Genomic DNA, 57,671 nt, shown 5'->3' on the forward strand with positions numbered 1-57,671 from the left:
AGAAAATCAACAAAAAATGTTTAAGCCTCTTAGCGAAGTAAGGGTTTTTCATGATGTGATGGTTATGAATGTGAAACTTGTAAGAATATACACAAAAAATTCTACAAAAGTCTAGTTTTCAGTTGTTTTTAACCTTTATTTAATAAGATGGGCTCCTCTTCAAAAATAAACGATCCATCATTTGCCATACCCTCAATAAATAATGTAATTGGTACTTCTGGTTGCGCAATTTTCATGGTTATATTTCCATTACTATCTACTTTTAGATTAGGTTTCCAATCTATAGTACCATAGTGTTTATAGAAATCGTCATTATAGTATTTATACTTGGGTGCATAGAATTGCTTTTGTTTGCTAAACGTTAAAGGGAATCCGTAAGCTTTGGCATTTTTGTTTAGATTAAGTGGGCCGGTTGGATTTTTGGTGTATATCTTAATAAACCCAGCAGGGCTTCGCATACCGTCCCCAACGCCAAATCTGTTGATTTCTACATAGTCCACATTTGTTAAGAAAAGTTCTTCAATACGTGTATAATCAACTAATAATGCATCGTTTAAAAAAATATTTACACCAAAATTTACGAGTTGGCTTAAAAAAGGATTAGTTATTGCAGTTGAGTTTGGTGTAGTTGCTAATCTCGATGTAGTTATATTAGGACCACTTGTTTTTGTAGCGAGATTCCATGCTTTATATTCCAAATAGTCTAATAACCTGATGTATGTGTTTTGATCATCTTCATTAATAACACTCACTCTGCCATATTTTCCAGTTTTTAGTTCGTTTTCCCTCTCTCTTCTTAATAAATCAGGATTAGCCGTTACAATGACTTCGTTTAGTTTTTGTATGTTTTTCAATGTCTCAAAAGATAGCGTATTGTCGTTGCTTTCTTCTTTTGTATCTTGCTTATAGTTGGGTTTTAAATTGGAAGCGATTGAACGACTATTTCGCAATTTTGGAATTTCTCTAGGGAAAAATTGTAGATATACATTAGCGGGTTTTAATTCTTTTTTGCTCGTAATTTCAGATAGTTTAATAGTGTTACCTTCCTCTGGGAATAAACGCTTTATCACGTAACTCTGTTGATCTAAATTGGCTTCCGATATTAAAAAACCCTCATTGTTAAAATGATACGCTAGGCTATTGGGCGTGCCGCTTTCGTCTAGATTTTTTGATGCATAGTTAGCTTTTATGATGATGCCCTGTTCAAAATCATTAGACAAATCAGGACTGCCTTTAAATATGGTATTCCAGTCGTAGCTACTCCAACCTTGGGTAATGAGTAGATTGTCAAGCTCAAATTTTTTTCTTTCGTCAATATTTGTGAAATAATATTTTGCGTTTTGGATGTGGCCTTTAACATAAGGACGTAAATAGTTGTAGCTTATTATGCTGTGATCGCTTTTATACGATTTAGTGCCTTGTGGTAATATAGAAGCACTTATATTGTGCTCTGCACTAGGATCGATAGTTTTAAAGTTAAGGCTAATAGTAACAGAATCCTTTAGTTGAGTAATAGAGGGTTCAGTTTGGGATTTTATTATAGGTATGTCTTTGTAATTAAATATAAGGCGTTCTGCAATGGGTTGATCATTTTCATTAAAAAGTGTAAGTATCTTAAGACCAGGTTTACTGTCAAGTTCAATAACTTTTGTAACTACGGTATGGTCAGTAAAATAGATATCTATAAGATTAGCATCATCTCCATTATGGAGAACCAATGAATAACGCTTGTTCTTAATTGAATTTAGAGTATTAGCGTTGGTAATTGCCGACACAAAAAACTTATCCTTTAACCTTTTAACTGATAATATAACGCCATTTCTATGGCTTTTCATCATCTCATTAAGATTCAAAATAATATCTTGGTTATCTAGTTTTACGGTGTAATTTTGACTAATATCCGCGACTATTGCAAATCGACAAATACCTAATTGATTGGTTTTAAATGACGTGATTGTATTGCCATCTCCATCCATCACTTCCCCACTAACGGATGGAATTCCATAACCATTTTTATCTTTTATGACGACACCAATTGTATTTTCTACACCGTGCAATAAATGGCCACTTTCTGGTAAGAATTGCGCATCTATAGTATTTGTTGTTTCATTTTCGGTGATATCTCTAACCTTTTGGTCTTTAATTTTTATGGTCTCGATAAAATGATTTTGCTCGTTAAAGTTGTTCATCCAATTAGTATATGCTTTAATTCGATAGTTACCATGAGCAAACAAAGAATCTACTTCAATGGTGTTAGAGGCTACACCATTTTGTACTTCAATGAGTTTTTGCTTTACAATATTTTTGGCATCATCTTCTATGCTAACATATAGATTTGTAGTAAGCGCAGAAGGTCTTTTGTCCTTTTTGTCTAGGACATATGCAGTAAACCCAATAATCTCACCAATGACATAAGTAGACTTATTTAAGTGCAGGTACACAACTTCACGAGGTGCTTCTGTATATTCTTCATAAGCTTCTAAGATATCTAGTTCTTCTTGAGAATAGACAGAAAGACTGATAAGTAGTAGAAAAAGACTAAAAACAATTTTGGAAAAAGAGCGCGTAAAATTCGTTTTCATAGCAATCGATTTTCTTATAAAAATATCGAAAACTATAGTAATAAAGAAGAACTTTAATATGAGTTTAATAAAATTTGAGAGGGAACTAGTTTAATGACTAATAATTAAATCAACTATTCTTCAACCCATTGAGTTAAAACCTAAAAATAAAAAGCAAGTTTTTTTAACTTGCTTTTTTTAAATTATTGAGTTGAAGCCTAATTCCCAGCTTCTTCCCTTGCTTCATTAATCATAGTTTCATCAGGTAAAATAGCAATATTTACGCGTCTGTTTTTAGAACGACCATCGGCAGTAGCATTGTCGTATTTGGGTTGGGTTTCGCCATACCAATTGGTGGTAAAACGTCCTTGACTTATACCTTTTTCTACTAAATAATTAGTTACAGAATAGGCGCGCTTTTTGGAAAGTTCCATATTGTATTCATCGCTACCCGTGTTATCAGTATGACCAACAACTAAAATTTTGGTATCCGTATACTCGTTAAAGATTCCTGCTAGTTTATCTAAAGTAACTTTTGAGGCCTCGTTGACATAAGATTTGTTAGTATCAAAGTATACACCACTTTTTTCATCAAAAGTGAGTACAATGCCATTATCTACCCTTTCTACCTCTGCACCTGGGATTTCTTCTTCAATTTTTTGAGCTTGCTTATCCATTTTCTGACCAATCAGTATACCTGCACCACCACCGATAACACCACCAATTACCGCACCGAGCTCACCATTACCACCTTTTCCTACGTTATTACCAATAATAGCACCTAAAATAGCACCACCAGCAGCACCGATAACAGCACCTTTTTGTTTGTTATTAGCATTATCTACAGCTTTACAGTTGGTAAATGCTACAAGTGTTACTACTGCAAGAGCTACAATTCCGATTTTGTTTATGTATAGTTTCATCTGGTTAAAATTTTAATATTAATTATACCCATCATGGGTGTTGTGATTTATTGCTTGTAAAAGTTCATTTTTAGCGTTACAGGTTTGCCTTCTAGACTTACGGTTTGTTCCCATTGCATACTGGTGTCGGTTAAGGACGTGAGACTAAGCCTAAAACCTCTATTGGTTTCTGATTTGCCGCGTTGGTCTGTTGGTTTTAATAGGAAATCATAAAGACCCGTGACTTCGTCAATTTCATCAATAGTAAATACAAAGTAACGTTGTACGCCGTCACAGTCAGCGCCACTTAAGGTATAGTTGCCTGTATTATTGTTAGGAATAAATTGCCATGAACTCCCTTCAAAACAGGCTTTGCTGGCATCGTTTAATAAGGTTATTTTTAGTTCGCCAATGACTGAAGATGTCACTTTATCTAAGGTCCAATTGCCTTTTATGATTTTACGGGAATCGCGTACTGTTTTTGATGCACCACATGATAAGAGACAGATGGTCAAAAATCCTAAAAGTAGTCGTTTCATGATACTATTGTTATAATTAATAATGATATTTTGTAAAAATACAAAGTGTTTTGGTTTTATTCATTCTTGGTTTTAGATAGATGGATTAAGTAAAGGTTAAGTTTTGAGAACTTTAAGAATTCAATGCAATGTTTTCATTATCAATTATATTGCTAATCCACTTAAACGATTTATTGTACTGTTACTGCAAAGTTCTAACTAACTAATCTTAAGCCCGTTGTCTACAGCTTTGTTAGCATCAGGATTCACAAAGACTAAACTTCCATTTTCGTCCTCGGTCATTAAAATCATACCTTGACTATCGACACCCCTCAGTTTTCGTGGTGCTAAATTTACTAGAACGGTCACACGTTTACCGATGACTTCCTCTGGTTTAAAGCTTTCGGCTATCCCCGAAACTATAGTACGTACATCTATACCTGTATCTACCTTCAAAACCAATAACTTTTTGGTTTTTGGCATTTTTTCTGCCTCTAAAATAGTACCTACCCTGATGTCTAATTTTGTAAAGTCATCAAAGGTAATTTCTTCTTTTTGCGGATCTATACTTTTTTTAGCTGCTTCGTTAGCTTTTTTGTTAGCGGCTAGTCTATCTAGCTGCTTTTGAATTTCTGAATCTTCAATTTTTGAAAATAGCAATTCTGGTTTTCCTGTTTGTATGGAATGTCCGGATGGTAATAGAATTTCATTATTTGAGATGCTATCCCATGTATTATCTTCAGAATTTAAAATACCTTTTAATTTGTTTGAGGTAAATGGCAAAAAGGGCTCGGATAAAACTGCTAAAGCCGATGCAATTTGAAGGGCGATAAACATCACGGTCTTTGTGCGCTCTTCATCAGTCTTTATGGTTTTCCAGGGCTCTTCATCAGCTAAATACTTATTGCCAAGACGAGCTAGATTCATCAGTTCTTGGCTTCCTTCTCTAAAACGGTAACGCTCAATAGAACTAGAGATTACACTGGGGTATGCTTTTAGTGTGGCTAAGGTCTTTTCATCAACATCGTTATAATCTGATGGTTGTGGTACAACACCGTTATAGTATTTATTGGTCAGTACAACAACACGATTAACGAAGTTCCCAAAAATAGCAACAAGTTCATTATTATTTCTGGCTTGAAAATCTTTCCAAGTAAAATCGTTATCCTTTGTTTCTGGTGCATTAGCCGTCAGGGCATAGCGCAGTACATCTTGTTGGTTAGGGAAATCTATAAGATATTCTGGTAACCATACAGCCCAATTCTTGGACGTCGATAATTTTTGGCCTTCTAAATTTAAAAACTCATTAGCTGGCACATTTTCTGGCAATATATAAGAACCTTCGGCTTTAAGCATAGAAGGAAAAATAATACAATGAAAGACTATGTTATCCTTACCTATAAAATGTACAAGTGTAGTCTCCTCGTTTTTCCAATAGTCTTCCCAATTTTTGCCTTCACGTTCTGCCCATTCCTTTGTAGAAGATATATAACCTATAGGTGCATCAAACCATACATAAAGCACTTTACCTTCTCCACCTTTTACAGGAACCGGAATTCCCCAATCTAAGTCTCTGGTTACTGCTCTAGGACGCAAGCCATCATCTATCCATGATTTTACCTGGCCATACACATTAGGCTTCCAGTCTTTTTTATGGCCTTTAAGTATCCATTCTTTTAAAAATTCTTCGTGCTTGTTTAATGGTAGAAACCAATGTTTGGTTTCTTTTAAAGTTGGGGTATTTCCTGTAATTGCAGATTTTGGATTTATCAAATCCGTTGCATTATGACTCGTGCCGCAGTTTTCACATTGGTCACCATAGCTTTCTTCATAACCACAATTAGGGCATGTTCCGATTACGAAACGGTCTGCCAAAAACTGATTGACTTCGGCATCATATAATTGCTCAGTAACTTCTTCAACAAATTCGTTTTTATCATATAAGATCTTAAAAAACTCCGAAGCAGTATCGTGGTGAATTTTAGCTGAGGTGCGCGAGTAATTGTCAAACGAAATGCCAAAGTCTTCAAATGACTTTTTAATTATAGCATGATACTTATCAACGATGGCCTGAGGCGATACACCTTCTTTTTTTGCTTTAATAGTTATAGGAACACCATGTTCATCACTTCCACAAACAAAGGCCACGTCATTTCCTCTTAGTCTTAAATATCTCGAATAAATATCAGCCGGGACATAAACACCAGCTAAATGACCAATATGGATTGGGCCATTAGTATAAGGTAAAGCTGCTGTTATGGTATATCGTTTTGACATAATTTCAATATTTTCAAAGCTACAAAAGTACGCAATATAAAAACAGTTCTAAAAAAAAATGTACATTTACAAAAAGCTGTTTTTATGATTTTGAGAAGTCTAGTTTTACCTATAATCCTTACAATTAATTTTGGCTTATTTAATCGGCTTTATACTCAAAATGAAATTGATAACTATTCTGAAATGACAACGGATTTAATTCAACCACCTTATTTAAAAGAAGGTGATACTGTTGCTATTGTCGCTCCCTCTGGGATTTTGAAAAATCGAGAGCGCGAAGTACAACAGGCCATAGATTTACTAAAAAGTTGGGGTTTGCATGCTGTTGTTGGCCAACACGTGTTCAGTAAAGCCAATCATTTTGCAGGTACGGACGATGAACGCTGTGAGGATTTACAACGCGCTATGGACGATCCTAAAATCAGTGCTATTTGGTGTGCTAGAGGGGGTTATGGTACAGTAAGAATTTTAGATAAATTAGACTATACTAAATTTAAGGATAAGCCAAAATGGGTTATAGGTTACAGTGATATTACCGCATTGCATAATCAGTTGCATAATAAAGGTTTTGAATCGCTTCATGCTTTAATGTGCGTGAGCTTAACTAAGGATTTAAGTGAAGTTCAAACATCAATCGATACATTTAAATCTGCTTTGTTCGGAAACCCTGCAAATTATACTTTAAAAGGCTCTAACTATAATAGAACAGGAGAGGCATCTGGTATACTTGTTGGTGGAAATCTAACAATGCTTCACACAATGTTGGGTTCTGAAGAGAGTATAGACACCTCTGGAAAAATTTTGTTTATTGAAGAAATAGGTGAATATAAGTACCATATCGATAGAATGCTGCAGAGCATGAAGCGTGCCGGCTATTTTAATAATCTTAAAGGTTTGATAGTTGGCGATATGACTAAACTTAGAAAAAACACCACGCTTTGGGGAACCTCTGTAGAACAGCTTGTTCTTGATGCCTTGTCTCAATACGATTTTCCAATTGCCTTTAATATGCCAGCAGGGCATGAAAATGATAATAGAGCACTGATTTTTGGTAGGACTATTCAATTAGAGGTTAATAAGACCGAATCTTTAGTGGTGTTTAATTAGATTATTCTACTTTTTCAAAGACGAAAAGATTTCTCTTTCATAATGTTTTAAGAGTAGTTTTGATATAGTGGTTAATAAGTTATAGTTTTTTTAGAGTTAGTATTTTCCCAATACTTTCTGCATAGACTAAACCTGTAACCACCTTGTTTTGATATTTGAAGGATAGTTTGTAAAAGTCTTGTGCACCCTTAAAGGTAAAGTGATTTTCTTGTATTTTATATAATTGTACTCGTTCTTTTGAGTTTTCTGGTTGTACAAATAATTTTCCTTTTCTCAATTTGATGAACAAACGAGTGCCTTGATTTTCGTAAGTACCTTCTAGAAGCTCTATTTCTTGCTCTGAAATTTCTATGGTATTATAGGATTTCATAACGGGCCAGTTGTAAACTGTTGATATACTAGACATTAACTCTTGTAAAAACTGTTCTCCACCATCAGAGTTAACTAAAACTACTGCACCATCACCACCTTCTATTGAGCCATAGACTAAGGCTGTATACCCTAAATTTTGTCCTGCATGCCAAAACATATATGCCTTATCTATACCTTTAAGATTTACACCTAAGCCTTTGTTATTAATCTGTGGCGTCATCATTTCTTGAGTCAGTTGACTATTTAATATTCGATTAGTTTGAATTCCAATAACCAATTTTGCTAAATCTTCGGCAGTTGTCCATGGTCCAGCGGCACCCTTTTCGGGATATATATGGTATTTTTTCTTCTTTAGTGACTTCCCGTTATAAAGATGCCCATCAGCAATAGGTTTGCCTAAATTTATATCGGGGCTATAATTATAAGTTGAATTTGTCATTTGTAAAGGCTCAAAAATGTGTTGTTCTACATATTCTTCAAAAGGTATTCCGCTGACATCCTCCACTAACAATTGAATGATTAAATAACCCCCGCCAGAATAACGTTCTTTAGTTCCGGGTTTGGTTTTAATGGAGAGCGATTTCCTTGTCTTGGCAGGGGATTCATTGTTTAATATTTGAAGTAGTGAAGGAATATCATCTGTAGGTTTATACCCTAAAAAACCATAATCATCCGTCAATCCTGCAGAATGTGTTAATAAATGTCTTAGGGTTACTGGTTGATCTTTAGTAAAACTATTCTCCTCTAGTTTCCATCGCTTCAAATAAAGGTTTACATTTTTATCTAAATCTATTTGACCCTGTTCAACTAATTTCAGTGAGACTAGTGAGGAAATAATTTTACCTATTGAAGCTGACTGAAATAGCGTTTGAGTGCTTATAGTCTTGGTTTTGTCTTGATTGCAATAACCATATCCTTTAGACCAATCTATTTTGCCCTTATTTATAACTGCAATACTTGCTCCATGGATTTTATGTTTTTTTAATTGGTCATAAATTGTATTAGTAGTTAAAGGAGAAGTATCTGTAATTAATGTAGGAAAAATAAGATTATTTTCAACTTGCTGGATTCGTTTTTCTAAATCCTGAGAATGTAAAGGGATTGATAGTATTAGACCTATCAATAATATTGTCGTTTTCATTTATGTAAAGTATTATGCTTATTGAGTGCAAAATAAGTCTATGAGAACATTGTAAATCTATTCAAATCTAGATTTGAGAGTTATTTAAGGTGTATTTTTTGATATTCTTTAGGCGAGAGATTGGTCAGTAATTTGAACGTTCTTTGAAATGTGGCTTGTGAATTAAAACCACATTCAAAGGCAATTCCGGTAATGGTTAAGTCTTTCGAATCTTCATTAAGTAATCTTAGTTTAAATTCTTCAACACGATAGGTGTTTACAAACTCGTTAAATGATTTTCCAATATGCTGATTCAAAACAGAAGAGATAACTTTTTGGGGGATGTTAAGATGATTGACCATATCGTCTAATTTTAATGTTGGATTTAAGAATAAGCGGTCTACTATCATTGCTTTTTCTAGTGCTGTAGAAGTGTCTTCTACAAGCTTAACTGGCAATTGCAATTCCTTACGACTTTTTCTACGATGCTTAAAACTAATGATATAGCCATTAATACCGAGCCAATAGATTAGAACCATTAAAGGCATATAAACAGGATACCAACCAACATAGCTTAAGAGGTCATCTGATAAATTAGGGATAATGTAAGGTATTAAATGTAATAACCATATTAACGCAAATACGGTAAAGCCTATCGTAAACCGATTTGCCCAAATAAAGAAGTCCTTGTCTTTTCCTTTATAATTAATTAAGAGTTTCCTAGAAATCATTAGGTAGATTCCCAAAGAAATCCAACGTGGAATATCTGCAAACTTGTTGTAGTTGTCTACGAAGTTGACCAGATGTTTACTTTTATCAGTATTGCTTAATCCAAAAAGACTTCCAAGGATAAAAATGAGATAGATTAGATAAGGAAGTAGGTCAATGATGACTGTATAGAAATGAGCCTTATTTTTTTTACTTAATTGAAATTCGGGATATAAAATCGATTTAACATAGAAGTACACTAATGGTCCAATGGGCATTATGATTACCAAAGGCAAGATGGAGCCCAAAACAATCCATATGGTTGAGGTGAATTCTACCGCTTCTAAAAAATAAATATTTAAACACGCGAGTGAAATAAATAAAATAAGCCAAGAAAGTAGCTTATTAGCGAGTACGTTTGATCGTATTTGCCGTAATAAAAAACAAGTAATAAGTCCTTGTATAGCGCCAACTAAAATGAGAATATTAAGAATACTTTGCATAACATTCAAAAAATATCAATAACAACGAGCTTTTTCATTACAACTAAATGGAAAGGTGAAAATTGAATTGATGAATCTAAGTATTTTGATTATGACTTAAATGTAATACTATTTTTCTATTTTAGAGATATGGCACAACACAATGAACTTGGCAAAAAAGGCGAACAATTAGCAATCGAGTATCTTATTGAAAAAAACTACGCTATTATTGAGCGTAATTATCGATTTGAAAAAGCTGAAGTAGATATCATTGCCCAAAAAGAAGATATTTTGGCTATAGTTGAGGTGAAAACACGTTCTACGGCAGATTTTGGGAATCCACAAGATTTTGTAAAGCCTAAACAGATTAAAAATTTAGTCAAGGCGGTTAATGAATATGTAGTTGAAAACGATCTGGATGTTGAAGTTCGGTTTGATATAGTTGCTATTGTAAAAGAAAAAGAAGATTTTAAAATAGAGCATCTAGAGAATGCTTTCTATCATTTTTAGAGATAAATATTGGTGATAACAACTAAAAGGCTATAAAAAAGTACATTTACTATTTTATCTTTAGTGTCTAGGGATAAAAACCTTTTCATTTCTTTTTTAAGCACATTGAAAGTTAAAACGATACTTACAAACACCACACTCAGTCCTGTAAACCAATAGAGAGATTCAGGATAAGGTAATGTTACATTTGTTACTAATAAAAGGATAAGAAGAACACCAGCAATCAGAACTCGTTTTTCTGAGCTAGCACTCAAATTATTTCTCAATAAAATAGTATTGATTTTTGATACAATTAGGGCAATAACAGCTGCTAATAAAACTATAGTAAATATCATCTCTTTTTCAATCTTTGTTTTAGTTAAAATTAGTTATTCTTTTGAAAAGAAAAGAAACTGTTTTTGTTAAATTTTAAAATGCCTATAAAAGTTCATTTCATCTATATAATCCCACACATTATCGGATAACATAGGGCGAATACTTCTACCAGCTTTAATTTCTTTTCTTATAAACGTAGAAGACAGCTCTATTATTGGAGCAGAAATGTTAAAAATTTTTGGATGGTTATTAAAACGGGTTTCGACCTTTCCTTCAGACAATCTAGGATAAACATAAATATTATGATTTTCTAAAATGAATTCGTAGTTTTTCCACTTATGAAAGCTCTTTAAGTTATCTTCTCCCATAATCAAGGCAAAATCATACCGAGGGAATTTTTCATATAAATAAGCGAGCGTGTCAATTGTATAATTGGGCTGTTTTAAGCCAAATTCAATATCGCTTGGGCATAACTTGGTATAATCTTTTGTCGCACGATAAACCATCTCTAGTCTTTGATGGTTATCTAGTAGGCTACTTTTTTTCTTAAAGGGACTTTGAGGGGTTACAACAAACCAAACTTGGTCTAAATTACTATGTTCGGCCAAATGGTTAGCTATGATTAAGTGTCCTACATGTATGGGGTTAAATGTGCCAAAAAAGAGTCCAACCTTCATAATTATTCATTTACAAAATCAGAAACCAATTGATATGCATGCTCTAACGCATGGTCTAAATTAGAGTTAACAACAATAACATCAAATAGGGGGGCTGTAGCCAACTCTGCAGGAGCTTTGGCTACGCGCATACTTATCTTGTCTTCACTTTCCTCACCACGTTCCTTTAAGCGTCTAACCAATTCATTTAAATCAGGTGGCTTTACAAATACAGCTAGAGTTTCCTCAGGAAATTTGCGTTTTATTCTTAAACCACCAGAAACATCAATATCAAAAATGACATGTTTCCCTTTTGCCCATATACGTTCTACTTCAGACTTTAATGTACCATAAAAATTATCCCTGTAAACCTCTTCCCATTCTAAAAACTCATCAGCCTTTATCTTGTTCTTAAACTCTTTAAGAGATAAATAGTAATAATCCTTTCCATGTTGCTCATTTCCACGTTTTTTCCTAGAAGTCGCAGAAATAGAAAACTCTAAATTAAGTTCTTCTTGTTTTAACAAATGGCGTACAATTGTCGTTTTTCCAGAACCCGAAGGGGCTGAAAAGACAATGAGTTTACCTTGTTTATTTGTTTTTTTTGACACTAAGTTTTTGTTTTGGTTAGAGTACGTTCAACAATTGTTCCTTAATTTTTTCGAGTTCATCCTTCATTTGTACCACTAGTTTTTGCATAGGAGCGTAGTTGGATTTTGAACCTATTGTATTTATTTCCCTCCCTATTTCCTGAGAGATAAAACCAAGCTTTTTTCCGTTAGAATCGCTAGATTTCAAAGCTTTGGTAAAATAATCCAAATGATTATCAAGTCTCACTTTCTCTTCGGTAATGTCAAACTTTTCTATGTAGTAAACCAGTTCTTGTTCAAAACGATTTTCATCTACTTTTTCCTTTATTTCTGCAATGCCTTTTTCTAATCGAGCTCTAACGCCTTCGATACGCTCAGGATCCATGTCAATAACGTTTTCTAGTAATTGTTTTAAAGTAGCAATCCTTTCTAAAAAATCTTGTTTTAATATTTTACCTTCATCTTCTCTATACGCTACAATTTTAGAAATGGCATCTTTAATACCATTGGCAATGACGTTCCATTCTTCTTCATCAATATCATCGCGTTCTGTAGTTACGGCATCTGGTAAACGGATGGCCATTTTTAGTAATTCAGTCGTATCTCCATCAACAACATCCTTGAGTTGTTTTATATACTCTTTAACAACTGTTTTGTTGATTTTTGAACTTGTATCCTCTCCGGTAATTTCTACATATAGTGAAAAATCGATCTTTCCTCTAATAAGATGTTTAGCAATGTCTTTTCTGATGTCAAGCTCTTTGGCACGGTACATCGATGGCATCCTAGCATTGACATCTAAATTCTTACTGTTCAGGGATTTTAACTCGATAGATATTTTTTTGGTAGGGAGCTGTAAAACAGACTTCCCGTAACCCGTCATGGACTGTATCATTAATATGATGCGATTAAAGTTGCGCAAAGGTACAAAATAGATTTGGCATCAAATGATTGTTAAATCATTGTAAAGTATTATGCGTGCATAATATTTTTTCTAACTTTGCCACATAGTTATAAGATAAAAAAATGTACAAAAAACAATTTGAAATACGGTGGAGCGATGTTGATGCTAATGGTCATTTGGCCAATTCTGCTTATACTAATTTTATGAGTCATGCAAGGATGTCCTTTTTTGGCGAACATGGTTTCTCGATGCCAGAAATTAGAAAATATAATGTTGGTCCTGTAGTCTTCTACGAACATATGTACTATTTTAAAGAATCCTTTATTGGTGCGCCAATAACTGTCACTATTGAGGTTTCTGGTTTAAGCGAAGACGGTATGCTGTTTATGTTTAAACATGATTTTTATAACGAAAATGGAGATAATCTTGCTTATTGTGAAATGCAAGGTGCTTGGATAGATTTAAAGGCTCGAAAACTTACAGCCTTACCAAAACCATTACTTAGTTTAGCAGAAAAATTCCCAAAATCTGAAGATTTTAAAATTCTTACTAAAGCCGATACTAGGAAACATGGCGTACAACCAAAACCTTTAAGTGTGCAAACTATTTAAATGGCTGATGCTGTTTAAAAGATTTTATTTGCACATTTTTTATAAAAGGCTTTAAAACCTGATTTGGCAAATAGTGTTTGTGTTTACAGTAACAAGTTAATGTCTTAGGTTGTGCCCCTAATGTACTCTTAATCTCAGAAGCCGTTCTACCTAGATTAATTTGAGTGGATTTTGTTTCGATACCTATCCTTACATAGTCATTTAAGATTCTCGGATAGATCGCATAGGTTTTGTTGTTAGAGTAGTCAATACCTATAAAATGTGCATCGAGATGATCACCATTTTGCATAGCGGATAAAAATCCAACCAATTGATTATTTAAGAAATAGCCTTTTACAATGAACTTATCTTTATAGGTGCTTTTAAGATGTATATAAGTGTCTAGGTTTAAGATTTGAGCATTAAAGTCCGCATTGTCAATAGTATTTTGGTACAGTGCCTGAAGCTCATCTTTATGCTTTTTTATATCATCTTCGCTAAAAAGTTTAGCCTCTAGCGCTTCACTTTTAGCATCAGCTCTATTGGCCTTAACTCTATACTTGGATTTTAATGCATTGGTATAGTCATTGAAGGATTGCCATTCTGGTCTTAAATAGATTATCATGTTTGACTCTACGTGCATAGAAGCATAATCGAATGATTTTAAATGGTCAGTAATATAGAGCGACTCGTCTTCAAAATCCTTTATGAAAATGGCATGAAGCCGTTTGCATCTATACAACCTCTTTACAGTCTTCGCAATAGCAATAAATGTTTCTACTTTTGGTTCTCCATCTTTTAAAAATGTACCATACTCACCGCTCAAAAAGACATTGCCGCAAAACAGAACCTTTATGCTGTTTTTGCAAAACATGTTATTGACTATTCGCCTTAACTTAGGCCACATCTTAATATTCTTGGTAATGGTTTCGATACCTATGGTCACCAATTGTGTATTGGCAAATGCTACGGCTTCATTGTCTTTTAGTATAAGGATGTAGTTAAATGCTATATCCGTATTGGCAAGTTCAAATGCTTTTAAAAACTCAGGCGAATAGTAAATATTTGTGGTGCAATTAAGACTATCCCAATAGTGTTTTGGGATATCGTCTACGGCCCGAAATATTTTGGAAGTTAAGGTCAAACTTAAACTTTTTTAGGTTTAATAGATACAATATACACACCAGAAAAGATTAAGGCCATAGCAATAACTTTAATAACATCGATAGCATCTACACCCATAATAATGGCAAAAAGCCCAGCAATTACAGGTTGCAAATAGATAAAAACACCGACTGTAGATGCTTTTAGTTTACTCAAGGCAAAAGGATTTAAAATGTAGGTTGCAAAAGTCGCACCTACAATTACAAAACCTACTGAGAACGACACATAGGGCGTAAAGGTCTCCCATTGAATATCCGATAATTCATTATATCCAAAAGGGACGACCATAAAAAAGCCAAAAAGGAACAACCATTTTATGAATGTAAACGGATGATACTTTTTGGTCAACTGTTTTATTAAGATTATATAGATACTGTATGAAATGGCATTAATAAAAATAAAAGTATTACCTAAAATCACATTATCGCCACTTCGAGTCGATTTACCATAAACTGTAAGCACTAATGCGCCACATAGTGCCAAGAATATACCGATGACCTTTAACGCAGTTACTTTTTCATTTAGGATGACCGCTGAAAGGATTAAGATAATAACAGGAGTAATCGTTACGATGGCAGAAGCATGTATAGGTGTAGTAAGCTCCAAACCTTTTAAGAACAATAGCATGTTAATGACCACCCCAAAAACTGCAGCAACGAAAAATCGAAAATAGTCTTTACGTTCAATTTTTTCTCTAGGTAATAGAAAGCTAAAAAGCCAAAACAGAATAGCAGCTCCTCCTACTCTTAATACAACGAAAGCAAAAGGTTTAATGTAATTTTCATTCATAACGACCTTCGCAAAGGTGTAGTTGAGCCCATATAATACTTGTACCATAAACAGCGCAAATATGGCAAATGCTCTACTGTTCATGCATAGCTTGTTTTGCAGCTTCTACTGTTTTTTTGGAATTACCAATAAAAATCTGATCTTGAAAAATGATTACAGGACGCTTTAAAAATGTATAATGCTTCAAGATATAGTTTTTATAGTCTTCTTCTGAAAGGGATTTGTTCTTTAAATCGAGTTCTTTGTAAAGCCTTGCACGTTTGCTAAATAAACTTTCATAGCTATCCGTTAAAGATCTCATTTCTTCAATTTGGTCTATAGTAATAGCTTCATTTTTTATATCCTGAAGCTGAAAATCATCTTGAAGTTCTAGTTCATTTATAATTCTAGTGCAAGTGTTGCATGTGCTTAGATAATACATTTTTGCCATATGAAATCTAATTAAATTTAAGACTGCAAAGTAACCTTATTTCATGTGAAAAATAGTTACATTTAAGAAAAATATAATTCTATGGAATATTATTCTATCGCTACGATTCTAATTGTTCTGTCTGCTATTTTTGGGTACATCAATGTACGCTTTTTAAAGCTTCCTATTACTATAGGTCTTATGCTGATTACTATTGTTTTTACAATGGTTTTAGTTGGGATAGCACAATTTGATAATACACTTTTGCTACGGGAAAAGGCGTTTATCAATAGCATAGATTTTGAGACGGTTTTATTGGATATTATGTTAAGCTTCCTACTATTTGCAGGTGCTTTGCATACCAATTTTGATCAACTTAAAGTACAAAGAGGCCCTATATTAGCTTTTGCAACCCTTGGTGTTCTTGTGTCCACTTTTTTAGTCGGGATCATTATGTTCTATGTGTTGGGTTGGATCGGATTAGAGGTGACTTTCATAAATTGTTTGTTGTTCGGCGCCTTAATATCTCCTACAGACCCTATAGCTGTTTTAGGTATTCTAAAAAAAGCAGGTGCACCCAAAAAATTAGAGACCAAGATTGTCGGCGAATCATTGTTTAATGATGGTGTTGGAGTAGTTGTATTTTTAACCATATTTGCCATTGCTGCAAAACCAAATGCCCCCGTAGAATTTTCTGATATTGCTACACTTTTTGGTCAGGAAGTCATAGGAGGTTTAGCGTTGGGGTTGTTTTTAGGATGGATAACCTACCGTTTAATGAGATCCATAGATAATTATGAAATTGAGGTTATCCTTACGATTTCTGCGGTAATGGGTGGTACCATGCTAGCACATAAATTTCATTTATCTGCACCATTAGCCATGGTAACAGCCGGATTAATTGTAGGTAATGATACAGTACGCCATACAGCAATGTCCGAAACTACCGAAGCCTATGTTGACAAATTCTGGGAGTTGATAGATGTACTTTTAAACACCATACTGTTCATTATGATCGGTATGGAGATGTTGGTGCTAACCCTTGAAGGGAAATATATATATGCTGGTTTGTTGGCCATTCCGATTATTTTAATGTGCCGCTACATGTCACTATGGCTACCTATAAAATTCTTTGCAAAACGATTAGACTTTGTGCCCAAAACTAATTTAATCATGACCTGGGGAGGTTTACGAGGAGGTATATCAATTGCCTTGGCATTAAGTTTAACCCAAGAAATGCATAGAGAACTGTTTTTGGTCATTACGTATATTGTGGTAATTGTTTCCATTTTAGGGCAAGGTTTAACGGTAGAGCCTATAATTAAACAAATAACAAAAAAGCAGACTAGTTGAGTTTTAAGTAAGGCTCCACCTCTTCAAACGGAATCACAAATTCTGTATAACCCTGATCGTAAGAGGCAATTTCATAAACATTGTATAGTAAAACCAATCCGTCATCACTGTAGCCTATATTTTCAGGTAGTTGAAATGGTTTCCCAAAGAAAAAGTCTTCCATTCTTGCTGACTCCTCTCTATTTTTCAGTGACTTTTCAAAATGGATTTTAGCTAAGGTTTTAAAGTCTTCTAGATTATTAATCATTTGATCTCGACTAAGTATGTCTCCAGTTTCAGCATTGAGATTTAAGAATGAAATTCTATCGTTCCCATGAGCGCCTCCTTGAAACTCATAAGTGCTAATTGCGATACTAATAATGGTTTCAGTTTGATAGGTTTTTTCTGTCTCAATATGAAGCTCCCAAATAGCTTCTGAAGCTTCTGGAAAGTCGTTTTTAAAGTCTAAATACTCCTGGTTGAAATCCTTTAAGATAGTTTCAAGATTCGACTTATTTATGGTATCACTTAGTGAAGCGACTATCGTTTCATCAATATGTGTGTTTATTTTTTTACTCAATTCATCGTTACCGGTTGCCCTATCAAGATTTGCAGATATCTGTGCTTCATAAGTGTTTTCAATAGCAACTGTAGCAAATGCTATGGCTTCATATTCAGATTTACAAGAATTCAAAAAACAAAAAAGTACCAAAATGAATGTAATGCGTTTCACAAGTAATAGATTTTAAGAAGGTTACTATAAAGGTATTACACAGATTTGAATACAACGAATTATGAGTTAAATTTGTTGCTTTAAAAAACACCTTTTTGTAAAGTTTGTTTCTATACAACGTCTAAGGCATTTTAATTTAATCAAATTATGAAATTCAATACAAAAACCATACATGGAGGCCAAGAACACGACCCGGCTTATGGATCGGTAATGCCTCCAATTTATCAAACGTCGACTTATGCCCAATCTACGCCTGGAGGCCATAAGGGTTATGAGTATTCCCGTACCCATAATCCTACGCGCAATGCACTGGAGAAGGCTTTTGCAAGTATAGAAAATGGAAATTATGGACTTGCATTCGGTTCTGGTTTGGCTGCTATTGATGCTGTTTTAAAGTTACTTCAGCCAGGAGACGAAGTGGTTTCTACTAATGATTTATATGGAGGGACTTATAGGCTTTTTACAAAAATATATGAGGAGTTTGGAATAAAGTTCCACTTCATCGGAATGGAAAATGCAAGCAAAATAGAACAATACATTACTCCAGATACTAAGTTGATTTGGGTGGAGACACCAACAAATCCGATGATGAATGTAATAGATATTGTAGCTGTTTCTGAGATTGCTAAAAAGCACAATATTTTATTAGCTGTAGACAACACCTTTGCTACACCTTACTTACAGCAACCATTAGATCTAGGTGCTGATATTGTTATGCATTCTGCAACAAAATATTTAGGTGGGCATAGTGATGTTGTTATGGGAGCATTAGTTGTAAAAGATAAGGACTTGGCCGATAGACTTTATTTTATTCAGAATGCAAGCGGTGCAGTATGTGGACCACAAGATTCTTTCCTGGTTTTAAGAGGGATAAAAACCTTACATATTCGTATGCAAAGGCACAGTGAGAATGGAAAAGCTGTCGCAGAATATTTAGCGAGTCATCCAAAGATCGAAAACGTATATTGGCCTGGTTTTGAAATTCACCCCAACCACGATGTTGCAAAATCACAAATGAAAGATTTTGGCGGTATGGTATCTTTCACTACTAAAGGGAATGACTACGAAGAAGCCATTAGAATTGTAGAAAATCTTAAAATTTTCACGCTGGCAGAATCTCTCGGGGGCGTTGAATCTTTGGCTGGGCATCCTGCAAGTATGACACATGCAAGTATTCCAAAGGAGGAAAGAGAAAAAACAGGAGTTGTAGATTCTTTAATAAGATTGAGCGTTGGGATAGAAGATGAAGAAGATTTAATAGCAGATCTAAAACAAGCGATTGGATAAATATTTTTAAAAAGATAGAATTTCTCTATTCAATCTTTTTTTAGATAGGTCTTAATCTAGATAATAGATATAGCCAAAATTTAACCATAAATTCCAGTCATTTGCTTTATTGGATGATAATTTATGATCCAAGCCATCAACGAAATCGTCAAAATAGTATTGCCACCTAAGCTCAACAAATAAATCTGAGAGTATAGTTAGCTTATAACGTGTCCCGAGACTAGCAACGACAGACCATGTAGAACCTGATTCTGCACTAATAAAAGGATCTCCACCAGAAGCATCATCCCAAAAGCTGTAAAAATTGTTATTATTAGAAATATTGCCGTCACCATAGGTAGTTTCAACAGATGGATTAAATGATACATAATGGGCTCCAAGAGCCGCAAAAGGCGCAAAAGAATATGCACCTGCTGAAAACGCTCTAATACTTCTCGGAAAATATTCTAGTTGCATACCAATATCCCAGTTTTGGGCTTCACCAGAGTGAGCCCTTAATCGATCCGCATTATCACTAGTTCTAGCATCGTCTACCCATTTTCCAAAATGATTAAGCGTTGTCTTATTCCAAGAAATCTCACTTCGTAATTTAAAGTGGTCATTAAAATAGGTGTCTGTAGAATAGCAATTACAATCAGCACGATAAGCGAAATTTATGTAGTGTACAATTCCTAGGGCAATACCTGTATTGCCAGAGTTTGTTTCAAAATCGCTTCTAACGCCAAAATCAGATTGGAATGCAACAGCACCAACAAAAGCACCTATTTCGTGAGAGAAGCCCAATTGGGCAGATGTTGTTTGTATTGTAACTAATAGCACAAACAATGACAGTAGTTTTCTAACGTGTATCGCCATATGACAAATAGGATTAAGCTGTTGCCGAACAAATATATAAAAAGTCGACGAACTACAAAATAAAACGGACAAAATGCATTTTTCTTGTTAGGGATAAGAATTTTACTGCAATTCTCAAATATTGAAAAATTTTTGAGAATATGAAAAAAATCAGGTATTATTTTTGTAGATAATGTATCTTTGCACCCTATAAATCACAATTTCTTAACAATTTTTTATATGAAAGATAAAATTGATGCTTTTTTAGACCTTGTAAAAAAGCGAAATGGACACGAGCCTGAATTTTTACAGGCTGTCCAGGAGGTGGCAGAAACCGTAATACCTTATATCGTTAAGCACGATATTTATCACGGAAAAAACATTCTTTTAAGGATGGTAGAGCCCGAACGTTTGATATCGTTCAGAGTTAGTTGGGTAGATGACTCTGGCGAAATACAAGTCAATAGAGGTTATAGGGTGCAAATGAATTCGGCCATTGGCCCTTACAAAGGAGGATTGCGTTTTCATCCTACGGTAAATGCGAGTATTTTGAAGTTTTTGGCCTTTGAACAGGTCTTTAAAAACAGCTTAACTACATTGCCTATGGGAGGTGGAAAAGGAGGTTCTGATTTTGATCCTAAAGGAAAATCTGATAATGAGGTCATGCGCTTTTGTCATGCATTTATGACTGAGTTGTATAGACATATCGGACATAACACAGATGTGCCTGCGGGTGATATAGGTGTAGGAGCTAGAGAGATTGGGTATATGTTTGGAATGTATAAGAAATTGAACAACACCTTCACAGGTGTTTTAACAGGAAAAGGTCAATCTTGGGGAGGTTCTTTAATTAGACCTGAAGCAACAGGATATGGCACTGTGTATTTTGCTGAAAATATGCTAAAAATTAAAAACGACTCTTTTGATGGTAAGAAAGTTGTGATTTCCGGTTCTGGAAATGTTGCCCAATATGCTGCCGAGAAAGCCATCGAATTAGGAGCTACAGTACTAACGCTATCTGACTCAGGAGGATATATCGTTGATGAAGAAGGTATTGACAATGAAAAATTACATTTTGTCATGGAATTGAAGAATGTAAGAAGAGGGCGTATTAAAGAATATGTTGAAAAGTATCCTAACGCCACATATGTAGCCGGAGAAAGACCATGGTCAGTTGAATGCGATATCGCTTTGCCTTGTGCTACTCAAAATGAACTTAATGGCGAAGAAGCTAGACAATTAGTGGATAACGGTTGTATATGTGTTTCGGAAGGAGCAAATATGCCATCTACTCCAGATGCTATTCATGAATTTCAAAAGGCTAAAATATTATTTGCACCTGGAAAAGCATCTAATGCTGGTGGGGTAGCTACATCAGGTTTAGAGATGAGTCAGAATTCATTACGCTTAAGTTGGACAAGAGAAGAAGTTGATGCAAGATTGAAAGACATCATGGCAGATATACACGATTCTTGTGTTAAGTATGGTAAAAATGATGACGGTTCTATAGATTATATCAGAGGAGCTAATATAGCAGGTTTTGTAAAAGTAGCAGATGCAATGCTGGCGCAAGGCGTTGTATAAATAGTTTCTTATTAAGAAAAAGCAAGCCCTTAATATTGTTTATTGAGGGCTTTTTTTTATTGAGTTAGCATATTATTAAAGGCATATTATCGTTACTATTAATATATTTGACAAAACAAATTCTTAATGGTTAAAACGGATTTTAAGGTTTTACTCTTTTTTTTGATTTCCATCTTTTTTTTGAAAGGTTATTCTCAAGATTTCTCTTCATTATGGCAAGCCCATTATTCTTATAATGATATTGTAGATGTAGTAAATGGGAACAATAAGATTTATGCAGCGGCACAGAATGCAGTTTTTGAATACGATTTGCAAACACAAGAACTAAATACCATTACTACCGTTGAAGGATTATCTGGTGAACAAATTACAACTATAGCTTACAGTGAGTTTTTTCAATATTTAATCATTGGCTACGAAACAGGATTAATAGAAGTTTATTTTGAAACGGATGGAACTGTATTATCAGTCGTTGATATTTTGGAAAAGGATAATATTACACCAGTAAATAAGCGCATTAATCATTTCTATGAACATCAGGGACTCGTTTATATTTCAACAGATTTTGGTGTGTCAGTATATGATCTAGACCGATTAGAGTTTGGAGATACTTATTTTTTGGGTAATGGAGGTGCCCAAATCAACGTCAATCAGGTTACTGTTCTTGATAATGAAATCTTTGCGGCTTGTGGAGACAGCAACGGATTAAAAAGAGCGGATTTAAATAACCCCAATCTTATCGATTTTCAACAGTGGCAAACGTTTTTGGCCGGTAATTTCAGGACTGTAAATACACTTTCGGGAAAGATATACAGTATTGCATTTAATAGGAATTTGCTAGAGATAGATGGGGCGAATGTAACGGTTATATTCAATTTTCCTTTGGAACCAGAAGATACAGAGATTTCTGGGGCTAATTATATCGTTACAACCGCAAATACTGTTTATGTCTATGATGAAAATATAATGTTGGCTAATAGTTATCAGCCTACAGAAGAATTCGATACTAGTTTTACCGCTGCGACATTTATAGAAAATAATACTTTTATAGGATCTACTGAATTTGGAGTATTAAGAAGTTCAACCTCTGACAATACATTCTTTACAGAGATAAAACCTAATGGGCCTTTATTTAATGAAGTTTTTCGTTTAGATGCAGAGACAGGCACCGTATGGGCAAGTTTTGGGGATTATACTGAATCCATAAATCCTTCACCATTTAGATCAAGAGGATTAAGTTATTATAGAGATGACGTATGGGAAAGCATACCCTTTGATAGTGTTTTGGGAGCAAGAAACCTGTCTGAGATATCCGTTAATCCATTTAATCCAAATCAAGTCTTTATCAGTTCTTGTCAAGATGGAATATTAGAAGTGAATAATTTTGAGCCTACGATTTTATATAATCAGGATAATAGCGGATTAGAATCTTTAATACTTCCTGGATCACCAGATTTTATTAGCCTCAGGGTTACTGCATCTATTTTTGATCGCAATGGGGTTTTATGGTCACTTACAGCTCGAGCTCCAAATCCTTTAAAGTCTTACGATCCAAACTCTGGTAATTGGCAGGGCTACGATTTTTCTGCCATAATTGAAGACGCGCTTACGGATGAGTTTGGTTTTTTTGACATTGACATAGATAATAATGGAACTAAATGGATAGGTGGCTACTCTAATGGCCTTTATGCTTTTAATGAAAACATAGGAGACAATCCTCTGAGAAATATTGCTTCAGAAGAACAAAACCTTCCGTTCCCTAGGGTAACTTCGTTAGCCGTGGATAATAGAAATCAACTCTGGATAGGTACATTTTCTGGGTTAAGGGTGTTATTTAATACAACAGGTTTTTTTGATGATCCCAATCCTACATTAAACTCAATCATTGTCTTGGAAGATGGTATCCCACAAGAGTTACTAGAAGGACAAACCATTACTGATATTGAAGTAGATGGCTCTAATAATAAGTGGATAGGAACTGTAGATTCAGGAGTTTTTTATTTTTCGGCAGATGGGCAAAATACTATTTTTCACTTTACAACAGACAGCTCACCGTTACCTTCTAACAGAATCAATGATATATCTATAGATCCAGACAATGGTATTGTTTACATCGCTACAACTAGGGGCATGCTGGCTTTTAGTGCAGGAGGATCGAGACCGCAGGAGACCCTTGAGAACGCTTTTGTATATCCCAACCCTGTACGGCCAGAATATAATATATTAGGGTTTAATGACCTAAATGATATTAATAAAGGAGTTAAGATAAGCGGCCTTACAGAAAGGGTTAATATTAAAATTACCGATATTGAAGGCAACTTAGTAGCAGAAGCACAGTCTAATGTTAACTTAAGGTCCTCTAGTGCCAATTATAATTTTGCCATTGATGGAGGTACGGCTATTTGGAATGGCAAAAACTTAGCTAATTCAATAGTAAGAACAGGGGTATATTTAGTAATGATTTCTGATTTAGACTCATTTGAGACTAAAGTTCTTAAGGTTCTTATCGTTCGTTAGGTATGCTTGCAAAAAACAATAGTATTGTTCTATCTAAACTAAAATATAAGGATAACGATCTTATTGTTAAGTGCTATACACAGCAAAGAGGTGTGGTAAGTTATATTTTGCGAGGCGTCTTAAAATCTAAAAAAAGCCAAACAAAGATAATTTATTTTCAACCTCTATCACAACTCCAAATAGAAGAAAATTTTAAACCTAATAGGCAACTTCAAAACATTAAGGAGGTAAGACTAAATTATATTTACAAGAGTCTTCATAGCAATATTTACAAAAGTGCAATGGTTATGTTCTTATCTGAAATTCTCTCAACTGTGCTTCGTGAAGAGGAAAAAAATGAGGCGCTTTATAACTACATAGAAACTGCATTACAATACTTAGATAGTGAAGAACAGTATTCAAATTTCCATTTGCTTTTTTTGTTGAGGCTAACACGCTACTTAGGGTTTCAACCAGAACATTTAAATATAAATTATCCCTATTTTAATCTAGAAACTGGGGTTTTTGAAGCTTCAGACTCTGGAATTCATTCAATAGCTGGAGAAAATTTAACACTACTGAAACAACTTTTGGGCATAAATTTTGATGCGTTAAGTACTATAAAAATCAATGCAAAACGAAGACAAGAGTTTTTAAATATGTTATTGTATTATTTTGAGTTACATTTGGACGGTTTTAAAAAACCTAGATCATTGCAAGTGCTTAATGATGTATTTCATTAGGTAATTTTTTACGAAGATATTTTGATGAAGATGCGCATAAAAGTGAAGTGCAATATCATTTTTAGTGTTGTTTTGTTTCTTTTTTTAAGGGTGTCGTTTTCCCAGACAATTACTGTTTTAGAAAAAGGTAGCAACATACCTATTCCTGAGGTAGCCCTATATAATCTAAAGAAAACCAAATATGTGGTTACTGATATTGATGGCAAAGCCAGTTTAGATAAATTTAACGATAGGGAAATTATTTACTTTCAGAATCTATTGTATGAAAAACTAGAACTGAGAAAGTTTGAAATTGCAGAAAATGATTACACTATTTATTTAACGCCCAAAGTTGAGGGGCTAGATCAAATTGTAATTTCTATCTCTAAGTTTGAGCAAAGTAAACGCGATATACCTCAATCTATAGTGAATATTAGTGCCAAAGATATCACATTGGCAAATCCACAAACAAGTGCTGATTTATTAGATAATTCAGGAAACATTTTTATTCAAAAGAGTCAAATGGGTGGTGGAAGCCCTATGATTCGTGGTTTTTCTACAAAGCGATTACTAATTACAGTCGACGGTGTTAGAATGAATAATGCCATATTCCGTGGTGGTAATCTTCAAAATGTAATTTCAATAGACCCATTATCAGTGCAAAGTACCGAAGTCACTCTAGGTGCAGGTTCCGTGGTTTATGGTAGTGATGCTATCGGTGGTGTGATGAGTTTTTATACTAAGAAACCACAGTTGTCTTATAAGGACGAATTGTTATTAAACGTTAACACCTTACTAAGATATAGCACAGCAAATAATGAAAGAACCGGACATTTTGATTTAAACCTTGGATATAGGAAATGGGCTTTTTTGACTAATGTGAGTTATATGGATTTTGATGATTTAAGGATGGGAAGTCATGGTCCAGATGATTATTTAAGGCCAGAATATGTTATTAGACAAAATGGTGAAGATATCATTGTTCCCAATAGCGACCCTCAAATTCAAAAGCCTACGGCTTACAGTCAAATTAATTTGATGCAGAAAGTGCATTATGAGCATTCAGACCGTCTGTATTTTGATTTTGGCCTATACTTTACTACGACCTCAGATTATCCAAGATACGATCGATTATTAAGACCAAGAGGAGAAACACTTCGTTCGGCTGAATGGGACTATGGTCCGCAACAATGGTTTATGGGAAATGCTCAAGTCACAAAGACGAGTAGTAGTTCTAATTTGTACAATAAGATTCAGGCTACTATAGCCTATCAAAACTTCAAGGAGAGCCGAAGAGATAGAGATTTTCAATCACCTCTAAGAGAAGTGAGAGAAGAAAATGTAGATGCGATTTCATTTAACCTCGATTTAGAAAAGAGACTAAGTTCAAAAACCAGTGTTTTTTATGGCTTAGAATACCTTTATAATACAGTTGGTTCTGAAGGTCAGGAAGAAAACATTGAGACAAATACAGCAGTGCCAAATGTCACTCGCTATCCAAACGGTTCTACCTGGCAGTCTTTTGCAGCATATACAAGTATTAAATATAAACCAAATCCTAAGTTTGTATTTCAATCGGGATTGAGATATAACCATGTCATAGCTAATGCTGATTTTACTGAGAATAATGTCTTTTTAAACCTTCCGTTCAATGATACAAGAGTTAATACGGGTGCACTTACTGGAACGGCTGGTATTACTTGGTCGCCCAGTAATATGATTCAGTGGAAACTGAACGCTTCAACAGCATTTAGAGCTCCTAATATTGATGATATAGGTAAAGTATTTGATTCTGAACCCGGCTCGGTAGTGGTACCAAATAATAACTTAAAGGCCGAATATGCCTATGGAGGTGAACTTGGACTAAAATTGAATTTTGATAACAAATTCATCCTTGATATGGCAACGTATTATACGTTTTTAGATAACGCCTTAATACAAAGAGATTTTGAGCTAAATGGGGAAACGGAAATTATCTATGATGGCGAAATGAGTACAGTTCAAGCTATTCAAAATGCATCTAGAGCATGGATATATGGTTTTGAAGTGGGAGCGGAGGTCAATTTCTCCGAGTATTTGAAATTACGATCACAATACAATATCATTGGTGGAACTGAGGATAACAATGGCATAGAGGTTCCTGTAAGACATGTAGCTCCTAATTTTGGCAGAACACACTTAGTATGGGAAAAGGATAAATTGCTCTTAGATGCCTTTTTGGTTTATAATGACGAGTTGTCGTTTAATCAATTAGCCCCTTCAGAACCATCTAAAGATTATCTCTATGCTAGGGATTCAAATGGAAATCCCTATGCACCATCTTGGCATACCTTAAATCTTAGAGCGCAATACTATTGGAACAAAAAGTTTACGCTTACCGCTAGTTTAGAGAACATTACTGATCAGCGTTATAGACCTTACTCTTCTGGTATATCTGCGGCAGGAAGGAACTTGATTTTAGCCCTTAAATATTCACTTTAAAGGGACACTTACTTAGCTCCCTTTAAAGTGAATATGGTATTACATAACGCTTACTACTATTGTTTAATAGCTTTTTTGCTAATTACCTGTCCATTGGATAATGTTACTCTGGCAATATAAGCGGTATTACTTAGTTTAGATAAATTGTATATTTCAGCGGAACTTGTCCCTTGAAGATTATAAATCTGTCTTCCCAAAATATCCAATATTTCAACAGTTTTTATAGTTAGGTTCTCACTAACCTCAATTTGTACATTACCGTTTGAAAGCTCATTAATAGTCAATTCATTAGGAGATATAGTACTATCCTCAAGAGAAAGTGTTTCTTGTGTGAATACAATCTCAAAACGATCATTAAATTCCCCAGTTTCAGAGGTGAATGAATAAGGTGCATTACTTAGGTCGTGTACTAAGTTTAATAGATTATCTTTCAAATAAATATTCTGATCGTTTTCGAAAAAACCATCTACCGTATGTATCGCTATAGTTAAATTCCCGGATTCAATACATTTATACCCTAATGGAATAACATCGGTATCTACAAATGGTATAGCTCTACCTTGTATCACAAAAGGTTCGTTATTAATTATAGAGTAAAAGGTCTGTTCATTATCCTGAAATGTAGTCAAGGCATCAAACAACCTATCTTCTTCATTTGTAGCACCATTTAAGTAACCTAATAAAACCCTATTAACACCATTATTATCGGAAGCTAAATCTAGCCAAATGCGATGTTTTTCATTAGAGTCAAAAGGTCTAAAGAAATTAGAATTGTCGTAATCTCTTTGTCTCATGTCATTGGTGAAAGAAACAGCAATCGTACTAGAAGCAGCACCGTTTATGGTGTTTACCATAAAGCCTTGGCCAGAAGCTATGTATCCATTGAATGTACCTGGACCAGTAGTAGGACCAGTACTATTATATGTAATGTAATCGTTAGGATCGTAATTAAAACCACCATTATTTTCATAAAAAGGATCGGCAATAGCACTACTAGGAATTGCACCATGTGTCCAAAGATTGATAAAACCCTCTAGATTGGTGTTGTCCGTAAGAAACGTCAATGCAGAAATAGATGATGGATAAGGATTACCCAACAGATTCCAATCATCATCATCACTGGCAACATCGGTACCACGTGATAAGTTTAAATTGACATCACCATTATGTGGGACACCATTTTGAAAAACCATAGTACTTGGAACAGAACCAGGTGATCTTGCTATATAACCAACGCCTTCTACCATGGTCTGTGCAACTGCTGATTCCCAGTTTCCTTGCCCATTACCAGTATTTGGAGCTGTAGGATTCCAAGTGTATACATGACTATTATTTACAGGGAGATCGTTAGTACTAAAACCATCAACAGGAGAGGACCAATAGATGTAATCGAGACTACTGTCTACATCGTAATTACGTCGCATAGTGAGATTACCGGTGTTATTCACGTCATTAACCTGAATTAGATTCGCACTGTCTTCAAGGACAATAGCACCTTGGGTATTAAGTATATTGCCTACATGTACATAAGAACCAGATTGCACAGTTAGTGTGCTACCAGGGTTAATGGTTAAATTACCATGAGCATAAAGTGTGCGATCACTTGAACCACTGATGTCAATATTAAAATCGTTATCCAAAGTAATATTATAAAATTCTTCGGTTACAAAAGGACCAGGTGGCGGTAACGGTGGTCCACCTATGCTAATGGCTTGTGGAGTTGTCGAAGCAAACACAACGGTACTATTGCCCTCACTAAAAGCAGATTCGTCAATACCGTTAATCCAGTTTCCTAACAAGTTGATTACGCCATCATCAGTACCATTATTACCGTCATCCATATCCAATAAACCAGTACCATTTATGGTAAGGTCACCATTAACAGTTAAAATATTAAGGTTACTTTCAGAAATATCAAGAAAACTATCAGTAATGGTTAAATTATTGCATTCAGCCAAACCACCAAATTTTGCTGCATTAGCAGTAGTATGATCTATTTTGCTATTAGTAATGGCAGTTACATCAATGGTAACGTCTACTGTGGCATTTGGCACAGCAAAATTTTCCCAGTTTGTACAGTCGAACCAATCATTACTTGTAGAGCCAACCCACAACCCAGCATTTGTTCCGCCGCCTGTAATAGTATAGCTACTTCCGCATAAAAAGTCTATATTATCAGAATCTTGTACACCACCAGTTCCACTTTGAAGCACCCAATTAGATTGATCTGTGATATCAGCTAACAATTGATATTGTGTACCACTTGTAATTCCATTATGATATCCAAAAAAGCGTGTAGAGGAGGTAGTGCCAGTTTGGAGAAAGACACATTCAGTATCAGGGTGAATTCTTGAAACCCTTCGCTCACTATTAGTTCCTGTCCAGTTTCCACCTGTTTCTGTTAACAATCTAAAATCTCCTTTGGTCTGCAGAGCGCCGAGAACAGTTCCTGTAAATGTACGGTATCTATCATCAGCTGCATTGTTGTCATTACCATCGCCAATGTCGCTAAAAACATTAGAGAATGTTCCTTGCATTAGCCACATAGCATCGGCATTAGTCGTACTAATATTACCAACGGTGTCATTAACAGCATCTACCACGAAGTCTTCTGTTCCAGTTGCACCTACTGTAACACTAATGCCATTTACGGTCATATACAATATATTACCACTGCCATTAGTCGCTATACATATAATAGACCCTTTAGGAATATCTGAACAACCATTATAGGTTATTGCTGCATAAGGAGGGTCAGAGTCAAAATCAGTATCACAATCGTACCAGCGGTTAGTGCTTACATTTGCTGCGGCATTCCATTCGTATAATAAATTAGCCATTATAAATTCAGTACCAACACCAATATCTACGAGATTTAATAATGAATATCGATCTGTTGAACCGCCTATGTAACTATCGTACCCAACAAACACAATATCACCAGGGCTAAATGTTGTAGGCCCTGAAGTTGCTGTTGAACTTGCAGTTGCTGAGGTCGTTGCTCCTGAACTCCAGTTATTACCGACTCTAGTAAAAATCTCAAAATGGTAGGTAATGCCGTCTGTTAATCCTGTTATAGTTACGTTATCCGAAACATCTTTGTAAACCGCATATTCACCAGCTGATAAGGCTGTTCCATTTCCAAATTGAGCATCTGCGGTGTAAGCAGAACCATCGCCTGTTGGTGTTGCAGTAACCGTGTTAGAGGCTCTGGCAACAACTAAAATTTCATCAAAACAGGTAGGATTGGTCCATTGTAAACCAATATCGCCACAATCGTTAAAGGATGTGAAAGAGGTTGGATTCTCTATTGTTCCTGTATAGGTTACATTTGCTGTAGCACCTGAAGACCAAGTAGAACCCACTCTAGAGAATATAGTGAAATGATAGGTGCTACCACCTGTTAATCCTGTAATAGATGCTGAAGTTCCAGTACTTTTGTACACTGCAAACTGGCCGGCTAATAATGCAGTACCATTTCCAAACTGTGTATCGGCAGTATAAGCAGATCCGTCTCCTGTTGGTATTGCAGTAACGGCGCTTGTTTCTCTGGCAATAATTAAAACTTCATCAGCACAAGTAGGTGCATCCCATGTTAAATCTACAGCACCACAAACTTCGGCTGCCATAAAATTTGTAGCGTCAGCTGGTGTTCCTGAACAAGAGAAGCAGGTCCAAGATAAATCATCAATCGCAACTCTATCGGCACCACCACCACTTGAACCGCCAATATCATTAGCAATAGTTACAACTACATTGCCTGAAATATTAATACCTGTAATTGTGGTAGTCGTTACAGTATCATCATAAGGGACAGTACCTACATTTGTACCATTAACCAATACATTTAAGTTACCAGATCCACCACCAAATTTACGCTGAGTACTGATTGTTAAATCACCAATACCTCCGGGAACTGAACTAGATTCAACATATGTATTTGCAGTGTCATCGTTCATTGTTATGGCACTGCCATTAATGGTCAGGTCCGTTCTTGAATTTGTGGCGTTCCATGTAAATCCATCATCACCTGTCCATGTGCGAGCGAGATATTGACCAGAAGAAGTAGTTGGGATATTAGCAAAAGACTCATCAGCACAATCAGTGCCACCACTACTTGAACACGAAGCCACACCAGAACCAACAACAGTTTCCGTGTAGTTACAAGTTGCATCTGCGCTAAATGTAGCTATGATTTCAACATCACTTCCATTGGCAGCTAATTGAACACCCATTATGGTTTGAGGTGATGTACCCACTGCGGCAGAAGTTGTTCCACCAACAACGCCAGTACCTGTAAGATCAATAGTGCCAGATGCAGGAGCATTACTATACGTTATGGTTATATCAGCGGTGTAGTAGTCATCAGAGGCATCAGATGCCGTTCCGTTATCGTTGCAAGCGCCTGTATTGCTTAAGGCAATGTCTGAAATGTTGCATCCTCCTCCAACTAATGTTCCATCCACAATAATATTATCTAATCTATGATATTCAGCACCTGCATTATTGTTCATTGTTACTCTTATCTCAAGAGTGTTTCCTAACAAACCAGTTTGTGATACGGTTGCACTAGTAAAATCATCATTAAGATTTCCATTAGTTGTAGCAGCAGTCCAGATACCACCATCAATTCTATATTCAGTATTAAAAATATCAGCTGCCTCCATAGTACCTTGTTCAGAAGCACCAAGGCTGAAAGATACATTTGTGTAAGATGAAATATTAATAGATGGCGATAACCAAATTGCATTACCATCTATATCCCTAGCTTCAAAAACCTCATTTACAACTTGAAACCAATCTGTAGTTGCTGTTAAAGCAGCACTACTAACATCGATTGACCATGTTACACCAGAAACATCAATAGTTGGTGTAGGACCTACGGCACCTTTTCCATTTTGGCCAGTAAAGTTTTCAGTATAAATTTGCCCATAACCAAATGTTAAGACAAGGAGAAGACTTATGAGGGATAAGTAGTTCTTTTTCATAGGGATTAAATTAACTAATGTCAATCGCAAATATAGATTAAAAATACCTAACTCACAGTGAGTTAGGCAATGTAAGATATTAACAAAATGTTATATTTGACGCTATGAATCTACAAAGAACCTATACTGTCGATGAAGCGCAAAAAACGCTAGAAAATTATTGTGCCTACCAAGAACGTTGCCATAAAGATGTTAAGACTAAACTTAGAAAGATGAATATGATTCCAGAAGCTATTGACAAGATTATGGTGCACTTAATACAGAATGATTATTTAAATGAAGAGCGATTTGCTAAGGCATTCGTAAGCGGAAAATTTAGAATAAAAAAGTGGGGAAAGAATCGATTGGTTAGGGAGTTAAAGTTTAGAGAAATCTCAAAGTATACAATTGACATTGCCTTAAAGGAAATTGATGAAGCGGAATATCACTTTACTTTAGAAGAGTTAATTAAGAAGCGAATTAAAGACGTTAAGGAAAGCAATATGCTTAGGAAGAAGAAGAAAGTGGCAGATTATATGCTTTACAGAGGATGGGAGTCGTATCTCATCTATGAAAAGCTAAATGAACACTTGTAGCCTCTTAGTTTTTTTAATTATAACTTGAAATTATCGCGAAAAATCAAACAGAGCGATTGGTGTTTGATAACGCTTTTTCGTTTTTCCAGTCAATCCATTTTTGCCCTCTAAAACGACGCATCAAATTATCGTAATTACGCATCAAAAAGACATTGTATAAAGCTTTGCCAAAGTTTTTTGGATTTCTAGCAATGGCTCTTAAGCTCATAGAAAAACCAGGTGTAAGATAACGCATATAATGCCAGTAACCTTCTGGCATGTAAAGTACTTCACCATGATTTAGATTACAAACCCAACCTTTGGCATGTTTTAATGCTGGCCATTTTTCAAAATCGGGATTATAGAAGTCTATATCTTCTCTGGTAATTAAGGAGTGTGGTATTTTATATAAGTATTTATTCTGTTTTTGATCAAATAAAATACATTGCTTTTTACCTTCAAAATGGAAATGAAAAATATTTGCTAAATCGATGTCATAGTGCATAAAGGTATAAGAGTCTTTACCTCCAAAGAAAAGCATGGGTAGGGTCTTCATTAATCGCAATCCAAAATCGGGATAACTAAAATCCTTTTGCAGTTGAGGAACTTCCTTTAAGATGTTCCATAAAAAGATTCTAAATTTGGTAGGCTCGCGCTTTAGCATATCGATATAATCACTCATTTTCATGGTGGCGTGAGCTTCGTTAAAACCTTCTTTGTAATCCACAGGTCTGTCATCGTAAAGCGGAACCATTTTATCACCTGCGACTTCTTTCATGTAGTCCAAGTTCCATTTAGAATAGGCCGGCCAATCTTCTATAAAGCGTTCTATAACCACAGGTTTTTGTGGCTTAAAGTAGTCCTTTATAAAATCGTCCTTCGTGATGGTTTTAACACGAGGTATGTCTTTAAGGTTCAATTGCAACGGTTAAGACTTTAGTGCGCCAAAGTTAATAAAACGTTACCAAAGTTTAATTATTGTTAAGTGAATTACTTTATTGCTTTTGCTTTTAGTTTGGCCTGTTCATTACGTTCAATTTTGTGATCTGGCCTAGACCATTTGGGCTTTTCGCCTAGTGCTTGGTATTTAGAATCCTCAGCTTCAATAGTTTGAGGTTGCATTTTTTTGATAAATGGTTTTTGAGGATTCAATCCCAGAAGCTCAAACATTTCCATATCCTCATTGACATCCGGATTAGGTGTGGTTAACAATTTATCGCCTGCAAATATAGAATTAGCTCCTGCAAAGAAACACATAGCTTGCCCTTCTCTTGTCATTTGTGTTCTTCCTGCACTTAATCGGACTTGAGTTTCAGGAATAACAATACGTGTTGTAGCCACCATACGTACCATATCCCAAATTGAAACGGGTTCTTGATCTTCAAGAGGTGTGCCTTCCACAGCTACTAAGGCATTGATGGGTACAGATTCTGGTTGTGGGCTTAAGGTGGATAATGCCACCAACATCCCCGCTCTATCCTCAACTTTTTCGCCCATACCAATAATACCGCCAGAACATACAGTAACATTCGTTTTACGAACATTGTCTATGGTTTCCAATCGATCTTCAAATCCACGTGTAGAAATAACTTCTTTATAATATTCTTCCGAAGAATCTAAGTTATGATTATAGGCATACAATCCAGCTTCGGCCAATCGTTTGGCCTGATTTTCGGTAACCATGCCAAGGGTACAGCAGACTTCCATCTCTAGTTTGTTTATGGTGCGAACCATTTCTAGCACTTGGTCAAACTCTGGGCCATCCTTTACATTTCTCCATGCTGCTCCCATACAAACTCTTGAGCTTCCAGAAGCTTTAGCTCTAAGAGCTTGTGCCTTTACTTGCTGAACACTCATTAGGTCGTTACCTTCAATATCGGTGTGATAACGTGCCGCTTGTGGACAATAACCGCAATCCTCTGGGCAACCACCTGTTTTTATTGAAAGTAATGTGCTTACTTGAACCGTATTTGGGTCGTGATGCTTTCTGTGTATAGTTGCTGCTTCATAAAGCAGTTCCATTAAGGGTTTATTGTATATCTCTAGAATTTCTTCTTTAGTCCAATTGTGTCTTACTTCGCTCATAGAAAATGATTATGTGGTAAAAATAGAAAAATCCACTTTTAAAAGTGGATTTTTCAATCTATTTATTTATCATCTTACTTTTCAATTTCAGCATCATCAGCTTCAATCTCTTTTTTATCCTTACCTTTTAGATATTCAGGTAAATCCATTCCGGCCATGTTAAACATTTCCTGTAAAGGAGGCACAGCTTTATACATACCAGATATAAAGTTAGAGGTTGAAGACTTACCGTCTTTACTATTGCCGTTTTCCCAAACAGTAACTTTGTCAATCTTGATATTTTTAATGGCTTCGGCTTGGGTTTTAACCAATTCGGGTAATTTATCAGCTATTAAAAGTAATACGGCATCCTTAGAATTATTACCGGCAGCTTTTACAATTTCATCTAAACCTGCCGCTTGTTTGGTTAAAACTTCATACAAACCTTTTGCTTCAGCTTGTGCTTTAAATAGAATTGCATCAGCTTCACCTTTGGCGCGTCTTCTAATGCGCTCTGCTTCAGCCTCGGCATCGATTTCAGCTTTCTTTTTGGCGATCTCTGTCGGAACAATAACATCAGCCATTTGAGATGATCTTTCGCGTTCAGCTCTAGCTGCTTCCGCCTGCTGTTCTGCGGCATAAGATTCTTCCAAAGCTTTTGCAGCTTGTACTTTTTCTGATGCTATTGCAACACGCTCCGCTTCCGCTTCGCGCTGACGACGAAGGGAATCTGAGTTGGCAACTGATATTTTAGCTGTATTTTCACCCTCAACAGCTTTAGCGTTTGCCGCAGCGACTTGTGTTTTTTCATCTTGTACGGCATTGGCTTCACCAATAGCACCATCTCTATTTTTCTCTGCTACCGATTTACGAGCCGCATTAATAGCATGTGCTGCTGCTTCTTTACCTAATGCTTCTATATAACCAGACTCATCAACAATGTCAGTGATGTTTACGTTGATAAGCTTCAAACCAACTTTCTTTAATTCTGATTCTACAGATTGTGAGATATTGGTTAAGAACTTATCGCGATCAGAGTTGATTTCCTCAATATCCATTGAAGCTACAACTAAACGCAATTGACCAAAAATGATTTCCTTAGCGAGCTCTTGAATATCCTGCAATCCCAGACCTAACAAACGCTCTGCGGCATTTTGCATAACGCCTGGCTCTGTAGATACACCAATGGTAAAACGTGATGGCACATTAACACGAATATTTTGTTTAGATAAAGCATTTACTAGGTTAACTTCTATAGAAATTGGTGTTAAATCCAAATATTCATAATCTTGAATGACTGGCATAATAAAGGCTGCGCCACCATGAATACACTTTGCAGATTTTCCGCCACCAACTTTACCATAGACTACGAGGATGCGGTCTGAAGGACAGCGTTTATAGCGTCTTATGAGTACGATTAGAATGAGTACAATAATTAGCGCTGTAAAGATAAGGGCCATTGGGCCTCCAATACCCTCCATTATGTTTTCTTGAATAAGTAATGTCATGGAATTAAGATTTTAATGGTTAATATTTTTTGATTTAAGTATTTTAACTATTTAATAAATGGTTTTCTCCACTATCTAGTTCTTGAATTTTTGTTTCTGTAGGCTCAATAGGCTTACGTGTATGATCTACTATTAGGATGCCATTAGAAGTAACATCGACAACTTTTATGATGGTTCCGGATTTTAAATCAGTTAATGAATCCGTGAGCGCATCTAGTTCGCGCATAGTACCTTGTACATTAACACTTACCTTGCCCATACGACTCCGGTCGGCTCCTATAGTTAAATACACTTCGCCTACAGCATCAATGGCATTATCATAGTTGAGTGTACCACTATCGGTAAGCTTGTTCATAAAATAAAATAAAGAAGCTACGATTATCATCATTAATAATCCACAAACTGTAGAAACAACTAAGGTCAATGGAGTTGAAAACCCAGCATCGAGACATGCTATGCCACTCCAGCCAAAAATGGTAAAAAAACTGACCACATTTTTGAACGTCAGAAATTGAAAACCAATGCCTGAATCACCATCGATATCCGAATCCACATCACCTAAATCATCAGCATCACCACCGACAAAAGCCAGTATCATTACGATGATAAAAACCAAAGACGCTACTATGGCTATTGACCAATAGATCTTAGGCAGTAATTCTAAATTTGAAAACCAGTCTAACATAATTAAGTGAATTAGCGATTAAACAATAATTAAAAATTCATAAATGCATCATTTTGAAAGTACTACAGACACGGCATTACCACCAAATCCGACGGCATTAATCATAATTTTTGAAATCTTTTTTGGAGTCGGTTGATCCAAATAAGGAATGTCAATAAATTCTTGATGGTTAAGCATAAGTATGGCCATTTCTATACTGAGCATTCCAGAAGCTCCAAGACTATGACCCACTTGTATTTTGTTAGTAGTTAAAGCAGGAACTTTGTTACAAAAAATCTGTTTTATAGCATTATATTCTGCTATATCTCCCTTTATGGTGCCCGGTGTATGTGTGATTATAATATCGATCTCATTGGGATTGGTATCCCCTAATGCCATAGACATGGATCGCTGAAAACATTCCGCATTGGTTGACAATGAGGCATTATGTTCTAATAATTCTGTTCCATAACCAAAACCTATAACAATTGCCAAAGCATTATCTTTTGTTCCCTTTTCTAAACAGGCTATAGCAGCAGCTTCACTAAGAATCATTGTGTTTTCTGATTTATTAAAGTCCAAAGCCTTACAGGGAAATTCATGATGCTTTCTTGCATAAATTTTTAGGGCTTGCATTTGAGCAATAGTGAACGGTGTCAATGGCGACTCGCTACCACCTACAAGAAACTTATCGCACATGCCAGAGTTAAGCCATGCCATGCCATTTAAAAGCGCATGTAAGGCTGTAGAGCAGGTGATGGAGTGTGAAATTTCAGGGCCTTTGGTTTGCAAGTCGTGGGCAACCCAAGAGGATATATTGCCAAGTGTTGTGGTCGGTGAGCTTAAAGTCTCAGCTTTATTCTTATCCAAAAAACTTTCGTAATAGTTTTCGAATAAGCCTGTGGCTCCGCGTGAAGAGCCTATATTGATTCCAAAATTAGATTCAGGAGACCATCCAGCTTCTTTTACGGCCTTTCTTGCAGCATATATGCCGAATAAAACAGAATCATCTAGCTGCTTGTATTTAGAGTTAGAATGTCTAAGTTTTTCGATCTCTTGTTTGGATTCAATAGCTAATTCTGCTACTAGGTTTCCATCTTTAGTTGTAAAAAAGTGGGTATCCGAAGTATAGTTTTTCCAAATGGTATCCTTATTAAAACCCAAAGGTGAAATGGAAGCTATTGCGGTTATAGAAATGGGTGTATTCAATGGATATTGTCTTTGAGGCAAAAGTAATGTATATACCCTATTTTAAAAACCGACTTTAGCGATTTATGATTAAATTGTAACATAATCTCATTTTAGATTACTCATCTTTTAAAACAGATTGATACTATGGAAGACTATAAACAGAAAAGTTGGTTTGCCAGAAATTGGGGCTGGGTTCTAGGCGGTGGCTGCTTAGTCGTTATTTTACTATTTGTCTTTGGTGTTGGAGCTGCAATTTTTGGAGGTATGAAAATGCTTAAAAGCTCTGAGCCCTATGAGTATGCCGTTGAACAAGCATCAACTAATGAGAGGCTTATTTCCATTATCGGTGAGCCTGTAGAAACAGATGGTATAATGCAAGGATCTTTGAACTATAAGAATGGAAAGCGTTCTGCCGATTTTAGAATTCCATTAAAAGGCCCAAATGGTAAGGCATTTGTATATGTTAAAGGCGAAAAATTAGACGATACCTGGGATTATGAGAAACTATATGTTACGATAAAAGATTCTGAAGAACGCATTAATTTATTGGATAAAGCATTAGAAGGCAATTAGGGCATCTTCGATGACCCGATAAACGTTCTGCAATTCCTTATCCGTAATCACATAAGGAGGTTGGATATAAATGGTGTTGCCCAGAGGTCTTAAAAACACACCATTTGTCATAAAGAATGATAACAGTTTATCGCGGAGATCACCATAGCGATTGGCATTAGTGTTGAGGTCGATGGCCAAGATGATGCCAATGCTTCGTGTTGATTTTACTTTTGGAAGTTGTTGGATTTTTTTTTCAAAAGTCTTGTGCGATTCTGAAATGCGTTTGATGTTATTTTGAATTCCTTCCGTCTGCAATAATTCGGTACTTGCTAAAGCAGCAGCACATGCAATAGGATTGGCAGAATAGGTATGGCAGTGCATAAAGCCTTTGGCAATAGTGTTACCTAAAAATGCCTGATAAATAGTTTCGGTACAAGACGTAATGGCCATTGGAACCAGTCCGGCTGTTAACGCTTTGCTTAAACAAATAATATCGGGTTTAGTTTCCACATAATCTGAAGCAAAGTGCTTTCCTGTTTTACCAAAACCTGTCATTACTTCATCGGCAATGGTTAAAACATCGTGCTTTTTGAAGAACTTTAGGATCTCGTTAAGACCATCTGCATCATGGATTTTCATTCCTGCTGCGCCTTGCACTAAAGGCTCATACACAAATCCAGCAACAGATTCAGAAGAAATTATAGTCTCTAATCGAGATAAAATGTCACTGATATTTTCGCCATTAGGAACAGAGATACGATGAATTTGCATTAAGAAATTTTCAAAAGGGCCGTTATAAACCGAAAGTCCTGAAACCGACATGGCACCAAAAGTGTCACCATGAAAACCGTTTTCAAAAGCAATAAATGTAGAACGCTTTTCGCCTTTGTTGAAGTAATATTGCAATGCCATTTTTATGGCGGCCTCTACAGCGGTTGAACCATTATCATTAAAGAAAACTCGGTTTTGCCCTTCTGGTAAAATCGTAATCAATGCTTCAGACAGTTTTATGGCAGGTTCGTGAGTAAAGTCACTAAACATAATCTGGTCTAGCTGCTGCATTTGATTGCTGACTTTTTCGATAATGTAGGGATGACAATGCCCAAACATACTAGTGTACCATGAGGAGATGGCGTCTATATAGTCGTTACCATCTTCGTCGGTAAGCATGCAGCCTTTTGCTTTTACAATGGCTAAACTTTCAGGATGGGTTTGGTGCTGCTTTAATGGATGCCAAAGGTGTTTTTTATCGCGTTGTTTTAATTTCATTTTTTCTTTTGTCATACTGAACTTGTTTCAGTATCTCATGGATGTATTCGATTATTTTCATTTAAGTTCATTTTGTCTTGACCTTGCTCTGCCGAAGCTACGCGAAGGCGCAGTACAAAACGAACCAAAAAATCATATTGAAATGAGGAATTTTTCATTCTTCTAACAGAATGAAAACCAAAAATCAAATCTAAATTTCTTCCAAGGCTTCAAAAATTTTTAACGATTTGATTTTTATATTCTGCATTTCAATTTTCAATTCTCCGAATTGATTAGGTACTTGTTCATTTGCTATATCAAGTTTTTCCTGAATACCTCGGCATATTCCTTAATGACATTTTGGTCAAAATAGGGCTCATCATTGATTCTACCAATAACAGGTACACTAGTCATTTTTTCAATAATAGATTCAGTTGATGGATGTTCGTCACCACTATAGATAATTGAGACATCAAATCCTTTTTCTTTTAGTGCATTGATCGTTAATAGACTATGATTGATGCTGCCCAAGTAATGCCGAGATACAACAATAACCTTATCACTGGGTTGAATGAGATCTAAAATGGTTTCGGAATCATTCAAAGGCACTAATAATCCACCAGCACCTTCTACAACGAGATGATTTTTTGTATCTGGGCGTTTTATTTGTTTTGTATCTATTTCCAATCCATCTATTTCGGCTGCACCATGTGGACTCATAGGTGTTTTAAGTGCATAGCTGTTGGGATGAAAAAAGGACTTGGGGTTAGAAACTAAACGTTTTACTTTGTGCGTGTCGCTATTATCCAAATCGCCAGCTTGTACAGGTTTAAAATAATCGGCTTCAAGCGCTTCGACTAAAATAGCGGAAGCAATGGTTTTACCTACATCAGTGGATATTCCAGTTACAAAAAAGGTTTTCATTTTATAGGGAATTCGGTTTTACAATTTTCGCAGACGTATTTATAACGTGTATGAAAAGGGAGTGTAAGTGTTAATACACCTATTAGAAATGATAAAAAAGCTTTTAAACTATCGATTGATGAGTACATTTCTACTTCATGTCTTTTGCAGTTAGGACAGGTAATTGGGTTGCCGTTGTCATCAACTGCATAGGCTTTAATGGATTTTAGAATCTTTTTTGCTTCTTTTTCATCTTCAGCACGCACTTTCAATTTTATACCACCAATAGCGTTACTCACTAACGGATCGGTATCGATGGTAATATTATCCCTTAAAAATACTTCAATACCATCAGACTCGAGCCGTCCTTTTATAATTTGGGCTTCGGATGAATATTGAAATCTAGCTATGGTTACAAAAGTCTCGTTCATAAATGATCGTCATGGGATACTGAAACAAGTTCAGCATGACTGTGTTACAAAGGTAGCTAACAGGCTTAAGACTTCCGAAATTTCTGCTTTAGAATTATAGCTATGTAAGCAAAATCTTAAGCGCTCTTTTCCTTTTGGAATGGTAGGTGATAAAATGGGTTTTACATTAAATCCTTTATTTTGAAGCTGTTGGGAAATGTGTTTTACATTATCATTTCCCGAAATAATACAAGAGTGAATTGCAGATGTACTTTTAATAAATAGCTCCTGAAGGTTTAATCTACTGATTTCAGCATTAAAAAAAGCAATATTGCTCTTTAAGGCTTTAATTTCATTAGTGGTATTTAGCGCTTTATAAGCAAATTTTATGGTCGCTAAGGTATGTGGAGATAATGCAGTAGTGTAAATAAAAGGACGAGAAAAATTGATGAGATAGTCCTTTAAATCTTGTGAACCTAAAATTGCAGCGCCATGACTTCCTAAGGCCTTTCCAAAAGTGATGATTCTGGCAAAGACAGATTCATCTACTAAACCTTGATCAAAAACACCTATGGCATGTGCTTCGTCAATAATTAGATGGGCATTATAGGCCTTGCAAAGTTGGTTAAGAGCCTTAATGTTTGGAGAATCGCCGTCCATTGAAAACACGGATTCTGTCACAATATAGAGTTCAGAATCTTTTAGGCTTCGACCACGCTCAGTCTGACATTTTTCTTCCAAAGTGTTCAAATCATTGTGTTTAAACTTATATGCTTTGGCATGACTCATAGTAATACCATCTCTGATGGAGGCATGAACTAGTTCATCATACAATACAATATCTCCTCGTTGAGGTACAGACGATAGTAAGCCTATATTAGCATCATAACCAGAGTTGTAGATTAAAGCCGTTTCGCAGTTATGGATTTTAGAAAGTTCAGCTTCAAATTGGCTATAGAGCTTGTGGTTTCCAGAGAGTAGGCGAGAGCCTGTCGCGCCATTCTGTTTGATGCCTTTTTCTGTTAAATATTGATAGGTAGTATCGAAAATGACTTCAGATTTAGAAAACCCTAAATAGTCATTAGACGAAAAATCCACAAGAGTATTAGACGTGCCTAGTTGTCTAAATGCATTATTGGCCTTACGGTCTTCGAGTTTTTTATAGAGTTTTTTTGGAAGCGACATTAGTGACAAATGTATATAAAATCTCTATCTTTATAATCTATGTATGCTTTAGTAGATTGTAATAATTTTTACACCTCTTGCGAACGTGTTTTCAACCCTAATTTGGAGGGAAATCCTGTTGCCATTCTGAGCAATAATGATGGCTGTGTTATTTCTATGAGTGATGAGGCTAAAGCTTTAGAGTTGCCTTTTGGAGCACCAATTTTTAAGTGGGAAGGGTTTTGTAAAGCTAATGGTATCAGTGTATTATCATCTAACTATCCATTGTATGGCGATATGAGCAGTCGAGTTATGAGTATTCTTGAACAATTCACGCCAGATGTTGAAGTGTATAGCATAGACGAAGCTTTTCTTCAGTTTAAGGGTTTTGGCGATTATGATTTTAGAGATTACGGTAATCAAATACGCCAACGTATCTTAAGATGGACAGGAATTCCGACTTGTGTGGGTATTGCACCTACCAAAGCATTAAGCAAAGTGGCCAATAAAATTGCACGTAAGTTTCCTGATAAAACAAAAAGTGTTTATGTGATAGATTCAGACGAATCTAGAATAAAAGCTTTGAAATGGATAGGGTTAGAAAGTGTATGGGGCATAGGACATGGTTTACAAAAGCGTCTAAAAGCCAAAGGTTGTAAAACAGCCTATGATTTCACACAGCTTGATGATGAATGGGTGAGAAAAACATTTTCCGTTACAGAATGGAAATTAAAAAAAGACCTGGAGGGTATTTCTAAAATAAAGTTGGAAGAACCAACACGTAAACGTGCTATTGCAACAACTCGAAGCTTCGATTATACGTATGACGACATCGACTATATAAAAGAGCGCATTTCTACTTTTGCAACGAGTTGCGCGGAGAAATTGCGTAAGCAAGGGTCTAGTTGCCATATGATTATAGTAACATTAAGCAGTAACAGACATAAAAAGGATCTTGAACAACACCGTGCCAGTACCATGGTGAGCTTTGCTTACCCTACAGATTCTTCGTTACTAATTAGTAAAGCGTCCGTAAGAGCAATGCAGACTATTTTTAAAAAGGGGATTAGATATAAAAGAGCAGGAGTTATTGTTACTGGTTTAGTGCCAACGGATAACTATCAATTAGACATGTTTAGCAAAGAAGATCCCAAGCATAAACCTTTGATGTCTGCTATAGATAGCATAAATAAAAAGTATAAAGGTGATAAAATCAAGATAGGAAATCAAGATTTGGAACGCACATGGAAAATGCGTCAAGAAAGACTCTCTCCAAGATATACGACAAATATTAATGATATTATTATTGTAAAATGATAACGCACAAACCTAACCATTTAACATTCTTTATTCCAGAATCTAACAAAGACTCAGGTGTTAACTTTTTCGACACAGGGATTTCAGCGGGGTTTCCTTCACCTGCAGATGATTTTAAGGAACAACGGTTGTCATTAGATGAAGAATTGGTAAAAAATAAGGAGGCAACATTCTATGCTCGTGTTAGTGGACAATCTATGATTGGTGCTGGCTTAGATGATAATGATTTATTGGTTATTGACCGTAGCTTAGAACCAGAAAACAATAAGATAGCCGTATGCTTTCTCGATGGGGAGTTTACGGTTAAGCGATTAAGAGTATCTGATGGAGAAGTATGGCTTCAACCCGAAAATCCAGATTATCCAATTATTAAAATTTCAGAAGAGAATAACTTTATAATTTGGGGTATTGTAACTAATGTGATTAAAAAGCTATATTAGGATAAACTCTGTTTAAATTCTATATCTTATAGCTTTTGAAGAACTAATGCGCTCTAAAAAATATTTCATATTACTATTTATAGTCTGTTTTAATTGTAAAGACACACCTGCTCCGTATCAAGACGATTTGCATACCTTATTTACAACTATTCCAGAACGTCATTCTAATATAGATTTTGAAAATAAAATTGAGGAGACGGTAGATTTTAATTTTTTAAAGTACAGTTATATATATAATGGTGGTGGCGTTGCTGTAGGCGATATAAATAATGACGGATTAGAGGATATTTATTTTACCTCGAATCAAGATTCGAACAAATTATATTTAAACAAAGGCAATTTTGTATTTGAAGATATTACCCATAAATCGGGTGTTAAAGATGATAAAGGTTGGTCTACCGGTGTGTCAATGATAGATATTAACAACGATGGTTGGTTGGATATCTATGTCTGTAAATCGGCATCTTTAAATGAAAGAAGCTTAAGACAAAACAAGCTTTTCATAAATCAGAAAAACAATACATTTAAAGAAGAAGCTTTAAAATATGGGCTAAAAGAATATAGCTTCTCTACTCAAGCATATTTTTTTGATTATGACAAGGATGGTGATTTAGATATGTATTTGGCAAACCACAGTACGGATTCTAATAGTAAGAGCCTAATTCTTAGCCCTGAGCAACAGGCAAGCTTAAAAATAGATAGTAGGGATATTCTATTTAATAATGATAATGGTATATTCAAAAACGTTTCCAAAGAATCAGGAATTTCTAACATAAGAGCCTGGGGATTAAGTGCTTCTATTGGCGATTTTAATAATGATTCGTGGCCAGATATTTATGTGGCAAACGATTTTTTAGAACCTGATTTCCTATACATAAATAATAAAGATGGAACATTTACCAATTCTGTTTTAGAGACATTTAAGCATATTCCGAACAACAGTATGGGATCCGATTTTGCTGATATCAATAATGATTTATTACCAGACCTTATTGTTTTGGATATGTTGGCTGCCGATAGAAAACGTGGCAAGGAAAATATGGCATCGATGGATATAGATAAGTTTAATCGTATGGTGGCAAAGGGTTATCACCATCAATATATGTCTAATATGTTACAATTAAACAATGGTGATGATACATTTAGCGATATTGGTCAATTTTCTGGAATTGCTAAAACAGATTGGAGCTGGGCGCCCTTAATTGCAGATTTTAACAACGATGGCTTTAATGATGTATTTGTAACTAACGGTATTGAGAAAGACTTGGCTAATCAGGATTTTAGAAAGACAATGCTTAGCAAAAATGCTGACTATAGCAAAGAACAAACCTTTAAAGAAGCTATAAGTATTATACCTTCTGTTAAGCTTTCGAATTATATGTTTGTAAATAATGCCGATTACACATTTAGAGACCGTTCGATTGATTTTGGGTTCACCGCAAAAGTAAATTCCAATGGAGCTGCCTATGCCGACTTAGATAATGATGGAGATTTAGATTTGGTGTTGAATAACCAGTCTGATAAAGCATCGGTTTATAGAAATAATTCAGAGGCTAACTATTTGAGCATTGATTTAAAAGGCCCAAAGAAAAATATAAATGGAATTGGAGTTAGAGTTGAAGCTTATACAAAGCATAACAAGCAGTTAAAGGAACTTTATGTTAGCAGAGGCTATCAGTCTTCTGTAGGGTATACTGTCAATTTCGGATTGGGAGAATCTGAGCATATAGATAGTTTAAGAGTCATTTGGCTCGATAACAAAACAGAAGTCCTAACCAATATTGAAGCCAATCAAAAATTGAGGCTAGATTACGAAAATGCCTATGTTAAGAGTATTGTTGCAGAGAAGGATGATTTGCTATTTGATACTGTTTTACCTTCTGAATTGGGTATAGGATACATGCACAAGTCTGTCAGTTTTAATGACTATGATTTGCAGCTATTGTTACCCCAAAAACAATCTACCATAGATAACACATTACAAGTAGCTGATGTCAATAATGATGGTTTAGATGATTTTTTTGCCGGTAATACAATGGGCTACCCTTCTGAGTTATATATTCAGAATAAAGCAGGAACTTTTGAAAAAACGAATCAAAACTTATTTGAAACAGATAAGGCTTATAATGATAACAATGCTCTATTTTTTGATGCCGATAACGATAATGATCTAGATTTATATGTAACATCGGGTAATTATAGCCAAGAGAAAAATAGTAGTTTGCTTCAAGATAGGTTGTATATCAATGATGGGGAAGGAAATTTTTCTAAGAGAACTCTTCCAAACATATTAACCGTAACAAAAGCCATAACAGCCGGAGATTTCGATAATGATGGTGATTTAGACCTATTTGTCGGAGGCCGTGTGATCCCTGGAGAGTATCCGAAAGCCCCAGATTCTTATTTATTAGAAAATAGAAAAGGAAAGTTTATCAATGTCACCTCAGAAAAAGCTAAGGGTTTAAAAGTACTTGGTTTAGTAAATGATGCTGTGTTTTCAGATTATGATAATGATGGGGATGTTGATTTAATTGTTGTTGGGGAATGGATGCCAGTTACTTTTTTCAGTAATGATGAAGGAATTTTTACTAAAGACCAACGTCTTAATGATGAAAAGTCCGGTTGGTTTCAAACCATAAAAGCTATCGATTATGATGGTGATGGCGATGATGATTACTTTGTTGGAAATTATGGACTAAATAATAAGTTTCACCCTTCAGAAGACAAACCACTTCATATTTATGCCAATCATTTTGATGATAACGACAGTTATGATATGGCTCTAAGTAAGGAATCGGATGGGAATTTATTCCCGATTCGCGGAAAAGAATGCTCTTCGCAGCAAACGCCATTCTTGAATGAAAAGATAGGAACCTATAGTGAGTTTGCCAATTCAAACATCATTGATGTGTATGGTAAGGAAAAAATACATAATGCGTTACATTTACAGGCTTCAACTTTCGCCTCCTATTATATTGAAAACATGGGAAAAATGAACTTTGAATTTAATCCACTTCCTAATGAAGCACAGTTTGGGCCTACTTTAGACTTTGAGTTTTTTGATTTTAATCGAGATGGAACGCTCGAAATAATAGGTTTAGGCGGAGTTTATGATGCTGAAGTAGAAACCATACGCTATGATGCTTCTAAAGGCTATATTCTTACAGAAAACAGAGGTAAACGATCTACTTATAAAAACTTAGTTAATATCTCTGACAAAGAAGCTAAGACCATTAAACATATTACTATTAAAGGGAAACCATACTTTTTAATATTAAATGCAAACGACAGGCTAAGTCTATTAAGAGTCAAATAAAAAACCACAAAACTTTAGGTCTTGTGGTTTTTTCTATATGCGTTGTAGATAATTCCTAGTCTGCTAAGATAATTAGCTTATTATCCTTCATTTCTATAGTACCAGAATTTATTTTTATAGTTAACACTTTCTTGTCATCACTGTGTGGAATGACATCGGCGTGTAACTCATCAAAAACTAAATGGCTTTGTGTATGTGTCTTTACCCTAATTGTACCTTCCTTTAAAATCGAAACAATTGGAGCGTGATCTTTTAACATCTCAAACTCTCCATTTACACCTGGTACAACAACAGAGTCTACTTCTGAACTAAATAAAGTGGCTTCTGGTGATACAATCTCTAAATACATTCTTTTTAAGTTATGAGTGATGAGTTATGGGTTATGAGTACTCTGGACTCTAAACTTATAACTCTGAACTTATTTTTATGCTTCGGCAAGCATTTTCTCGCCTGCTTCAATAGCTTCTTCAATAGATCCTTTAAGGTTAAATGCTGCTTCTGGTAGGTGATCTAATTCACCATCCATAATCATGTTAAACCCTTTTATGGTTTCTTTAATATCTACCAATACCCCAGGTATACCAGTAAACTGCTCTGCTACGTGGAATGGCTGTGATAAGAAACGTTGTACACGTCTTGCTCTAGATACAGCTAATTTATCCTCTTCAGATAATTCTTCCATACCAAGAATAGCAATAATATCTTGTAATTCCTTGTAGCGTTGTAGAAGCTCTTTTACACGTTGTGCACAATTGTAATGTTCATCACCTAAAATTTCAGGTGTCAAGATACGTGATGTAGAGTCTAACGGATCTACAGCAGGATAAATACCAAGCTCAGCAATTTTACGAGACAATACTGTTGTAGCATCTAAGTGAGCAAATGTTGTCGCAGGTGCAGGATCCGTTAAGTCATCCGCAGGTACGTAAACGGCTTGTACAGATGTAATAGATCCTTTTTTAGTTGAGGTAATACGCTCTTGCATTGCACCCATCTCTGTTGCCAATGTAGGCTGATAACCTACAGCAGAAGGCATACGACCAAGAAGTGCTGACACCTCAGAACCAGCTTGGGTAAAACGGAAGATGTTATCTACGAAGAATAATACATCTTTTCCTTGTCCGTCACCGGCACCATCACGGAAATATTCAGCAATGGTTAAACCAGATAAGGCTACACGAGCACGTGCTCCTGGAGGCTCATTCATCTGACCGAAAACGAAAGTTGCTTTAGACTCTTTCATAGCAGCTTTGTCTACCTTTTTAAGATCCCATCCACCTTCTTCCATAGAGTGCATAAAGTCATCGCCATATTTAATGATACCAGACTCTAACATCTCACGAAGTAAATCGTTTCCTTCACGAGTTCTTTCACCAACACCAGCAAATACAGAAAGACCACCATGTCCTTTAGCAATATTGTTAATCAACTCCTGAATCAATACGGTTTTACCAACACCAGCACCACCAAATAAACCAATCTTACCTCCTTTAGCATAAGGCTCAATCAAATCGATGACTTTAATACCAGTAAATAAAACCTCAGTTGAGGTTGATAATTCTTCGAATTTAGGGGCTTGTCTATGAATAGGTAAACCAGCTTCACCGGCTTTAGGTAAATCACCCAAACCATCAATTGCATCGCCAATGACATTAAAAAGACGTCCATAAACGTCCTCGCCAATTGGCATTTGGATTGGTGCGCCAGTTGCAAGAACTTCGGTTCCTCTACTTAAACCATCTGATGAGTCCATTGCGATTGTACGTACAGTATCCTCACCGATATGAGATTGTACTTCTAATACTAATGTTGAACCATCTTGGTTTTTAATTTCTAACGAATCATAAATCTTTGGAAGTTCTGTTCCAGCACTGAATTCTACATCAATTACTGGACCTACAATTTGTGCAACTTTACCTGTAACTTTCGACATTACTTATATGTTTTTGTTTTGCAATAATTAAAATATGAAAAAAACAGCTTGCCCAATGAAGCTGAGCACGTGCATTTTTCGCGCTGCAAAGATAGAGTTATTATTTAAAAAATTAAGGCTTTTTTAAATAAAAAAAACACGCCTTTACTAAGCGTGTTTTTATATAAAATATTACCGTTGTTTTACTGCAAAAATGGTGAATAATTTGTGTTGTAGGTAGAAACATCTACCAAATTCCCTGAAGCTTCAAAGTTAGAACCATAGGCGAGATCAATAGCTTTTAGCATTTCATTTGCGATGAGCGCATAGCCTCTCGAGTTTGGATGAACACCATCAAGTGAAAATGCTCCGCCCGTGACTAAATCAGAGGTTAGTACTAAGCCACTAGTTTGTATACCTATTAATGCCAATTGGTCTAGTAAAGCGTTGGCATCTAACAAAGCAAAGCCGTTTGCCGATGCTACAGTTTCAATAACAGTGTTAAATCCAGTAATGGCGTCTTCAATTTCCATTTGTTCAGATGGTAATAACACCCAATTATCTTCTAAAGGGAAACTAATACCTCTAACATTCACTGGAGGTGGTGCTGTAGCAACAGTACTACCTATAGCTGAACTTGCAGTAAGAACCAGTAAATCTGAGTTAGTAGCTTGTCTGGCTTTACCGAAAATAGCACCAAAGGCTGCTGCAGTTTCAGGGCCTAAAACAGGAGTTAAAGCTGCGGTAATTTCAGCAGTTCTATCTGTAGCATCTTCGTCGTTAATAAGAACAGGGTTAGCTTCAGTACTAGATAATGGATTTATTCTATCTGGCTCACCGAATGCGGTGAATACGTTATCTAACGGCTCATATAATTGCGCATTCAATACAGGTATTTGTGGTGCTATTTGTGGATTACAAGGATCTAAAGCATTAAAAGGGACAGCAGTGAAATGCGGTATTGCAGTAACATTTGGAATGTTAGCCAATATACCTTGTACTCCAGGCACATTGCCAACTATGGTACCTACAATAGCTTGGTATGTTGCTTCAAAACCAACACCTGGAGCACCTGCTAAAGGTGTAATAGGGTCTGTACCATCACCACCTGATAAGGCGTATCCTAACACGTCGTTATTTCCTATCCATAATGATATAAAAGACGGTTGTTGTGCAACGGCATCAGCTAATACAGTTGTTCCTGGAGAACTTGCCATTCTCACAAAATATGGATTAGCAGTCTGCGGAATTACACCTGCTGGATCTCCATAACCTGGAGCTAATAGGTGAAAACTTTTTGCGCCTGGAACACCTAGGTTGTTAAAAGGTCCGGTAGGATTAGAAACAATATCTGTTGTTGGCACTAATGGTGTTGAACTAGGATCCTCGGGGTTTACACCTAATACGGAAGGTCCAGAATTATCAGGATCTGGATAGGGGCAGCTTTCCTCATCAGAGACTTGATCTGCATAAAAATAAAATCTAGGAGGAAGTATTTGTGTCCCACCAAAAAGTAATCCACCAATATTATCGTCCATTAGTGGTTGCGAAAAGGAGCCTCCATTTGCCAAGGTTGCAAATTGTTGCGCCAATATGGCTGGTGTTGAGTTTTCTTGAGAAACTCTATACAAAGCATTATCAGAAAAACCTGCGGTCAACGAGTTTCCTATGGAAACGTAATTTGATACATCTAAAGATCCAGCTGTAAATGGGTCTAAAACAACAGGCTCTTCATTATTTCCTCTAATATCCCTTAAATCATCTAAGGTTTCATTTTCACAGGCCATAAAACCAATGGCTAAAAACGACAGGAGTATATATTTAAATGTTTTCATCATCATGTAATCTTATAAGTTGTTAATAGTTAGCGACACATAATACATCGATCCGATGAATCCCGTACCGAATGCCGTAAAGTATTCGTCTTGTAATAAGTTGGTAGCACCAACTTTTATAGTAGATTTTAAGCTAGGAATTCTGTAATTGATCTGTGCGTCTAGTACATGAAAGGCAGGTACTTCGCCATCACCAAAAGAAGCTTCCCAGAAGAAGTTATCACTCCAACGCCAAGAGGTATTAAACCCAAAGTTTTCGAATAATTCTGTTTTCCCAAAAGACACTTTTACTTTATGCTCTGGGGTATTGAAATTCGTTCTAAAATCAGGGTTTTCGGCAACATCAAAATCCAAACGAGCCCATGTGTAATTGGCACTTAAATCAAATCCATCAAGAACTTTAGTAGACACTTGTACTGCCGCACCATAAGAGTTTACTGTTTCATCAGCATTTGTGTAGGTTTGATATGCCTGAAAGTCGCCATTAGCAATAGCTGCAACAGCAAGTGGTGTACCATCAGGAAGTGTTTCTGTTAGTTGTACATCTCCATAAAATGGATTTATAACTGTTTCATTAGCTAAAAAATCTTGATAAATATTGTAATATGCCGAAGCATCGATGATAAAGCGTTCTACTTTACCACGATAACCAACTTCAAAAGAACTCACTTGTTCAGGTTGTACAAGATTTGAGTTAGCTATTTCGAGATCTGCAGGATTTCCAGATTCTGCAAATCCATCTGTAACTGAACTGGCAAAGAAAGAATTGCTATAAGCTCCTGTTGCATCTCTTGTAATTGTTTGCTGTCCCCCAAAAATATTTTCTGCTGCAAATTCGCTCAATGTTTCATTTTCTACACTATATGTTCTTAAATCCCTGGCTGGGTTATCAGCAGCACCACCTACTAAAATAGCGCGTCCAACATCAAGACCTATATATAAATCTTGAGTTGTAGGGTTTCTAAATCCTGTTTGAAATGATGCTCTAAAGTTATGATTTTCGTTTACCGTAAAGCCTGCAGATATTCTTGGTGAGAAAAAACCATCAAACAGTTCTGATTTGTCATAACGTATAGACCCTGTAAGTTTTAACTTTACAGCATCTGAGAGTTCTAAGGATTTTTGCATTTGGGTATACAATCCAAATTCTGAATACCGAATAGGGCCATCGATGTCAGTATAGATTGTACCAAAAGAATTTAACTCATATTGACGTGCAGAACCACCGACTTGTACTTCTGCCCAATCCCAAAGATGACCAAAGTTATAATTGGCATCGCCATGGTAAATCTTTGAATTATCTTGAAAACGCGATCCCGTTGATAAATCAGGGTCATTTGTAACTCTATCAAACACATTTTGGAATTCTTGTGTTCCTGGAATCAATCGCCCTGTATCAGCGGCAGCTCTCGCCGCAGCATGTTTTTCAGCTTCTGATAAACCTTGTGGGTTTCCAGAAAGTTCTATACCAGCGTAAGTCTGTATATAATCGCCAAACCAGTCGCCATCACTTTTCCATGCGCGGTTGATGTTAATTCCTGTAAATACCATGTCATAAGAGTCACCTGCCTTATCCTCTGTTAGATAGCCTCTTACAAAAAAATTGTCGTTTCGTATCTCTAATTTATGTTGCTGTAAGAAGAAGTTTGCAATATTATAGCGGTTTGCACCTTGGTAAATTGTATTACCCGTACCTACTTTACCTACATACTGGATTTCAAAATCATTCCCCCAAGGCCTAAAATATAAACCCCAATCTGCTTTGATACTCTCTGCATTGTAGTTGGTGAGGTCGCGTTCGTTGTAACCAGTTCTACTAACTTCTACATCAGGAATTATACCAAGACCGGAAGCATCTCTAATGTTTGTACTTACCTCATCGCCATAGATATTAATACCATCATAATCTGTATCTGCCCTAGTAAGACCTCTGTTAAATCGATCTTCTGCATTGGTAGCTGCCCAATCAGTTCCTTTGAGATATCCAAAATTCACTTTCACAGCAAATTTATCGCTAAATGCATGAGCCATTCTAATACCTAGGTCTGTATAGTCATTATCGCCAATAGCTTCTTGGGAGGTGATCCCTCGTTTAATATATCCACTTATACCTTGGTGGTCAAAAGGACTTTTACTTCTCATAAATAAAATACCGTTAAAAGCATTTGCTCCGTAAAGCGCAGATGCTGCTCCAGGCAATAATTCTACACTCTGTACATCGGTCTCGGTCATCCCCAACAAATTACCTAGGGGGAAGTTCAATGCCGGTGCCGAATTGTCCATTCCATCTACCAATTGCATAAAACGTGTATTGGCAAATGTGGCAAAACCACGTGTGTTTATGGATTTGAAGGTTAAACTATTGGTATTAATATCTACACCTTTTAAATTTTCTAACCCATCGTAGAAATCTACAGACGCTGTATTTTTTATTTCTTTTATACCAAACCTCTCGACGGTTACTGGAGATTCAAAGATTCTTTCTGGTGTTCGTGAAGCAGAAATTACGACTTCATCCAGTGTATTGCCTTCCTTTAGCGTTACATCTACTGTTTGATCCTTGACTGTTACCTCGACAGTTTGTGCTTCAAAACCAGCATAACTTACACGTATTGAGAATGGCGGATCTTGTTGCACTGTTAGAATATAGTTGCCATCAAAATCCGAAACAGCACCAGTGCTGGTTCCGACCACTATTATATTTGCACCAGGCAAGGGTAGCCCTGTATCATCAGTAATTTTACCTTTTATTGTGGTCTGGGCAAAAGACGCCACGCAAAAAAGCATTGCAAAAAGCTTTAAGATTGTCTTCATTTTAGAGAATTAGTTATATTTATTAGTCGACCAATTTAAATAAATATATGAAAAGTCTGTAAAAAATTCGCATAAAATTATGCGCGCATAGTATATTTTAAAAAAATAAAGCCTAAATAATTATCATTTCTTTAATTGACAGTGTAAATTTTAAAGAAATATTTCAATTTTCGCATGTCAAGTAAATTGCTTATCCTAAAATTGTAATGATAGAACATCTTATAAAATTGCTTTACATAGAATAATTTGATGAAAATCTAATTTTATATTTAATATTGACGAGCATTAGATAAACGTGCTATTAATCAACACCAAAAACAACCTACATTGAAAGCAATAAGAAAATTAGCATTATTTATTATTGGGATATTTATATTAATGCTTTGGAGTGGCATTGTTAGAAATGTTACTTTAGGACAACGTACTTTAGGTCCTTTAACCCAACCCATCAAGTCTTTTTCCGAATTACCGTCTAATATGAAAGCTGCCTACAATCATTTCTTGGTGGCGCCTGAATATTATCTAAAAACTAGAGAAGCAGACAAAGAAGACATTAATAAATTGACTTATGACTTGTATGGCAGTTATACCTACAGAAATGGCAACGAATTTAAGATCGAACTGAAAAATTTCAGAACAAACGATATTATAAAAACTTGGAGTCTACCTGTTGAGTATCTTTCTCAGCATCATAAAGTAGGTCAGAATGACAGGCTTTTTCCGGCAAAATTGATGAAAGACAGAGGTCTTATTGTCGCTTGCGACGAGCAACCTGGATTAATAAGACTAGATTCCGCATCAAATGTCGTATGGCATAATAAGGATTTTATAGTCCACCACGGTATGAGTTTTGACCATAAGGGTAATATTTGGACACCTGCTGTAAAGCACGAAGATGGCATAATTGTGCCAAATACCTTATCTGTCGATGGTACTAAGATAGATTACAGAGACGATATGGTCTTAAATGTCGATGCTAATACCGGAAAAACATTGTACAGTAAGTCTCTCACCAGTATTTTTAAGGAGAATGATCTTACCGAGTTACTAAATAAGGGAAGTCTTGTAACAGATCCCTTTCATTTAAACGATGTACAACCTGTTGTTGCAGACAGTTCTCGCCATTTTAATAAAGGTGATGTTTTTTTAAGTTTTAGACATTTATCGGCGATATTACAATTTAGACCATCTACAGGAAAAGTAATAAAAGTGATTGAAGGGCCTTTTACCTATCAGCACGATGTTGATATAGTGACCGACAGTACCATAGCCCTATTTAATAATAATACTGTAGGCTTGGATATTAAATACAATAAATTTGAATTTAAACCAAGTAATGACGTTATTCAACGAAAAATAGTACATTCAAATGTGCTTATTTATAACTTTGAAACTGATTCATTTGAAGCGCTTTACGAAAAAGAGTTCATAAAAAATGAAATCTATACCGAAGCAGAAGGCTTGTATGAATTGTTGCCCAATGGAGATCTGTTTGTAGAAGAACAAGGACCCGGAGTTTTATGGGTGTTAAATAAAAATGGCGTTGTCCTAAAAACCACCTTAAAAAGTGATATAGAAGGGTATCATTACCTTCCAAATTGGACATCGATATATACAGACATAAACTTTTAAAAATCTACTGTTATGCTTAGTTATATTGGACCTGGATTAGGACTTGGAACATTACTTATTATTATATTCATTTTGCTATTGGTAATTTTTGCCTTTGGAGTAGTGTTATGGATTCCGATCAAACGATTTTTTCGTAATCTATTTAAGAAAGGATAATGCTTTATTTTATTATTGCAGGTGTAGCGGGTGTTATTTTGGCTACACTAATTATAGTACTCAGAAAAGTATTTTTTGAGATGCTAGAGGCCTCTGTAGGGCTTGCCAATGAAGTACTCTCTAAAGAAGATGAGAACATAAAGCAAAGTAAATTAATAGCTGCCCTAAAGCGGATGCTCATTTCTTTAGGTAAAACTATAGGTGCCTTCATACTTATTTTTGGTGGTACCATATCGCCTATGATTGCTTATGGCTTTTTTAGTGGTATACCTTTTGAAAATCTAGACTTTAGCTCTGCATGGTTTTGGGTGAGCTTATCAATCGGTAGTATTCTCCCTTTTGTTTTTAAGAAAAAGAAAAAGGTTGAAAATTACTCTGAAGCTTCTATGCTTTTACATAAATTGATTCTAAACAATTACAATTTATCTAAGTTTCTTTTTTCGTTTGATAAAAAATTCAAGAAAGGTGAAAAGGTCAGCGATAATTCAAACTTTTTAATTGTATCTGGTTTAGCGAGAGCAGGCACCACAAGTTTAACCGATCAACTTTTTAAAGCCGGATCGTTTAGCTCCTTGGATTATTCTAATATGCCCTTTCTTTTAGCGCCAAACCTTTGGAAAAAACTTTACAATCCAAAAAAAGCTCAACTTAAAGAGCGAAAGCATGGTGATAAAATGATGTTTGGCCTTAATACCATAGAAGCTTTAGAGGAATATTTTTTCAAGGCGTTTTTAAATGACAGCTTCATTAACGAAACTACACTTACCAAACACGATATTGATCAGGAGGTCTATGACAACTATCTTAAATACCAATCTTTGGTAAGGACAAGTAATGATCATTTATACTTGTCTAAAAACAATAACCTTATCTTAAGGTATCCTTCATTGCGTGCTTTGAATAAAGATTTTAAAGCCATTTTCCTATTTCGTAAACCGGAGGAACATGCTCATTCCCTATTGAACCAGCATTTAAGGTTTTCTGATTTTCAGCATGACGATGATGATAATTTTATTGAAACCTACATGAATTGGTTAGCGCATCATGAGTTTGGAGGCAATCATAAGGTATTTAGTTTTGAAGATACCCCTAAAGCTATCGAGTATGACCGAGATAAACTTGACTATTGGCTGGCTGTTTGGCTCAATTATTACAACTATTTGCTGACTTTAGATGATTCTGAATTTATGCTTTTAGAATATGAAGATTATCTTCAGACACCAAAAGAGGTCTTAACATATCTGGAAGGCGAAATGAATATGAGTTTTGATTATTCTAACGTAAAACCTTTCAGCAATAAGAAGACCATAGACACTTCAGGTTGTGATGCTGAATTATTAAAGGCAACAAGTAAAACTTACGCTGCCTTAAGACAGCGAAAAGTTTCCTTTTAGTTTTTTTACAATTCCGTGATTAATTGAATAAAGAATAGATTACTATTCTACAGTTACAGATTTTGCTAGGTTTCTTGGCTGATCTACATTTTTACCTAACATTACTGCGATATGATATGATAGCAATTGTAAAGGTATGGTAGTAAGTAATGGAGTAAGACAT

46 protein-coding genes (1 of these 46 running past the window's edge) are annotated in these 57,671 nt (G+C 35.6%); 16 read left to right on the forward strand and 30 right to left on the reverse strand.

Annotation, left to right across the window (positions count from 1 at the left end; translation table 11 throughout):
• Positions 1-128: 128 nt before the first annotated feature.
• From Q0972_RS12050 to metG, 4 genes are all read right to left on the reverse strand, one after another.
• A complete protein-coding gene (locus Q0972_RS12050; protein WP_299365969.1) occupies positions 129-2,582 on the reverse strand; it encodes a hypothetical protein in 2,454 nt (817 codons plus the stop codon).
• Between the two features lie 197 nt (positions 2,583-2,779).
• Positions 2,780-3,484 (reverse strand): OmpA family protein, encoded by a 705-nt coding sequence (locus tag Q0972_RS12055; RefSeq protein WP_299365970.1) that lies wholly within the window; start codon positions 3,482-3,484, stop codon positions 2,780-2,782.
• 47 nt (positions 3,485-3,531) lie between these two features.
• On the reverse strand, positions 3,532-4,002 hold the full coding sequence (locus tag Q0972_RS12060) for a lipocalin family protein (RefSeq protein WP_299365971.1): 471 nt from the start codon (positions 4,000-4,002) through the stop codon (positions 3,532-3,534).
• Positions 4,003-4,200: 198 nt separating this feature from the next.
• Positions 4,201-6,258 (reverse strand): methionine--tRNA ligase, encoded by a 2,058-nt coding sequence (metG, locus tag Q0972_RS12065; protein ID WP_299365972.1) that lies wholly within the window; start codon positions 6,256-6,258, stop codon positions 4,201-4,203.
• Positions 6,259-6,441: 183 nt separating this feature from the next.
• Here metG and Q0972_RS12070 point away from each other — a divergent pair, with 183 nt between their 5' ends.
• On the forward strand, positions 6,442-7,365 hold the full coding sequence (locus tag Q0972_RS12070) for an LD-carboxypeptidase (protein WP_299366563.1): 924 nt from the start codon (positions 6,442-6,444) through the stop codon (positions 7,363-7,365).
• A gap of 79 nt (positions 7,366-7,444) precedes the next feature.
• Here the strand turns inward: Q0972_RS12070 and Q0972_RS12075 are convergent, their stop codons facing one another.
• Positions 7,445-8,878, reverse strand: coding sequence for a serine hydrolase (locus Q0972_RS12075; RefSeq protein ID WP_299365973.1), 1,434 nt, complete (start codon positions 8,876-8,878; stop codon positions 7,445-7,447).
• 80 nt (positions 8,879-8,958) lie between these two features.
• A complete protein-coding gene (locus Q0972_RS12080) occupies positions 8,959-10,068 on the reverse strand; it encodes an AraC family transcriptional regulator (RefSeq protein ID WP_299365974.1) in 1,110 nt (369 codons plus the stop codon).
• Positions 10,069-10,197: 129 nt separating this feature from the next.
• Here Q0972_RS12080 and Q0972_RS12085 point away from each other — a divergent pair, with 129 nt between their 5' ends.
• Positions 10,198-10,557, forward strand: coding sequence for a YraN family protein (locus Q0972_RS12085; protein ID WP_299365975.1), 360 nt, complete (start codon positions 10,198-10,200; stop codon positions 10,555-10,557).
• Here Q0972_RS12085 and Q0972_RS12090 read toward each other — a convergent pair.
• The 4 genes from Q0972_RS12090 to Q0972_RS12105 form a co-directional block, all read right to left on the reverse strand.
• Complete coding sequence (locus Q0972_RS12090) at positions 10,554-10,892, reverse strand: hypothetical protein (protein ID WP_299365976.1); 339 nt, start codon at positions 10,890-10,892, stop codon at positions 10,554-10,556. The two genes, Q0972_RS12085 and Q0972_RS12090, sit on opposite strands and share 4 nt — an antisense overlap.
• 66 nt (positions 10,893-10,958) lie before the next feature.
• Complete coding sequence (gene nadD / locus Q0972_RS12095) at positions 10,959-11,549, reverse strand: nicotinate (nicotinamide) nucleotide adenylyltransferase (RefSeq protein ID WP_299365977.1); 591 nt, start codon at positions 11,547-11,549, stop codon at positions 10,959-10,961.
• 2 nt (positions 11,550-11,551) lie between these two features.
• Positions 11,552-12,139: a guanylate kinase gene (gmk, locus tag Q0972_RS12100; RefSeq protein WP_299365978.1), complete on the reverse strand. Its 588-nt coding sequence runs from the start codon at positions 12,137-12,139 to the stop codon at positions 11,552-11,554.
• 16 nt (positions 12,140-12,155) lie between these two features.
• Positions 12,156-13,001, reverse strand: a complete 846-nt coding sequence (locus Q0972_RS12105; protein ID WP_299366565.1) for a YicC/YloC family endoribonuclease — start codon at positions 12,999-13,001, stop codon at positions 12,156-12,158.
• A gap of 143 nt (positions 13,002-13,144) precedes the next feature.
• Here Q0972_RS12105 and Q0972_RS12110 point away from each other — a divergent pair, with 143 nt between their 5' ends.
• Entirely contained in the window at positions 13,145-13,633 is a 489-nt protein-coding gene (locus Q0972_RS12110; RefSeq protein WP_299365979.1) for a thioesterase family protein, read from the forward strand.
• Here the strand turns inward: Q0972_RS12110 and Q0972_RS12115 are convergent.
• Genes Q0972_RS12115 through Q0972_RS12125 form a run of 3 tightly spaced genes read right to left on the reverse strand, consistent with a single transcriptional unit; the run spans position 13,626 to position 15,995 of the window.
• Positions 13,626-14,756 (reverse strand): peptidogalycan biosysnthesis protein, encoded by a 1,131-nt coding sequence (locus Q0972_RS12115; RefSeq protein ID WP_299365980.1) that lies wholly within the window; start codon positions 14,754-14,756, stop codon positions 13,626-13,628. The two genes, Q0972_RS12110 and Q0972_RS12115, sit on opposite strands and share 8 nt — an antisense overlap.
• Positions 14,757-14,758: 2 nt before the next feature.
• A complete protein-coding gene (locus Q0972_RS12120) occupies positions 14,759-15,649 on the reverse strand; it encodes a DMT family transporter (RefSeq protein WP_299365981.1) in 891 nt (296 codons plus the stop codon).
• A complete protein-coding gene (locus Q0972_RS12125; protein ID WP_299365982.1) occupies positions 15,639-15,995 on the reverse strand; it encodes an arsenate reductase family protein in 357 nt (118 codons plus the stop codon). Before Q0972_RS12125 ends, Q0972_RS12120 begins: the two co-directional genes overlap by 11 nt.
• 81 nt (positions 15,996-16,076) lie before the next feature.
• Here Q0972_RS12125 and Q0972_RS12130 point away from each other — a divergent pair, with 81 nt between their 5' ends.
• Positions 16,077-17,327 carry a sodium:proton antiporter gene (locus tag Q0972_RS12130; RefSeq protein ID WP_299365983.1) on the forward strand — a complete coding sequence of 417 codons (1,251 nt, stop codon included), beginning with the start codon at positions 16,077-16,079 and terminating at the stop codon, positions 17,325-17,327.
• On the opposite strand, the gene Q0972_RS12135 is transcribed toward Q0972_RS12130, so the two are convergent.
• Positions 17,320-18,039, reverse strand: a complete 720-nt coding sequence (locus Q0972_RS12135; RefSeq protein ID WP_299365984.1) for a DUF3298 and DUF4163 domain-containing protein — start codon at positions 18,037-18,039, stop codon at positions 17,320-17,322. The two genes, Q0972_RS12130 and Q0972_RS12135, sit on opposite strands and share 8 nt — an antisense overlap.
• A 147-nt stretch (positions 18,040-18,186) precedes the next feature.
• On the opposite strand from Q0972_RS12135, the gene Q0972_RS12140 reads away from it, so the two are divergent.
• Positions 18,187-19,326, forward strand: coding sequence for a cystathionine gamma-synthase (locus tag Q0972_RS12140; RefSeq protein ID WP_299365985.1), 1,140 nt, complete (start codon positions 18,187-18,189; stop codon positions 19,324-19,326).
• Positions 19,327-19,377: 51 nt separating this feature from the next.
• Here Q0972_RS12140 and Q0972_RS12145 read toward each other — a convergent pair whose 3' ends face one another.
• Positions 19,378-20,181, reverse strand: coding sequence for a glutamate dehydrogenase (locus Q0972_RS12145; protein ID WP_299365986.1), 804 nt, complete (start codon positions 20,179-20,181; stop codon positions 19,378-19,380).
• 219 nt (positions 20,182-20,400) lie between these two features.
• Between Q0972_RS12145 and gdhA the strand changes: the two genes are divergently transcribed.
• From gdhA to Q0972_RS12165, 4 genes are all read left to right on the forward strand, one after another.
• Entirely contained in the window at positions 20,401-21,744 is a 1,344-nt protein-coding gene (gene gdhA / locus Q0972_RS12150; RefSeq protein WP_299365987.1) for an NADP-specific glutamate dehydrogenase, read from the forward strand.
• 126 nt (positions 21,745-21,870) lie between these two features.
• A complete protein-coding gene (locus tag Q0972_RS12155; protein ID WP_299365988.1) occupies positions 21,871-24,261 on the forward strand; it encodes a two-component regulator propeller domain-containing protein in 2,391 nt (796 codons plus the stop codon).
• 2 nt (positions 24,262-24,263) lie between these two features.
• Positions 24,264-24,983 carry a DNA repair protein RecO gene (gene recO, locus Q0972_RS12160; RefSeq protein WP_299365989.1) on the forward strand — a complete coding sequence of 240 codons (720 nt, stop codon included), beginning with the start codon at positions 24,264-24,266 and terminating at the stop codon, positions 24,981-24,983.
• 24 nt (positions 24,984-25,007) lie between these two features.
• Positions 25,008-27,443, forward strand: coding sequence for a TonB-dependent siderophore receptor (locus tag Q0972_RS12165; RefSeq protein WP_299365990.1), 2,436 nt, complete (start codon positions 25,008-25,010; stop codon positions 27,441-27,443).
• 56 nt (positions 27,444-27,499) lie between these two features.
• On the opposite strand, the gene Q0972_RS12170 is transcribed toward Q0972_RS12165, so the two are convergent.
• Complete coding sequence (locus tag Q0972_RS12170) at positions 27,500-32,431, reverse strand: hypothetical protein (RefSeq protein WP_299365991.1); 4,932 nt, start codon at positions 32,429-32,431, stop codon at positions 27,500-27,502.
• 104 nt (positions 32,432-32,535) lie between these two features.
• Between Q0972_RS12170 and Q0972_RS12175 the strand changes: the two genes are divergently transcribed.
• Positions 32,536-33,006, forward strand: a complete 471-nt coding sequence (locus Q0972_RS12175) for a regulatory protein RecX (protein WP_299365992.1) — start codon at positions 32,536-32,538, stop codon at positions 33,004-33,006.
• A gap of 43 nt (positions 33,007-33,049) precedes the next feature.
• On the opposite strand, the gene Q0972_RS12180 is transcribed toward Q0972_RS12175, so the two are convergent.
• From Q0972_RS12180 to Q0972_RS12200, 5 genes are all read right to left on the reverse strand, one after another.
• Entirely contained in the window at positions 33,050-33,910 is an 861-nt protein-coding gene (locus Q0972_RS12180) for a cupin-like domain-containing protein (RefSeq protein ID WP_299365993.1), read from the reverse strand.
• Between the two features lie 65 nt (positions 33,911-33,975).
• A complete protein-coding gene (bioB, locus tag Q0972_RS12185; protein WP_299365994.1) occupies positions 33,976-35,070 on the reverse strand; it encodes a biotin synthase BioB in 1,095 nt (364 codons plus the stop codon).
• Between the two features lie 74 nt (positions 35,071-35,144).
• Positions 35,145-36,557, reverse strand: a complete 1,413-nt coding sequence (locus Q0972_RS12190) for a flotillin family protein (protein ID WP_299365995.1) — start codon at positions 36,555-36,557, stop codon at positions 35,145-35,147.
• A gap of 43 nt (positions 36,558-36,600) precedes the next feature.
• Entirely contained in the window at positions 36,601-37,242 is a 642-nt protein-coding gene (locus tag Q0972_RS12195) for a hypothetical protein (protein ID WP_299365996.1), read from the reverse strand.
• 48 nt (positions 37,243-37,290) lie between these two features.
• Positions 37,291-38,430, reverse strand: a complete 1,140-nt coding sequence (locus tag Q0972_RS12200; protein WP_299365997.1) for a beta-ketoacyl synthase N-terminal-like domain-containing protein — start codon at positions 38,428-38,430, stop codon at positions 37,291-37,293.
• Positions 38,431-38,556: 126 nt separating this feature from the next.
• On the opposite strand from Q0972_RS12200, the gene Q0972_RS12205 reads away from it, so the two are divergent.
• The gene (locus Q0972_RS12205; protein WP_299365998.1) at positions 38,557-38,985 is read left to right on the forward strand and encodes a cytochrome c oxidase assembly factor Coa1 family protein; all 429 of its coding nucleotides are present in this window, start codon (positions 38,557-38,559) and stop codon (positions 38,983-38,985) included.
• Here Q0972_RS12205 and bioA read toward each other — a convergent pair.
• The 4 genes from bioA to Q0972_RS12225 all read right to left on the reverse strand — a co-directional run bounded on the left by bioA (position 38,971) and on the right by Q0972_RS12225 (position 42,713).
• The gene (gene bioA / locus Q0972_RS12210; RefSeq protein WP_299366566.1) at positions 38,971-40,236 is read right to left on the reverse strand and encodes an adenosylmethionine--8-amino-7-oxononanoate transaminase; all 1,266 of its coding nucleotides are present in this window, start codon (positions 40,234-40,236) and stop codon (positions 38,971-38,973) included. The two genes, Q0972_RS12205 and bioA, sit on opposite strands and share 15 nt — an antisense overlap.
• A gap of 291 nt (positions 40,237-40,527) precedes the next feature.
• Entirely contained in the window at positions 40,528-41,139 is a 612-nt protein-coding gene (gene bioD / locus Q0972_RS12215) for a dethiobiotin synthase (protein WP_299365999.1), read from the reverse strand.
• Positions 41,136-41,549, reverse strand: a complete 414-nt coding sequence (locus Q0972_RS12220) for a DUF2007 domain-containing protein (RefSeq protein ID WP_299366000.1) — start codon at positions 41,547-41,549, stop codon at positions 41,136-41,138. Before Q0972_RS12220 ends, bioD begins: the two co-directional genes overlap by 4 nt.
• A 30-nt stretch (positions 41,550-41,579) precedes the next feature.
• Positions 41,580-42,713 (reverse strand): pyridoxal phosphate-dependent aminotransferase family protein, encoded by a 1,134-nt coding sequence (locus Q0972_RS12225; protein WP_299366001.1) that lies wholly within the window; start codon positions 42,711-42,713, stop codon positions 41,580-41,582.
• A 39-nt stretch (positions 42,714-42,752) separates the two neighbouring features.
• On the opposite strand from Q0972_RS12225, the gene Q0972_RS12230 reads away from it, so the two are divergent.
• Genes Q0972_RS12230 through Q0972_RS12240 form a run of 3 tightly spaced genes read left to right on the forward strand, consistent with a single transcriptional unit; the run spans position 42,753 to position 47,765 of the window.
• Entirely contained in the window at positions 42,753-44,009 is a 1,257-nt protein-coding gene (locus Q0972_RS12230; RefSeq protein WP_299366002.1) for a Y-family DNA polymerase, read from the forward strand.
• The gene (locus tag Q0972_RS12235; RefSeq protein WP_299366003.1) at positions 44,006-44,449 is read left to right on the forward strand and encodes a LexA family transcriptional regulator; all 444 of its coding nucleotides are present in this window, start codon (positions 44,006-44,008) and stop codon (positions 44,447-44,449) included. Before Q0972_RS12230 ends, Q0972_RS12235 begins: the two co-directional genes overlap by 4 nt.
• A 46-nt stretch (positions 44,450-44,495) precedes the next feature.
• The gene (locus tag Q0972_RS12240; RefSeq protein WP_299366004.1) at positions 44,496-47,765 is read left to right on the forward strand and encodes a VCBS repeat-containing protein; all 3,270 of its coding nucleotides are present in this window, start codon (positions 44,496-44,498) and stop codon (positions 47,763-47,765) included.
• Positions 47,766-47,820: 55 nt separating this feature from the next.
• On the opposite strand, the gene Q0972_RS12245 is transcribed toward Q0972_RS12240, so the two are convergent.
• From Q0972_RS12245 to Q0972_RS12260, 4 genes are all read right to left on the reverse strand, one after another.
• Positions 47,821-48,114, reverse strand: coding sequence for a hypothetical protein (locus Q0972_RS12245; RefSeq protein ID WP_299366005.1), 294 nt, complete (start codon positions 48,112-48,114; stop codon positions 47,821-47,823).
• Between the two features lie 75 nt (positions 48,115-48,189).
• Positions 48,190-49,698: a F0F1 ATP synthase subunit beta gene (gene atpD, locus Q0972_RS12250; protein WP_299366006.1), complete on the reverse strand. Its 1,509-nt coding sequence runs from the start codon at positions 49,696-49,698 to the stop codon at positions 48,190-48,192.
• 182 nt (positions 49,699-49,880) lie between these two features.
• On the reverse strand, positions 49,881-51,512 hold the full coding sequence (locus Q0972_RS12255; protein ID WP_299366007.1) for a G-D-S-L family lipolytic protein: 1,632 nt from the start codon (positions 51,510-51,512) through the stop codon (positions 49,881-49,883).
• Positions 51,513-51,524: 12 nt separating this feature from the next.
• Complete coding sequence (locus tag Q0972_RS12260; protein ID WP_299366008.1) at positions 51,525-54,326, reverse strand: TonB-dependent receptor; 2,802 nt, start codon at positions 54,324-54,326, stop codon at positions 51,525-51,527.
• A 327-nt stretch (positions 54,327-54,653) separates the two neighbouring features.
• Here Q0972_RS12260 and Q0972_RS12265 point away from each other — a divergent pair, with 327 nt between their 5' ends.
• Both Q0972_RS12265 and Q0972_RS12270 read left to right on the forward strand, forming a co-directional pair.
• Positions 54,654-55,958 (forward strand): arylsulfotransferase family protein, encoded by a 1,305-nt coding sequence (locus Q0972_RS12265; protein WP_299366009.1) that lies wholly within the window; start codon positions 54,654-54,656, stop codon positions 55,956-55,958.
• A gap of 155 nt (positions 55,959-56,113) precedes the next feature.
• Positions 56,114-57,508, forward strand: a complete 1,395-nt coding sequence (locus tag Q0972_RS12270; protein ID WP_299366010.1) for a sulfotransferase family protein — start codon at positions 56,114-56,116, stop codon at positions 57,506-57,508.
• Positions 57,509-57,550: 42 nt separating this feature from the next.
• On the opposite strand, the gene glmS is transcribed toward Q0972_RS12270, so the two are convergent.
• A protein-coding gene (glmS, locus tag Q0972_RS12275; RefSeq protein ID WP_299366011.1) for a glutamine--fructose-6-phosphate transaminase (isomerizing) crosses the window boundary here: on the reverse strand, positions 57,551-57,671 show its end. It continues 1,727 nt past the right edge of the window; the window shows 121 of its 1,848 coding nt (coding positions 1,728-1,848); its start codon lies beyond the right edge, outside the window — the gene reads right to left on this strand; it ends in the stop codon at positions 57,551-57,553.

It is taken from the genome of Winogradskyella sp., assembly GCF_028282165.1.
In the GTDB taxonomy this organism is placed as follows: domain Bacteria; phylum Bacteroidota; class Bacteroidia; order Flavobacteriales; family Flavobacteriaceae; genus Winogradskyella.

What these genes read in the sequence shown, in the direction of transcription:
- Q0972_RS12145 (WP_299365986.1), bottom strand. Translation starts at nt 20,181, where the DNA reads ATGGCGATACACGTTAGAAAACTACTGTCATTGTTTGTGCTATTAGTT.
- Q0972_RS12110 (WP_299365979.1), top strand. Translation starts at nt 13,145, where the DNA reads ATGTACAAAAAACAATTTGAAATACGGTGGAGCGATGTTGATGCTAAT.
- Q0972_RS12270 (WP_299366010.1), top strand. Translation starts at nt 56,114, where the DNA reads ATGCTTTATTTTATTATTGCAGGTGTAGCGGGTGTTATTTTGGCTACA.
- Q0972_RS12240 (WP_299366004.1), top strand. Translation starts at nt 44,496, where the DNA reads ATGCGCTCTAAAAAATATTTCATATTACTATTTATAGTCTGTTTTAAT.
- Q0972_RS12080 (WP_299365974.1), bottom strand. Translation starts at nt 10,068, where the DNA reads ATGCAAAGTATTCTTAATATTCTCATTTTAGTTGGCGCTATACAAGGA.
- Q0972_RS12190 (WP_299365995.1), bottom strand. Translation starts at nt 36,557, where the DNA reads ATGACATTACTTATTCAAGAAAACATAATGGAGGGTATTGGAGGCCCA.
- Q0972_RS12085 (WP_299365975.1), top strand. Translation starts at nt 10,198, where the DNA reads ATGGCACAACACAATGAACTTGGCAAAAAAGGCGAACAATTAGCAATC.
- Q0972_RS12140 (WP_299365985.1), top strand. Translation starts at nt 18,187, where the DNA reads ATGAAATTCAATACAAAAACCATACATGGAGGCCAAGAACACGACCCG.
- Q0972_RS12225 (WP_299366001.1), bottom strand. Translation starts at nt 42,713, where the DNA reads ATGTCGCTTCCAAAAAAACTCTATAAAAAACTCGAAGACCGTAAGGCC.
- Q0972_RS12075 (WP_299365973.1), bottom strand. Translation starts at nt 8,878, where the DNA reads ATGAAAACGACAATATTATTGATAGGTCTAATACTATCAATCCCTTTA.
- bioB (WP_299365994.1), bottom strand. Translation starts at nt 35,070, where the DNA reads ATGAGCGAAGTAAGACACAATTGGACTAAAGAAGAAATTCTAGAGATA.
- Q0972_RS12130 (WP_299365983.1), top strand. Translation starts at nt 16,077, where the DNA reads ATGGAATATTATTCTATCGCTACGATTCTAATTGTTCTGTCTGCTATT.
- Q0972_RS12055 (WP_299365970.1), bottom strand. Translation starts at nt 3,484, where the DNA reads ATGAAACTATACATAAACAAAATCGGAATTGTAGCTCTTGCAGTAGTA.
- Q0972_RS12070 (WP_299366563.1), top strand. Translation starts at nt 6,442, where the DNA reads ATGACAACGGATTTAATTCAACCACCTTATTTAAAAGAAGGTGATACT.
- Q0972_RS12125 (WP_299365982.1), bottom strand. Translation starts at nt 15,995, where the DNA reads ATGGCAAAAATGTATTATCTAAGCACATGCAACACTTGCACTAGAATT.
- Q0972_RS12260 (WP_299366008.1), bottom strand. Translation starts at nt 54,326, where the DNA reads ATGAAGACAATCTTAAAGCTTTTTGCAATGCTTTTTTGCGTGGCGTCT.
- Q0972_RS12165 (WP_299365990.1), top strand. Translation starts at nt 25,008, where the DNA reads ATGAAGATGCGCATAAAAGTGAAGTGCAATATCATTTTTAGTGTTGTT.
- Q0972_RS12175 (WP_299365992.1), top strand. Translation starts at nt 32,536, where the DNA reads ATGAATCTACAAAGAACCTATACTGTCGATGAAGCGCAAAAAACGCTA.
- Q0972_RS12050 (WP_299365969.1), bottom strand. Translation starts at nt 2,582, where the DNA reads ATGAAAACGAATTTTACGCGCTCTTTTTCCAAAATTGTTTTTAGTCTT.
- Q0972_RS12235 (WP_299366003.1), top strand. Translation starts at nt 44,006, where the DNA reads ATGATAACGCACAAACCTAACCATTTAACATTCTTTATTCCAGAATCT.
- bioD (WP_299365999.1), bottom strand. Translation starts at nt 41,139, where the DNA reads ATGAAAACCTTTTTTGTAACTGGAATATCCACTGATGTAGGTAAAACC.
- Q0972_RS12060 (WP_299365971.1), bottom strand. Translation starts at nt 4,002, where the DNA reads ATGAAACGACTACTTTTAGGATTTTTGACCATCTGTCTCTTATCATGT.
- Q0972_RS12205 (WP_299365998.1), top strand. Translation starts at nt 38,557, where the DNA reads ATGGAAGACTATAAACAGAAAAGTTGGTTTGCCAGAAATTGGGGCTGG.
- Q0972_RS12220 (WP_299366000.1), bottom strand. Translation starts at nt 41,549, where the DNA reads ATGAACGAGACTTTTGTAACCATAGCTAGATTTCAATATTCATCCGAA.
- bioA (WP_299366566.1), bottom strand. Translation starts at nt 40,236, where the DNA reads ATGAAATTAAAACAACGCGATAAAAAACACCTTTGGCATCCATTAAAG.
- recO (WP_299365989.1), top strand. Translation starts at nt 24,264, where the DNA reads ATGCTTGCAAAAAACAATAGTATTGTTCTATCTAAACTAAAATATAAG.
- Q0972_RS12230 (WP_299366002.1), top strand. Translation starts at nt 42,753, where the DNA reads ATGTATGCTTTAGTAGATTGTAATAATTTTTACACCTCTTGCGAACGT.
- Q0972_RS12105 (WP_299366565.1), bottom strand. Translation starts at nt 13,001, where the DNA reads ATGACGGGTTACGGGAAGTCTGTTTTACAGCTCCCTACCAAAAAAATA.
- metG (WP_299365972.1), bottom strand. Translation starts at nt 6,258, where the DNA reads ATGTCAAAACGATATACCATAACAGCAGCTTTACCTTATACTAATGGC.
- Q0972_RS12245 (WP_299366005.1), bottom strand. Translation starts at nt 48,114, where the DNA reads ATGTATTTAGAGATTGTATCACCAGAAGCCACTTTATTTAGTTCAGAA.
- Q0972_RS12090 (WP_299365976.1), bottom strand. Translation starts at nt 10,892, where the DNA reads ATGATATTTACTATAGTTTTATTAGCAGCTGTTATTGCCCTAATTGTA.
- nadD (WP_299365977.1), bottom strand. Translation starts at nt 11,549, where the DNA reads ATGAAGGTTGGACTCTTTTTTGGCACATTTAACCCCATACATGTAGGA.
- Q0972_RS12155 (WP_299365988.1), top strand. Translation starts at nt 21,871, where the DNA reads ATGGTTAAAACGGATTTTAAGGTTTTACTCTTTTTTTTGATTTCCATC.
- Q0972_RS12195 (WP_299365996.1), bottom strand. Translation starts at nt 37,242, where the DNA reads ATGTTAGACTGGTTTTCAAATTTAGAATTACTGCCTAAGATCTATTGG.
- atpD (WP_299366006.1), bottom strand. Translation starts at nt 49,698, where the DNA reads ATGTCGAAAGTTACAGGTAAAGTTGCACAAATTGTAGGTCCAGTAATT.
- Q0972_RS12170 (WP_299365991.1), bottom strand. Translation starts at nt 32,431, where the DNA reads ATGAAAAAGAACTACTTATCCCTCATAAGTCTTCTCCTTGTCTTAACA.
- gdhA (WP_299365987.1), top strand. Translation starts at nt 20,401, where the DNA reads ATGAAAGATAAAATTGATGCTTTTTTAGACCTTGTAAAAAAGCGAAAT.
- Q0972_RS12255 (WP_299366007.1), bottom strand. Translation starts at nt 51,512, where the DNA reads ATGAAAACATTTAAATATATACTCCTGTCGTTTTTAGCCATTGGTTTT.
- Q0972_RS12120 (WP_299365981.1), bottom strand. Translation starts at nt 15,649, where the DNA reads ATGAACAGTAGAGCATTTGCCATATTTGCGCTGTTTATGGTACAAGTA.